The organism is Rathayibacter sp. AY1C5, assembly GCF_002931705.1.
In the GTDB taxonomy this organism is placed as follows: Bacteria; Actinomycetota; Actinomycetes; order Actinomycetales; family Microbacteriaceae; genus Rathayibacter.
In genome coordinates, this window is record NZ_PSWD01000013.1 from 37,540 (window position 1) to 86,839 (window position 49,300).

A 49,300-nucleotide genomic window follows, 5' to 3' on the forward strand; every position below is an offset into this window, starting at 1 on the left:
ACCCCGCACCCCCACCCCGCCCCTAGGTTGGGGGGACCCGCATCGCCGACCGCGCACCACAGAGTTCCGATGGAGGAACGCCATGGCCACGACACCCGTGCTCCGCAGGATCGCGATCGCGCTGGTCGCGGTCGTCGCAGTGGGAGTGGCGGGTGCCGCACCGGCGTCCGCTCTCGACAGGCCCGTCTCCGGATACCTGAAGGACAGCGGGCTCACGCCCGAGAAGATCCGCGACTTCCTCGGCGGACCCCTCATCTCGCCCTCGACGCAGGTGGGCTACGGCGGAGCGGTCTCGAGCGTCGACGCGAACGCGAGCCGCGTGGGCATGGAGGTGCTGAAGCGCGGCGGCAACGCAGCTGACGCCGCGGTCGCCACGGCCGCGGCCCTCGGCGTGAGCGAGCCGTACAGCGCCGGCATCGGCGGAGGCGGGTACTTCGTCTACTTCGACAAGGCCTCCGGCGAGGTCAGCACCATCGACGGACGCGAGACAGCGCCGGCCGGCATCACCTCGGACGCGTTCCTCGACCCCGCGACCGGAGCCCCGTACCCGTTCACCCCGGACCTCGTCTCCTCCGGCGTCGCGGTCGGCGTGCCCGGCACGGTGGCGACCTGGGACACCGCGGTCGACCGCTTCGGCACCCTGCCGCTCCCCGTCGTGCTGGCGCCCTCGATCGCGCTCGCGGCGAAGGGCTTCCGGGTGGACGAGACCTTCCGCAACCAGACGCTCGACAACCTCGAGCGGTTCCAGGCGTTCCCCGACACGGCCGAGCTCTTCCTCCCCGGTGGGGACGCGCCGAAGGTGGGCAGCACCTTCCGCAACCTCGACCTCGCGAAGACGCTGACCTCCATCGCCGTCCACGGGCCGGACGCGTTCTACGAGGGCGCGCTGGCCGCCGAGATCGCCGACACGGTCCAGAACCCGCGGATCGCCGAGGGGTCGGACCTCCCGGCCCCGGCCGGCACGATGACCGCCGCCGACCTCGCGGCGTACTCGGTCGCCGAGCAGGCGCCGACCCGCGTCCCCTACCGCGGACTCGACGTCTACGGGATGGCACCCTCCTCCTCCGGCGGGATCGCGGTCGGCGAGGCCCTCAACATCCTCGAGAACCACGACCTCGCGGCCGAGGACACCGGCAGCGCCCTGCACCTCTACCTCGAGGCGTCCGCCCGCGCCTTCGCCGACCGGGGCGCCTACGTCGGCGACCCCGCCTTCGTCGACGTGCCCACCGAGACGCTCCTCAGCCAGGAGTTCGCGGACTCGCGGGACTGCACGATCGACCCGGCGACCGCCTCCGTCCGCCCGGTCGCGCCCGGCGCTCTCGACGGCTCCGGATGCGCGACCGCCCCCGCCGCGGAGGAGTCGGACACCGAGAACATCTCCACCACCCACCTCTCGGTCGTCGACAAGTGGGGCAACGCCGCCTCCTACACGCTGACGATCGAACAGACCGGCGGCTCGGCGATGACCGTCCCCGGCCGCGGCTTCCTCCTCAACAACGAGATGACCGACTTCTCCCCCACCTTCGTCAACGGGGACCCGAACCGGATCGAGCCGGGCAAGCGCCCGCGCTCGTCGATGTCGCCGACGATCGTGCTCGACGGCGGGGACGTGCGGTTCGTCGTCGGCTCGCCGGGCGGATCGACGATCATCACGACGGTCCTGCAGACGCTGGTCAACCGCATCGACCTCGGCATGACGCTCCCCGAGGCGGTGGCAGCGCCCCGCGCCTCCCAGCGCAACGGCGCGACGACCTCCGCCGAGCCCGAGTTCATCGAGGCGTACGCCGACGACCTCGCTCCCTTCGGCCAGCAGCTGGTCCCCTCGGGCGACACCTTCACCTCGGCCGCGCAGATCGGGGCGGTGGCCGCCATCGAGGTCGACCCCTCCGGCCGGATGACCGCGGTCGCCGAACCGGTGCGGCGCGGCGGCGGCGTCGGGCTGGTGGTCCGGCCCGAGAAGTGACGCCCCGGAGCCTCCGCGGCCCGCTGAGAGGAACCGTCGGCCGGCCGCCCCTCTCGCCCGGGAGCGGTCCTCCGCGGGAAGGAGGCGTCTGCGACACTGGGGAGATGTCGTCGTCGCGCCCGCTGCGCACCCTCCGGGGCGTCGTCGCGGCGACGGTGGCGACGCTCGTCGCACTGTTCTCGCACGTGGCCGGCGGCGGCCAGATCCCGGGTCCGCTCGGTGTCGCGATGCCGCTCGTCCTGTCGGTCCTGGTGTGCGTGGCGCTCGCCGGGCGCAGGCTCTCCCTGGTCCGCCTGGCGGTCTCGGTGGGAGTCAGCCAGTTCCTGTTCCACACGCTCTTCACGATCGGGACCTTCGCGGGGCCGGTCGATGCGCCGACCCTGCACGCGCACCACGGTGCCGTGATCGACGTCAGCGCGGCGATGACGCACAGCGGGATGACCGGCTCCTCGATGTGGGCGGCGCACCTCGTCGCCGCCGTCGCGACGACCGCGGCGCTCCACCGCGGCGAGTCCCTCCTCGTCAGTGTCGCCGCGACGACGAGCCACCTCGTCACCCGCCTGGTGCGGGTCCTGCCGACTCCGGTGGCCGCTCCTCGACCCGCGCGACGCTCCTCCTTCGAGCTGCGCGACGTGCTCCCCCTCGCCTCGGGCGTCTTCCCCCAGGCGGCGCTGCGGCGCGGCCCCCCTCTGCAGCCCGCCTCCTGATCATCGACGCGAGCCGCGGCGAGGACCTCCCCGGAGGTCCCCGCAGCGTCTGACCGACCCGTCTCCTCCCTGGACCCTCGCGAACGGCGCGCCCCTCACCGGGACGGCGGAGGCCGACGAGCCCGACTTCGAGGCGACGACGACCATCGGCTTCCCGGTGATCCCGGAGTTCTCGCACATGAGGCGCGCCCGCTCGGAGAACACCGCCGAGCGCTTCCACCGCCGGGCCTACAACTACGACGACACCCCGACGGGCGAGGACATCTCGAACTCCGGGCTGATCTTCGCGGCGTTCCAGGCCGACGTCACCGCGCAGTTCGTGCCGATCCAGAAGCGCCTGGACGAGCTGGACCTGCTCAACGAGTGGACGACGCCGATCGGCTCCGCCGTCTTCGCGATCCCGCCGGGCTGCGTCGAGGGCGGCTACATCGGCGACACCCTCCTCTGACCCTCACCGGCACCCGCCACAGCACCGAAGGACCAGAAGCATGACCACCACCGCCACGAGACCCCGCGACTCCGCCGACACCCCGCCCCCGCCGCACAGAAGCAGCGCAGGCTGGCTCGGACAGCTGCTGCTCCGCCTGCACTTCTCCGCCGCCCTGTTCGTCGGGCCGTTCATCCTCGTCGCCGCGACCAGCGGAGCGCTCTACGCACTCACCCCGCAGCTCGAGCAGGTCGTCTACGCGCAGGAGCTGCACGCCCCCGAAGCGGACACCTACGTGCCCCTGGCCGACCAGATCGACGCCGCCGACGCGTACACCGGAGGCGGGCAGAGCATCGTCGCCGTCCGCCCCGCACCGAACCCCGGCGACACCACCCGGGTGATGTACGCGGACCCGTCGCTCGGCGCCAGCGAGACCCGCGCGGTCTTCATCGACCCGGCCACCGCCGACGTCCGCGGCGACCTCACCGCCTACGGCACCAGCGGCGCCCTGCCGTTGCGGACCTGGGTCAGCGACCTGCACCGGACGCTGCACCTCGGGGACGTGGGCCGCTACTACAGCGAGCTCGCCGCCTCCTGGCTGGGGGTCGTCGCCCTCGCCGGCCTGGGCCTCTGGATCATCCGCCTCCGCCGCGCCCGCGTGAAGAGGGACCTGCTGCGCCCCGCGCCGAGGACCACCGGCTACAAGCGCCTGTTCTCCTGGCACGCCTCCACCGGCGTCTGGCTGCTCGTCGGCGCCCTGTTCCTCTCGACCACCGGCATCACCTGGTCGCTCTACGGAGGCGGGAACTTCGAGACCCTCCGCTCCGCTGTCGGCTGGACCACGCCCTCGCTGGGGACGACGCTCGGCGACCGGACCGGCGAGGTGGCCGACGAGCACGCCGGACACGCCGGGCACGTCGGACACGGCGCGGCCACCGGCGACGCCGTCGAGTCGACGGCGGGCTACTCGCCGGCCGCCTACGACTCGGTGCTCTCGGTCGCCCGCGAGGTCAACGTGAACACGGGACTGGTCGAGATCCGGCCGCCCGCGGCGGAGGGCTCGGCCTGGGTCGTGCAGGAGATCCAGCGCAGCTTCCCGACCGAGGTCGACGGCGTCGCGATCGACGGGAGCACGATGCAGGTCGTCGACCGGGTCGACTTCGCCGACTTCGGCCTCGTCGCCAAGCTCTCCCGCTGGGGCATCGACACGCACATGGGCTCGATGTTCGGGCTGCCCAACCAGCTGCTGCTGTTCGTCACCGCGGCCGGCATCGCCACGATGGTCGTGCTCGGGTACCTGATGTGGTGGAAGCGCCGCCCCACCCGCGGCCCCCGACGGCTCGTCGGCACCCCGCCGGCCCGGGGAGCTCTCCGGCGCGCGCCGTGGTGGGGAGTCGCGTCCGTCCTGGTGGTCGCCGCCGCGGTCGGGCTGTTCCTCCCGCTCCTGGGGGCGAGCCTCGCGGCCTTCGTGATCATCGACACGCTGCTGGGGCTCCGACCCGCGAACCGCTGAGCGCGCGGGCGCCGACCCGGTGAGGTCCACCGGGCCGGCGTCACAGTCCCTTCGGGAAGCCGAGGGAGCGCAGCACGGGGTCGAGGCCCTCCCACTGCTGACGCCGCTCCGCGTCCCGGTCGGCGTCGCTCCCCCGGAGTCCGACCGCCTTCCTCACCGTTGTCTCCGTGGATTCGGGGCAGTTGTCGGCTCCGGAACGCGCCAGGGGTCCCGGGTACGGCTGACCGCCTTCAGCCGCCTGATGGCATGCCGTGATGAGCCGCCCGGGACCCCGCAACGGCAGGACCGCTCATGGAGAGACGCGACCAGATCGCCCCGTGATGACATGCCGGCGAGGTCGTTCACGGCGCACCGCACCCGCTGAACGGAAGGACCCTGCGTGCCCCGACTCCGGGCCGGAATCGACGCCGGCAAGACCGACCACCACTGCCGGTGAGGGTGCATCGATGATGCTCATCGCGCGCCTCCGAGCCAGAGTCCTGTTGCTGCGGCGATGACGCTGAGGAGGAGCGTGCCGAGGGCGTTGATGGCGGAGGCGAGTTGGCGTCCTTCGGCGAGGAGACGGACGGTTTCGAGGCTGGCGGTGGAGAAGGTGGTGTAGCCGCCGAGGAAGCCGGTGCCGAGGACGAGTCGCCACGGCTCGGGGGCGATGCCTGCGAGGGCGAGGCCGGTGATCAGGCCGAGGAGGAGTGATCCGGTGACGTTGATGACGGTGGTGCCCCAGGGGTAGGCGCCGCCGGTGCGGGCCTTGATGAGCCCGTCGAGGAGGAGCCGTGTTGCGGCTCCGATTCCACCGGCGAGGGAGAGCGCGAGGAACAGTGCGGGTGTCATGCCGGCACCTTCCTCTGCGTGCGTCGCCGGTGGAGTGCTGCGGCGAGGGCGACTCCGATCCAGGACGCGAGGGCACCGAGCAGGACGGTGCCGAGCGCGTAGAGGGCGGCGGGTGCGGGGTGTCCTGTGGTGAGCAGGTGGGCGGTGTCGGTGGCGAGGGTGCTGTAGGTGGTGAAGCCTCCGAGCGCTCCGGTACCGAGCAGCAGCCGTGCGGTGCGGCGTCGGCCCTCGTCGCTGCCGGCTCTGGCGAGAATCTCCAGGAGTACGCCGAGCAGGAGCGCGCCGACGATGTTGATGGCGAAGACGACGGTGTCGAAGGCGGGATCGGCGGGGAACGCGAGGCTCAGGCCCTCCCGCGCCCCGGTCCCGACCGTGCCGCCGGCGGCGACGAGGAGGAGGTATCGCGGACGCAGGTGCACGGGTCGTGGCGTCCCGTCGGGGGCGTCGTCGACGTCGAGGTCGCTGTCGACCGGCAGCTCGGGGTCGGGGTCCGGGGGGCGGTGACGGTGGCGGTCATCAGTCACGGGGAGTGGGACCTTTCGGGAGGGGGCGGGTCAGTGGGTGAGACCGTAGTGCAGCGTGGGGTCGAGGTGTTCGATGTCGACGAGGCGGTTGTACTTCGCGACCCTCTCGCCGCGCGCGGGGGCGCCGGATTTGATCTGCCCGACTCCGGTTCCCACCGAGAGGTCGGCGATGAAGGTGTCGAGGGTCTCGCCGGAGCGGTGGGAGACCATGCAGCGCATGCCTGCGTCGTGCGCGGCCGCGATCGCGTCGAGGGTGCCGGTGATGGTGCCGATCTGATTGGGCTTGATGAGTGCGGCGTTGGAGTAGCCGTTGCGGGCTCCGTCGCGGATGCGGTCGGCGTCGGTGACGTAGAGGTCGTCTCCCACGAGCTGCACCCGGTCGCTGATGGCGTGGGCGAGGAGGGCCCAGCCCTCGTGGTCGTCCTCGGCGAAGCCGTCCTCGATGCTGCGGATCGGGTAGTCGGCGATCAGCTTCTCGTAGTAGCGGGCGAGTGCGTCGCGGTCGAGATCGGTGCCGGCGACGGTGTAGTGGCCGTCGCCGTGGAAGAAGCCGTTCGCGGCGGGATCCATCGCGATCGCGATGTCACCGGTGCCGGGCTGGTATCCGGCGTCGGTGATCGCTGCGACGAGGAGGTCCAGGGCGTCTTCGGGCCGGTCGATGGGGGGCGCGAAGCCGCCCTCGTCGCCGAGCCCGGAGGTGCCGTAGGCGGTGCGGACGCGGGCGGCGAGGGCGTGATAGATCTCGGCGCCGACCTGCACTGCCTCCTCCTCGGTGCCGGCGGAGACGGGGGCGATCATGAACTCTTGGAAGTCGAGGCCGTTCGCGGCGTGCGCGCCGCCGTTGATGACGTTGAAGTGCGGGACGGGCAGGGAGGCGGTCGCCCCGGTGTGATCGGCGATCCACCGGTGCAGGGGCAGGCCGGTGCGCGCGGCGAAGGCGCGGGCGGCCGCGATGGAGACGGCGACGACGGAGTTCGCTCCGAGGCGGGCGAGGTTCGCGGTTCCATCCAGTGCTCGCAGCGCTTCGTCGATCTCGCGAAGCGAAGTCCAGGAATGATCGAGCAGGAGGGCGCGGATCTCGCCGTCGACGGCCGCGACAGCGGAGCGGACTCCGCGTCCGCCGAACGCGGGGCCGCCGTCGCGCAGCTCGACCGCTTCGAACGCGCCCGTCGAGGCGCCCGCGGGGGCGGAGGCGTCCAGGACGGTGTCGTCGTCCAGACGCAGGGTGACAGCGACGGTCGGGAAGCCGCGGGAGTCGAGGATCTGCCGTGCGGCGACGTCGGTGATGACCAGCGGGTGTCCGGCGGGGTGGGTGACGTACTCGCCCGTCCCGTGGATGCTGGTGCGGGTGTGGCTGATGTAGGCGTTCATCAGGTTCCTCCTTCGTGGGCGAGCGTGATCGCCGCCCGGTCGGCTCTTGCGGGGTCGAGGTAGCGTCCGCTCCTCGAGATCGGTGTCCCGGACGGCCCGGTGTCGTACAGGTACGGCTGACCCGTCGGGATGTTCAGATCGCGGACCGCGGCATCGCCGAGGTCCTCGAGAAGGGCGCGCAGCGCGCGCAGGGAGTTGCCGTGCCCGACGATGAGCACCGTCTCGCCCTCCTGGAGGGCGGGCAGGATGCGCTCCTCGAGGAGCGGCTGCAGTCGGTGGACGACGTCGCGCAACGACTCCGTCTCCGTCATCGCCTCGGCCGGCTGCCCACGGAACGCCGCGGACCTGTGCAGCTGCACGAAGGCGGCGGCGGACAGAGCAGGCGGGCGGACGTCCATCGACCGGCGCCACTCCAGGAAAGCGTCGGCCCCGTACCGGGCTCTGACGGCGCTTGTGGACAGGCCGGTGAGCGCTCCGTAGTTGCGCTCATTCAGCCGCCACTGGGCCGCGACGATCCGCGGCCGCCCTGGAAGGGCGCCGGCGATGATCCGGGCCGATTCGGTGGAGCGTTGCAGGGTCGACGTGAGGATCAGATCGGGGTCGATCGATGCGTCCCTCAGTAGCGTCGCGGCCTGTCGCGCTTCGTCACGTCCGAGGTCGGTGAGGGGGACGTCGAGGACGCCGCAGAAGAGACCGTCGGCGTTGCCGGTGCTCTCACCGTGGCGCACGAGGACGAGCGGGGGATGCGCGGGCATGGGTCACCTACCTGGTCTCTGATCGAGAAGGTAGGAACCATCAGCCTCGGCGGCAGTTCGAGCTCACGCTCGGGCGGGATCCATCACCACTGCCGTCAGCCTACGCCCGCACCTCGGTCAGGACCAGGGCAGCGGCTCCGAATCATCGACCGGGGCGAGGGGGATCATGAGGGCCGGCCGGTGCTGACGGTGAGCGAGACGGGCGCCGACGGCACCGGAGAAGACCTCCTGCACGGTGCGACGCAGAGACGGCTCCTTCGTGCCGACAATGATCATGACCGCATCGACACGGTCCGCGAGCGTCGCCAGAGCGTGTGCAACGTCACCGGCCATCTGATGCGTCTGCCACGGGACACGGTCACCGACGATCCGGTCAAGCCGCTCGAGGATCGCAGGATCTGGAGCCAGTGGAGTGTCGCAGATGCACTGCGGGCGACACCGGCCCCTTCCCAAGGGTCCGGTCCCCGCCAGCTGCCCGCGCGTACACGTGCGGACGCTGCGGCGTACCCGAATCGGCTGCTACTGACGAAGCGCGCCTCGGGAACGAACGGCGGGATCAGGCTCGACCCGACGATCGGGGTGTCGTCGAGGATGGCACGCGGTCGAACCGATCACCACGGAGACCACCGCGCGCGAGGCGGTGAGAAGCAGCTCAGGCGCAAGGGGGTCGCGAATCGTCGTCGGCGCGGTTCACTCACTGCATGGATGGTCTGCCCTTCGTTGTTCTCGTCGTCATCTTTCTCGCCGCCGCCGCAGTGGTGTGGGTCGCCGGCATCCAGTTGTCGAAGGCCACGGACGTTCTGGATGCGCGTCTGCACCTGGGGAGTGCGCTGGGCGGTCTGATCGTTCTCGCCGTCGCGACGAACCTGCCGGAGATCGCGATCACCGTGTCCGCCGCGCTCTCCGGGAACCTGGACGTCGCGGTCGGCAACATCCTCGGCGGCATCGCACTGCAGACCGTGGTCCTCGTCGTCCTCGACCTGTTCGGCAAGCGCGGAAAGGGTGCGAAGCCGCTCACCTACCGTGCCGCATCCCTCACACTCGTGCTCGAGGGGCTCGTGGTCGTCGCGGTGCTCGCCGTCGTCATCGCCGGCAGCCAGCTGCCCTCCGGACTGGAAGTGCTGCGCCTGACCCCGGACGTCGTCCTCATCGCCGGCCTCTGGGTCGTCGGGCTGCTGCTCGTGCAACGCTCCGGCAAGCACCTCCCCTGGCACGAGGACGGGCGGGCCCCCGACGCGACAGCATCCCCCTCGAAGAAGAAGACGCACCCGATGAGCACACGCAAGGCGACCATCGTGTTCACGATCTCCGCCGCGGCGACCCTCCTCGCCGGTGTCGTGCTCGAGCGCGCCGGTGATGCAGCATCCTCGCAGCTCGGTCTCTCAGGGGTGCTGTTCGGAGCCACCGTGCTCGCTCTCGCCACCTCCCTCCCCGAGATCTCGACCGGGCTGCAAGCCATCAAGCAGGGCGACGACGACCTCGCCATCAGCGACATCTTCGGCGGCAACGCCTTCCTCCCCGTCCTGTTCCTCGTCGCCACCGTCCTCTCCGGCACCGCAGTCCTCCCGCAGGCGAACTCGTCCGACATCTACCTCACCGCTCTCGCCGCCCTGCTCACCCTCGTCTACATCGTCGGACTGATCTTCCGACCCACCCGCCGCATCGCCGGCATGGGAATCGACTCGTTGATCGTGCTCGCGCTCTACACCGTCGGCATCGCCGGGCTCTTCGCCATCACCGCGACATGACGTCCGCGCCGCCGTGGGCAGATCGACCAGATCGCTGTAGCTCGAGCAGACACGGCCGCGGGCGTGATCGGCGTAGCGACGAGCCGTGCACCGGTCAGCGCAACTCGTGTGCGATCTCCAGGAACGCCGCCGCGGACGACCCGATGCGATCGGACCAGATGGCGCGGAGGGGTCGCACGAGTGCTGGTCCGCGGAGGGGCACTCGTATCAGTGAGCGCGCGGCGAGATCTGTTTCGACGGTGAGGATGCTCATGACTGCGGGCGCGATGCCGGCGCGGGCGTTCGCTCGGATGATCGCCGTCGTCTCCAGGATCGCGGCGGGAGTCGTGAGTGCGAGCCCGGCGTCGTGGAGCCATGCTTCGAGGGTCGTCCGGGTGCCGGAGCCTTCCTCTCGCGTCAGCAGTGCGGTCCCGGCCAACTCCTCGGCGCCGATACTCGCCGCGCGTGCCCAGGGGTGGTCCGGTGCCACGACGACAGCGAGTTCGTCCTCCGCGACCACGTCAGAGGAGAGCGTGGCCGTGGACGCCGGTGTCTCGACGAATCCGAGCTGCGCGGCACCGGATCGCACGAGCTCTGTGACCGTGGCTGAATTGCCGGCGATCAGCTGCACACTCACCTCGGGTGTGCGCTGTCGGAATTCGAGGAGCCAGCGTGGGAGCAGCAGTTCGGCGATGGTCTGCGACGCCGCGAGAACCAGTGAGCCGGTCGGCTGTCGCAGTGCCGCCGCGCCCGCCTCGAGGCGGCGGGACGCCTCGAGGACCGGGCCGGCCAGCTCGAGCACGAGCCGGCCCGCGTCGGTCATCAGGGACCCGATCGGAGAGCGGCGCACGAGCGGCTGCCCGATGGCGCGCTCCGCTACCCGCAGACGCGCCGAGACGGCCTGCTGGGTGACACCGAGGGCTTCGGCAGCGCGGGAGAGCGAGCCCGCCTCGGCGATGCGTTCGAGCACCTCCAGCGTGTCGAGATCCAGGATCCGGTCCGTCAATCGCCGCGTCGCCACAAGCACTCATTGTGCCCCGCCAACACGATCGCTGTATCGGCTGGTGACGGCGATGCTCAGGCTGGAGTCATGACAACTTTCTCCCCCGCCCGCGCATCTTCCTCGATCGGGCATCCTCCGCGGTCGAGGCGCTTGTTCCGGGAGTTGGAGCATCCGGGACTGATCGTGTCGAACCTGACGCCGAACTGGTTCGCGTCGATCATGGGCACCGGCATCGTCGCGGTCGCCGCCGCGTCCCTGCCACTCCAGTTCCCCGGACTCCGTACCGGGGCCACCGTCGTCTGGGCGATCGCCGCGATGCTGCTCGTCGCGCTGACGGTCGCGACCGGGCTGCACTGGGTCCGCTACCGCGCTACAGCGATGAGGCACCACCTGAATCCGGTCCTCTCGCACTTCTACGGCGCGCCTCCCATGGCGTTCCTCACCGTCGGCGCGGGAACCCTCCTCCTCGGCAAGGACTGGATCGGCCTGCCGGCCGCTGTCACCATCGACTGGGTGCTCTGGACCGCGGGGACTCTCGGCGGGCTGGTGACGGCGGTCCTGGTGCCCTACCTCGCGTTCACCCGGCATGAGAACAAGCCCGATTCGGCGTTCGGCGGCTGGCTGATGCCGATCGTTCCGCCGATGGTGTCCGCTTCCACCGGCGCATTGCTGCTGCCGTACACGCCCGCCGGGCAAGCGCGGGAGACGCTCCTGTGGTCCTGCTACGGCTTCTTCGGCCTCAGCCTGGTCGCGTCGCTGGTGGTGATCACCCTGATCTGGAACCGGCTCGCGCAGCACAAGGTAGGAGCGGCGGGGATGGTGCCGACGCTGTGGATCGTCCTCGGTCCGGTCGGACAGTCGATCACCGCTGTGAATCTGCTCGCCTCGAACGCGCCCACCGTCGTCGACGCCGGCACGGCGCGTGCGCTGTTGGTCGTGGCTCTGGTGTACGGCTTCGCGATGCTCGGCTTCGCGCTGCTCTGGACCGTCATCGCCCTCGCGATCACTCTCCGCACCGCGAAGGAGCACCTGCCGTTCAGTCTGACGTGGTGGTCGTTCACGTTCCCCGTCGGCACCTGCGTCACCGGACTGAACGGCCTCGCCCTGCACTCCGGTCTCACGGTCGTCGCCGGCCTCGCCGTGCTCTACTACGTCGGCCTGGTCGCCGCGTGGATCATCGTCGCCGCCCGCACGTTCCACGGTTCCGTGATCCGCGGCACCCTGCTCGCACCACCGCGGCCGGCCTGACCGGGATCGAGGAGCATCGTGGATGTCCGAACCCTGAACGCCCTCGCCGAGACCTGGCGGAGTACCGCGGACGCGACCGGACGCTTCGTTCCGGGCTTCGATCCCCGCTCCGGCGGCACCGCCAGTCGCGTCCTGGTGCTGATGCAGTCACCCGGCCCTCGGACGATCGCCGCGGGATCCGCTGCCGTCTGCAGCGAAGACAACCTCGGGCCCACCGCCGCCGCGTTCCGGACGGCCCGCATCGAGTCCGGACTCTCCCGCGACCACTACCTCCGATGGAACCTCATCCCGTGGGAGATCCCTGGCCGCGTCCGCCCCGCGGACATCGAGCAGGGCCGGCTCGCGCTCGGTGAGCTGCTGGAGCTGCTGCCCGCGCTCGACGCCGTCGTCACCTACGGGACCGTGGCGCTCGACGGGGTCATGCGCTACCTGACCCTGCACGATGATCCCCGCGTCGTCCCCGTCCTCGCGGCACCGCACCCCTCACCGGCCAACGGACGTCACCGCGCCGACCAGCACCTCCGCTCCGTGAACGCGCTCCGCCTCGCGAATCGTCTCGGATCCGGTCGGCGAGTCGCAGACTGACGGCACTGAAGGGAGACGTCCGCGGCTCGGCCGGCACCGGTCGTCGTGACCGATGAGGCGCTGATCTCAGACGGATCCCGTCCTCGGACCGCTGACGGGACCGGCCTGGTCGTCCACGACGTCGACGGTGTACGCCGCGCCGTGCTCGAGCGTGTGGCCGACGGTGCACTGGCGATCGACGGCCCGGCGGGTGCGCTCGGACAGTGAGGCGATCCGCTCGGGATCGAGCCCCGACAGGTCGGCGCGGATCACGGCGGTGATCGAGTCGTAGCGGTCCTCACCCTCGGGCTTGGTCGCGGTGATGTCGGTGGTCGCTTCGAAATCGGCTCCGAGGCGGCTGGCGAGGATGTGGTCCGAGGAGAGCATGCCGCAGGCGGCGAGGGCGAGGTGCAGCAGCTCGCCGGGCGAGAACACGCCGTCGGCGTCCGACCCGCCGATGCGGACCTCGGCTCCTCGCGCGTTGCGGCCGATGAAGCTTCTCGGTCCCTCGCGGGTGATGTGCAGCGGCGTGGTCTCGGTGCTCATGGTCTGCTCCTGTCCGGTGTCCGCGGCACCGCGGGCAGTGTCGGTGTCTCCTGCTGGCGGGCGGTGTCTCAGGTGTCGGTGCGGACGAGGGGGGAGTTCGTGCCGCGGACCCTGATGTCGACGCCGGTGATCTCCGACCGGGCGATGCCCGTGGACGCCGCCAGGTCGACGGCGCGCTGCCCGGCACCCGTCCAGGTGGCGACGGTGATCGTGCTGCCGTCTGTGCGGGTGATCACGAGTTCGTACTCCGCGTCGGCGGGCGCATCACCACTGTAGGTGCAGCTCCACTCCAGCCGGGTACCCCACGGCTTCCCCTCGACCTGGATGTCCGCAGCGAGAGCGGGATCGGCCGCGATCGGGTCCATCGGTTCCAGGGTCGCCTCACTCGCCACGGGAGCGCCCGCGATGCCCGTGCCGAGAGCGACCCCTCCGAAGACGGAGGCGGTGACGGCGGCCGCGACGGCGAGGGACGTCACCAGCCGGCGCCGACGTCGGCGCGCCCGGACACGGTGGGCGATGGCGGGCAGCGTCACCATCGACGGCGGCGACTCCTCGCCGTCGTCCGATGCGCTGATGGCGAGAGCGTCCTCGACGGAGAGGCGACCGACGATGCCGGGCAGTCCTGCCAGCTCTGCCACGGCCGCGCGGCAGGCCGCGCAGCCGCTGAGGTGCTGCTCGTACTCGAGTCGCTGATCCGCGGGGAGAGCGCCGAGGACGTAGGACGCGTCCCAGTCGCGGTACTCGTCCTCCGTCGCAGAGCTTCCGTGGTGGTCGTTCATCGGGTGACGCCCCTTTCCTGCAGAGCCAGTCGCAGTCCGCGCAGTCCGTAGTGCAATCGAGATTTCGCTGTTCCCTCGGGGATGGAGTGCCGGCGGGCGATCTCGGGGACGGTGTGTCCGAGGAAGTACGCGTCCACCACGATCTGACGATGCTCCACCGACAGCGATGCGAGAGCGTCGGCGACCAGGATGCTGTCCAGGACCGCGTCGGTGCGATCGGGGACGGCGCCGCCGCCGTCCTCGTCCTTCGCCGGCACCTCGCGTCGGCTCCGAGCGGATCGGGCGTCGTCGATGACGAGGTTGCGGGCGACGGTGAACAGCCACGCGCGAGCGGCGTCGGCGTCGCGTTCGAGGACCTGCGGGCGCTGCCAGGCCCGGACCATCGTCTCCTGCACGACGTCCTCCGTCAGCGCCGCGTTCCGAGTGAGGTTCTGCACGAAGCGCCGCAAGGCCGGGCCGTGACTCTCGTACAGCGCCGCCAGGAGCTCATCGACGGGGCGGGGCACAACGCTCACCGCCTCGAAGCGCCACGGTGCGCTCCCTCATCACGGTTGCTGCGATCACTGCCGGTCATCCCTTCCGTCCATGCCTGTCGAGAACCGGCGACCCGGCCCGACGATGCGCTTCGCTGCGCGGGGACGGGTCGCCGTCGCATCAGGACGCCGGGGTGGCGGTGCTCATGGCCGCGGCTTCCTTGTTCATCGTGCCGTCAGGGAGGAGGACGTACCAGGCGTCCTTCACACCCTGCCCGTTGACCTGGCCCGGCGCGGTGTCCTTCGCGAACCGGTAGACCGGCCATCCGTCGACGGTCAGCTGGGTCGTCCCGTCGGTGCGCGTGATCGAGCCGACCTCTCCGGTGATCCCGTCCGCGGCGGTCGTGCTGGACGCCGACACGGCCGGCCAGGTCGTGGCGCACTCGTCGTAGCAGCTGCTGCTGCCCGAGTTCTGCGTGTCCTTCATGAACGTGTAGACGGTGTAGCCGGCCTCGTCCGTGATGATCTCGCCCAGCGGCGAGGACGCCGTCGTGAGAGCCGCCGTCCCAGCGGAGGCGGTCGCGGTGGCGGAGGCCATCGCGGTGGCGGAGGGGCTGTCGGCCGGCGCTTCCGACGAGGCGGCCGAGCCGGCGGCCGTCGAGCATCCGGCGAGAAGGACGGCGGCGAACGCCGCAGTCGTCACAGTGGTCGCGATTCGCTTGAGCATGATGCCTCCTGTAGTGCGGGGGCCGAGGTGGTCCCACCGAGGACACGACACAGCAGTCGCGGACGTTCAACGACGCGAGAAGATCGCTGGGAGAGCATCCGCGCAGCGGGCGGATTCAGTGAGAGCGACGATCCGTTGCGCGCTCCTTCGCGTGAAGGCCCGAGGCTGCGCGCTGCTCTCCACGGCGGCGTGCGAGCAGTGATCGACCATGTGCGCGACGGCTGCGGCCTGCCCGGCCGCCCGCGCGGCAGCGGTGGCGGCAGGCTCGCCCGCCTGCGTCGCGGCGCGGGCTGCGGCGTGCGCCGTGAAGGCCGCCGCGCGGCACTCGGTCATCGGAGCCTCGCCCCGCCCCCAGGCGAGGAGGACGTCGAGCGCGCGCCGGGGCCGGGCATTGTCCGGGTCCCGCTCCTCGAACGCGGGGAGGGCGCGCTCCGCGCACTCCGCCGCCCACCGCGCGAGCGCCCGGTGGACCTCCGGCTCCGGATCCGCCCAGGCCGGCTCCTCCGCTCCGCTCACGGGTCTTCCTCCGATTCCGGAGCTCAGCTGGCTCTTCCCAGATGAGGGTGTAGGTCGGCCGGGAGCGTCGGTCCGCAGATAGACGTCGAGGTCTCCCGACGACGGAGGTTCCTACGCCATCCGTCCGAAAGACCTCGACGTGACCGACGCTACCCCGCCGGCCGGCTTCGGCCGCCCTGACCTGACCGCCTTCGCGTCTCATCCCAGTCGACCCTGATCGAGTCTGCTGACCCCCTCGACGAGAACGCAGCGACATCACAGCCACCCAACCCCCGACCGTCCGGGAAGCCGGGACACGTCACATGACCTGTGCTGCGGGCGTGTCGAGTGAGTCGTCCAGGGGCGACGCAGGAGCGTCGACGCGACGTGCTGAGAGGTGGTTCCAGTCGAGCGCTAGGACACCGGCTACAGGCATGGCGATAGGTCAGGAACGGCGTCGCTCCCTGCGCAGGAGGGAGCGCAGAGTCTCGGCATTCGCGTAGCCGACCCGTAGCGCGATCTCGGCGGAGGTGAAGTCCGTGGTTGCTGAGAGGTGCCGAGCTCGTTCGATGCGAAGCCGTTGGACGAAGCCGAGCGGAGTGAGGTTGAGCGCCGCACGGACTCGTCGTTCGAGGGTGCGCCGGCTGGTGCCGAGCGACTGCGCGACGAAGGCGACGTTGAACGGTTCGTCCAGGCGGGCGCGCACGAAGCGTTCGAACTCGACGACGATCGGGTCCTCGTGCCGGAGATGTTCGTAGGCGACGAAGGCCGCCTGAGACGGACGCTCGTCGATGATGAGGAGCTTGGCGACATGTTGGGCCAGGTCGGGGCTGATCGATCGCACGAGTGAGAGCGCGAGGTCGATGTGGGCGAACGCGGCGCCGGCGGTGACGAGGTTCCCGTCGACCACGACCATGGTGTCGAGATCGAGGGCGACGGTCGGATAGCGCTTCAGGAACTCCGGCCCCAGGAACCAGCTGGTCGTCGCCCTCCGATGATGCATCCGTCCGGTCTCGGCGACAGCGAACACGCCGGTGCACGCCGCGGCGATCCGGGTGGTCGCCTCGTCGAGGCGCCCGAGCGAGGCGATGACCGAACGAGCATCTCGGCTCTGGAGGACGTCGTTGGTAGCGGCGGCCGTAAGGGTTCCAAGCGCAGGGACGACGACCACGTCGAACTCTCCGGACTCCGACAGCGGGTGGTCCACCGACAGGGTCATCGATGCCGTCGTGGTCACTCGCCGTTTCGGTCCGAGGATGGCGAGTTCGATCGGGTCGATCCTCGGGTCGACATCGCCGCGGGCTCCGTCGGCCACCCGCACGATGTCGATGATCGACGCGATAGCCGAACCGAAGCAGCCGTCGATCGCGATCAGTCCGATACGCATGACGTAAACAATAGCAATACTGCCGTATACGCCACTCCCCACCGGCCCTCGCTCGTCATAGGCTGAACTCGTCCCACGAAGAACCCCGACGTCAAGGAGAGTCCCTCATGTCCACACCCGCATCACTTCCGTATGCCTTCGTCGCCAAGATCGTCGCGGCCGATGGACAGCACGACGCGGTCGCCGATCTGCTCGCCGGCGCTGTCGCACTCGCCAACGAAGAAGTAGGAACGATTGTCTGGTTCGCGGTCAGGACCCACGCCGACACCTTCTGGATCTTCGATGCATTCCCCGACGAAGCCGCTCGCGACGCCCACGCCAACGGCGCCATCGTCGCAGCCCTGATGGCCAACCAGCACCTCCTCGGCGCAGCACCCGAGATCCTGGCGGCCGACGTCCTCGCGTCCAAGCTCCCGTAGTCCGCCAACGCACGAGACGATCGCGCCCCGCCGAGCCGTCGCCAGGTCGCGACGCAACGCCACGCTGCGTTGCCGAGCGGTGCAAGGCCTTTCGGCACACGGACAGGATGCCGGCCGCGAGCGCTCAGCCGGCGAGGGGTCCGTCGCAGAGGAGAGCGACGTCGGTGTCGGGCAGAGCCGTGAGGCCAGCGCATCGCGCGACCACCAGAACGGTTCGCCGGAGCCGCCTGTCGGAATCGAACGGACGACCTCATCACGTCGGCTTTGCGTCTATCGCTTGATGCGCCCACTGGGCGAACGAGCCGCTGACCTGCGCAAACGCCGAGCGTGGAGGACGCCGCCATCCGGTGGTGACCGACGACGACCGACCAGTACCGACCGTTTCACCGGAGCTTGCGGCGGCGTCGAAGCCGAGCAAGCTCCATTCTTCTAACTCACCGCGCCCTCCTCCTCGCCGGCCCCGTCGTCGGCGAAGACGTTTCAGGGGTCTTCTCAGATGACGGTGTAGGTCGGCCGGGCGCGTCGGTCCGCAGATAGACGTCGAGGTCTCCCGACGACGGAGGTTCCTACGTCATCCATCCGAAAGACCTCGACGTGTCCGACGCTACCCCGCCGGCCGGCTTCGGCCGCCCTGACCTGACCGCCTTCGCTCGACTCGACGGCCTCGGTCGGCACACCGGCGCGGACCTGCTCACCGACAAGCAGAGCGACAGGCTACGCGCGCTGTTCGTTGATGACGCTCACGTCGAGGTCGAGGCGACCTGGGGTGTCTACCAGCGCATGATCGCCGCCTATCGCCACGAGGACCGGCAACGTGGCCGCGAGCTCATGGAGAAGCTGATCACCGACCTCAGCGCCGGCGTCCCCAAGGTGCTCACCGAGCTCACCACCCTGGGCCGGACCCTGAAGAAGCGAGCCGCTGACGTGCTCGCCTACTTCGAACGACCCGGCACCAGCAACGGGCCGACCGAGGCGCTCAACGGACGGCTCGAACACCTGCGCGGCTCCGCACTCGGGTTCCGCAACCTGACCAACTGCATCGCCCGAAGCCTGCTCGAGACCGGCGGCTTCAGACCCCAACTCCTACACCCCCGATTGGGATGAGCCGCTCAGCTCCGGCGCGGCCGCCCCGTGAAGTGCTTCACCCCGTAGACCAGGAGGAGCAGGATGCCGCTCAGCTGCAGGGCGAGCGAGAAGCCGGAGGCGAATTGACCGGCCGGCCACACCAGCCTCAGCACCAGCGCGACGAACATCGCTGTGACCCCGACGACGAACAGGACTCGATTCCGCATCCGTCGAGTCGACCATCCGCACGCGGGCCCTGGCCAACCGCCAGTGCTCAGCTCAGGCGCTCGGTCAGGTGGACGGTGACGACGTCGCCGAGGTCCTTGCCGATCGTCTTCCGCAGTTTCGCGCTGATCGACAGCATGTGACCGCCGGTGCCGTTCGGCAGCAGGCCCGCGGTCACCGGCTCGCCGTCGACGGTGGCGACCACCTTCACCGACCTCCCGGTGCCGAGCAGCTCGACGGAGCCGGGCACCTCGACGCACGACCAGAGGTCGCCCTTCACGGCGACACCGATCGGGGCGGTGAAGGCGAGGTCCAGGGGGCCGGCGCTCATGCGCTCTCCTCCGCGGACGCCGCGCTCTCGCCGGAGGAGTCCTGCCCGCTGTACCGGTCGAGGATCTCGTCGTACATCGCGGCGTCGAGCAGACCATCGGACAGGGCCCGGCGGACCTCCTCGAACTCCCCGGGGTCGAGGGTCGTCCAGTCGAAGCCGTCGCTCGGCGATCCGGGCCGGTAGCGCCGGCGGCCGAGCTCGTCGACGGCCTGCTCCCGCGTCAGCTCCCCCGCGGCGAAGCGCTGCGCGATCCCGTACGGTGTCGCGCCGGAGAAGCCGGAGCGCACGTGCGGCAGCGCGGCGGCGGCCTCGATCCCGTCGGACACCTCGTCGATCGACATGCGGACCCCTCCCGTCCGAGGGTCCACCGACCCTCCCGTCGACCCTACGACGAGACGTCGCATCCCGGTCGGGCCGGGCGACGCGCACTGCCCTCGACAGGCGGCTACCGTTCCTCCATGACCGGACGCGCCGCTACGTCCCGGCACGAGTTCCGCGTCGACTCGCGCACGCTCGTCGCCCACGACTTCCTCGGCACTCGAGCCCCCAGGGCTGCAGTCGTCTGGTGCGGAGGGACACCGCACACCGGCGCACTCCTCGCTCCCCACGTCGACGCCGCTGCGGCGCGCGGCATCCGGCTCGTCTCCGTCGCCCGTCCCGGCTTCGGCGGCTCGATGCGGGCTCCCGGACGGAGCATCGCGGATGCGGCCGCCGATGTGCTCCGCGTCGCCGACCTGCTCGGGATCGAGCGCTTCGTGGTGACGGGCTACTCCGGCGGCGGCCCGCACGCACTGGCCGCCGGGGCTCTCGGAGGTGATCGCGTCCTGGGCGTCGCGACGTTCGGCAGCCCGGCGCCCTTCAGTGACGACGGAGCGTGGTTCGACGGCATGCAGGATCCGGGCGCTCTCCGCAGCGCGCGCGACGGCCGGGCTGCGCGCGAGGAGTGGGAGGAGACGGCCCGCTTCGATCCGGAGCAGTTCACCGGTGACGACTACTCGGCCCTCGACGGCCCGCTGACGGCGCTCGGCGCAGAGGCCGGACGCGCCTCGGAGCTCGAACAGGGCGGGAGCGTCGACGACGACCTCGCTCTCGTCATGCCCTGGGGAGTCGACCTCTCGCGCCTGGCGGCGCCGGTCCTCCTCCTCCACGGCGCCGCGGACAGGGTGGTCCCGGTCGCGCACGCGGAGTGGATCCGCCGCCTCCACCCGGCCGCGGAGCTCACGATCCGGCCCGGTCGAGGCCACATCGGCGTCCTGCTCGACTGGCCGGACGTCCTCGACCGCCTCCTCGCGGACGGGACCCCCGGGGACCGCCCCGGCAGCGGAGGCTGAGCGTCTCATCGCGGCCGGCAGCGGATCCGACGCGCAAGGTGGGCCTGGAAGGGCCACGCTTCGGGAGGGCTCCCTCCGCGAGGATCACGGCATGGCCCCCCACACGGATCCCCGCCGATGACTCTGCAGGACCTCGCCGACGAGCTCGCCCAGGCTCTCGACCGCCCGGTGACGATCGAGGACGCCTCGAGCCGGGTACTGGTGGCGACGCGCGCGCGCGAGGAGGCGCCCCGCGACGGGGTGTTCCCCGTCCAGGATCCGCGGGGCCGGCTCGCGACCCTCCTCCTCCCCCGGGAGCGGCCCGCGCCGCTCACTCCGGCCGAGTACTCGCTCATCGACGCGGCCGTCGGAGCGATCCGCCGCCTCCTCGGCCCCTCGACGCGGGCGGGCGGCAGCTCCCGGCGCGCGGACGTCCTCGCGGCGCTCCTGTCGGGCGACGGCGGCACCCGGCGCGCCTCCTTCGCCGAGGCGGTCGAGCGCCGCTGGCTGCGCCGGGACGCCCAGACCGTGGTCCGCGCGGTGCGGCTGACCGGCCCGACCGGCTCCCTGCAGCGGACGGCGCTGGCGCGGCGGATCGACGCGAGCGCCGCCTCCGGCCTTACGTTCCTCGGCGACCAGGAGGGTGTGCTGTTCTTCGTGAGCGTGGAGGCGCCCGAGGCCGCCGCGGAGGCGGACGACGTCCTGCGGGCGGAGGCGCGCGGCCGCGGCACGGCCGTCGACGCGATCGGCTCGGCGCGCTTCGACGTCCGCGACGACGACCTCCTGCCGACTGCCGAGCGGGCCGCTCTCGCGGCGACCATCGTCGGCTCCCTGCCCGACGGCCGTAGCCGGGCCGACATCGCCGAGCTCGGGGCCTGGGTGCTCCTCGCCTCGATCGGGGCGGACAGCTCGCAGCTCGCCATGCTCTCGCCGGCCGCGGCGACGCTGCTCGAGCGGGGCGACGAGGTGCAGCGGCGGACCGTGGAGGCCTACCTCGACGTGCGCGGCAGCGTGCGGGAGGCGTGCGGGCTCCTCCACATCCACCGCACCACGCTCTACTACCGTCTCGACAACCTGCCCGAGGCGGTCCGGGACGCGCTCGACGACGGCCTCGCCCGCAGCACGCTGCACCTCTGCCTCAAGCTGATGAAGTTCCGCGACGGGCTCGAGCGGCGGCGTGCCTCGTGATTGTGCCCGGGGACCTCCCGCAGGTCCGCCTCTACGGGCGGCGCGAGAGCCGCGACGCGTGGGAGATCCGCGACCTGCTCTCGCGCAGCGTCGTCTCGTTCTCGTGGACGCCGATCGACACGGACGAGCAGTGCCTCGCCGTCGCCGGGCACCCGCTCGCCACCGCGTCGCTCCCCCTCGTGGTGTTCCCGGACGGCAGCCGCGCCTCCGATCCGACGCTCGCCGAGGTCGCGGCCCGGCTCGGCTGGGTCGGCTCGCCGCGGCTCGCCGAGTACGACCTCTCCATCTACGGAGCCGGTCCGGCCGGGCTCTCGGCCGCCGTGTACGCCGCCTCGGAGGGGCTGAAGGTCGTGGTCCTCGAGCGCTCGGCCATCGGCGGGCAGGCCGGCTCGAGCAGCCTGATCGAGAACTACCTCGGCTTCCCGCACGGGATCGCGGGAGCCGATCTGGCCGAGCGCGCGCGGCAGCAGGCCGTCTCCTTCGGCGCCGAGCTGCTGCGGATGCGCGAGGGGATCCGCGGGCGCTTCGCCGACGACCGGATCCACGCGCTGCTCGCCGACGGGACGACCGTCGTCGCCCGCACCAACATCTGCGCCACGGGCATCCAGTGGCGCCGGCTCGGCCTCGAGCGCGAGGACGAGCTGCTCGGCGTCGGCCTCTACTACGGTGCCGGCACGAGCGAGGCGCCGCTCTGCGAGGGCGAGGACGTCGTGGTCGTCGGAGGCGGCAACTCGGCCGGGCAGGCCGTGATGAACCTCTCGGCGCACGCGCGGCACGTGACCATGCTGGTCCGCGGCCCGGATCTGGCCGACAGCCTCTCCTCCTACCTCGCGGAGCGCGTCGTCCGGCAGCCGAACGTGACGATCCTGCTCGACTCGCGCGTCACCCGCCTGCACGGCGCCGACGCCCTCGAGTCGATCGAGGTCGAGAACTCGGCGACCGGCGCGCACGGGGCGCTGGCCACCTCCCACCTCTTCGTCTGCATAGGGGGCGAGCCGGATACGACGTGGGCGGCGGAGACCGCGATCGTCCGCGACTCCGGCGGCTACCTCGTGACGGGACCGGACCTCGCCGGCGAGCACGCGGCTCGCGACTGGCCGCTCGAGCGGGCGCCGTTCTACCTCGAGACGAGCGTCCCCGGCTCCTTCGCCGCGGGGGACGTGCGCCGCAGCTCGGTCAAGCGCGTCGCCTCCGCCGTCGGCGAGGGCGCGATGGCCGTCACCTTCGCCCACCGCCACCTGCAGGAGACCTCGTGAGCCGCCGGCTGCCGACGGTGCGCCACGGCGTCGGCTTCTGGATCGTCGCCGCGACCTTCCTGCTCGTGATGGCGTACTCCACAGTGCCGACTCCGCTCTACCCGCTCTACCAGCAGCTCGACGGCTTCCCGCCGTTCGTGATCACCGTCGTCTTCGCCGCCTACGCGGTCGGAGTGATCGTGAGCCTGTACCTCGCCGGTCACGTCAGCGACTGGCTCGGCCGCCGCCGAGTGCTGCTGATCGCGGTGCTCGTCTCGGCGATCTCGGCCGTGCTCTTCTCGCTGACGACGGAGGTGCCGGGGCTGATCGTCGCCCGCTTCGTCAACGGCGTCAGCATCGGGATGCTCACCGCCACCGCCACCGCGCACCTCGGCGAGCTGCGCGCCCGCGCCCGGCCGGACGAGAACACGATCGTCGCCGCGTCGATCTCGGGCGCGGTGAACCTCGGCGGACTCTCGCTGGGCCCGCTGCTCGGAGGGGTCTTCGCCGAGTTCCTGCCCGATCCGCTCCTCCTGCCGCACCAGGTGTTCCTGGTCGCGCTGCTCGTGGCGGGCCTGGCGCTGCTCCTCGTGCCCGAGACGGTCGACGTGCCGGAGACGGCGCCCCCCTACCGGCCGCAGCGGCTCTCGGTGCCGGCGGACGCGCGCCGGGCGTTCCTGCTCGCGGCGTTCGGAGCGTTCTCGGCCTTCTCCGTCCTCGGCCTCTTCACCTCGCTCGCACCGACGTTCCTGGTGCAGACCTTCCAGGTGCGCGACCACCTGCTGGCCGGCGCGACGTCCTTCGCCGTGTTCGCCTCCGCGGCCCTCGGCCAGCTGCTGCTCGTGAAGGTGGGGACGCGCCTGCAGCTCTCGATCGCGGTGGCGGGCTGCGCGGTCGGGCTGGCGGCGGTCGCGGCCGGAGCGATCGCTCCGCAGCTGGGAGTGTTCCTCGCCGGGGCCGTCGTCTCGGGCTTCGGGGTGGGGCTGCTCTTCAAGGGCTCGATCGGCACGGCGGTCGCCCTCGCGGATCCCGCCCGCCGGGGCGAGACCCTGGCGGTGGTGTTCCTGGTCGCGTACACGGGGCTCGCGGTGCCCGCACTGGCGGCGGGAGCGGCGCTCGACCTCGTCGCCGCGACGACGGTGCTGACGGTGTTCGCGGCGCTCGTGCTGGCGGCGACCGCGACGGCCGGCGTGCTGCTGCGCGCCCGCAACGCGGCGGCCGGGCGATGAGCGGCGGAGCGGGGCGGCGCTGCGGGGTGCGGGCCGGCGGCCGTCCGGGTGCCGGCCGCGTGCACCCCGGACGGCCGCCCGCCGCGTCAGAAGTCCTCGCGCCGCTCCTGCTCGGCCTCGGCGGCCGGCTCGAGCGCGGCGAGATCCCCGAGCGCGAGGCGCAGCTGGCGCAGCAGCCACTCCTCGGTCAGCGCACCCGCGTCGAGCGCGTCCAGCCGGCGGAGGCGCTCGGCTGCCGACCCGGTGAGGTCGGCGGGCGTCCCCGCGCTCATGCGCCGTACCCCGCTCCGCGGAGCAGGCGGCGCAGGTCGACGAGCTGCTGCTCGTCCACGTCCTTGTGGTGCGGCCGGTGGAGGGTCTCGGTCGTCGAGCCGACCGTGACCGAGAAGGCGCCGTCGTGCTTCTCGTGGACGGTGCCGACGGCCTCGAGCAGCGTCAGCACGTCCGCCCAGAGGACGTTGTGGCTCGGCGAGTCCTCGAGCAGCCGCTCGAGGGTGTCTCGCTGGTTCGAGTGGAGGTGGCGGGTGTCGATCATGAACGGCCCTTCGGTGTCTGCGCACGCGCCCCGGTGGCGGTGCTCGGCGTCGCGTCCGACGGTAGGCGCGCGGGTGGAGCCGGTGCGCGAGTCGGATGACTCGAAGAGCGGACGCCGCGGGGCGGCCCCGCGAGAGGTGCGGCCGTGAATCCGGAGCCGGGCGACCGCCTCGACGAGGAGGACTCTCCCCGCACGCCCGCGCTGCCCGAGGCCGCCGTCTCCGCCGCGTCGCTCCCGGACCGGCCGGCCGCGTTCCTCAACGCCCTGCTGACCGAGCACTTCGTGCTGGAGTCGGCGCGCGGGATCACCGTGACGGAGTCGAGCAGCCGCGCCTCGCTCTACCTGACGATGCTCTCCAGCTCGCTCGTGGCCTTCGGCTTCCTTGCCCCGACCCGGTACGCGATGGGGTTCCTCGCGGTGATCATCCCGGTCGTCGTGCTGCTGGGGGTGTTCACCTACGAGCGGCTGGTGCAGACCTCGATGGAGGACATCGCCGCGCTGACGGCCATCCAGCGCATCCGCCGCTACTACGGAACGCTGCTGCCGGGCGCGGGCGCCTACTTCGCGGTGCCGCGTGGCCGCCACGCGCCGAACGAGCTGCTCGAGATCGGCCGGCGGCAGAGCTGGCGGGGCATCTTCTTCACGATGTCCTCGGCGATCGCGGTGGTCAACTCGATCGTGGCGGGCGCCGGAGTCGCGCTCGCGCTGACGCAGAGCGGCGCGGACGAGGTCCCCGCGATCGCGTGCGGGATGGCGGCCGCGGTCGTCCTCGCGGTGCTGCACGGGGTGTACCAGTTCCACCGCTACCGGCAGATGCGGCTGCGGATCGCCGAGGCGGAGGCGCTGGACGGGGTCGAGAGGGGGTGACGGGGCGGGGCCCGGCCGGCGGGCGGCGTCCTGAGCTGACGGGCGCACTTGAGGCGCCGCGTCGGCCGCCGGCTGGTCAGCTGGCTCCGACCTGCTCCCGCGACTGCTCCCGCGACTGCTCAAGAGTTGTCGCACTCGACGCCCAGTGCGACAACTCCTGGACTCTCGTGGCGATCGCTCCTCGGCGGGCCGCCGCGAACATTCAGCAGTCGCCGTGGTCGGTCGCGAGTACGGCGACTCCTGGCTACTCGCCGCCTGTGGACAAGCGTTGGGCGTCGGCGGCTCCGACGGCCGCGACTGCTCGAGAGTTGTCGCACTCGACGCCCAGTGCGACAACTCCTGGACCCTCGTGGCGATCGCTCCTGGGCGGGCCGCCGCGACCATCCAGAAGTAGCCGTCGTCGGTCGCGAGCACGGCGACTTCTGGCTGCACGCCGCCTGCGGACGTGCGCAGGGAGCCGGCGGCCGGCGACTGTCCAGGAGTTGTCGCAGTCGATGCCGAGTGCGACAACTCCTGGACTCTCGCGAAAGTCCTGCGCTCTCGCGGAGGCGCGCGGCTCAGCCGCGCTCGGCGCGCTCGGCGAGGAGGTACTGCCAGTCGCGCGGCATGCGGTCCTTCGGCCCCGGGGTGGTCTGGCTCGCCGGGTGGCTCTGCGGGTCGGCCAGCGCGGGGCCGTCGGCGTAGTCGTCGGTCCGGTAGTCCCAGAACCAGTCCTCGCCGGGCTCGAAGCTGCGGATGATCGCGTGGCCCGTCGAGCGGTAGTGGGCCGTCGCGTGGCGGTTCAGCGAGTCGTCGCAGCAGCCGATGTGCCCGCAGAGCGCGCAGCGGCGCAGGTGCAGCCACCACGAGCCGGACTGCTCGCACTCGACGCAGCCGGGGCCGCTCGGCGGGACGGAGGGGTCGATCATCTGCTGCGACGTCATGCGCTCAGCATGCGCCTCCCGCGGCGGCAGGCACCAGGTCGGATGACTCGATCCTGCGGCTCCGTCACGCGCTCCGGGCGTCCTCGAGGCTGAGGAGCGCGTCGCGGAGCCCGGCCCGCGAGGTCACCCCGAGCTTGGGGAAGATCCGGTACAGGTGCCCGCTGACGGTGCGGGGCGAGACGAAGAGCTGCTGGGCGATCTGCTTGTTCGACAGGCCCGCGGCGGCCAGGGAGACCACGCGCCGCTCCTGCTCGCTGAGGTCGGCGGCGACCGGCGCCTCCCCCGCTCCGCCCGCCGCCCGCAGCTCGTGCTGGGCGCGGGCGAGCCAGAGCTCGGCCCCCACCGCGGCGAATCCCGCGGCGGCCTGGCGGAACCGGGTGCGCGCCTCCAGCGGGCGCATCCGGCGGCGCAGCCACTCGCCGTGGCAGAGCTGGACGCGCGCCCGCTCGAACGGCCACTCCTCGGAGGCCGGGTCGAGGGAGCGCTCGAAGAGGGCGCCCGCGCCGCCGGTCGGATCGAGGACCGCGGTCGCCGCGAGGGCGAGCATCCGCCCGCGGGGAGCGAGGGGCCGCGCGGCGAGTTCCGCCGCGGCCGCCGCCAGCTCGGCGCAGTGCTCGGGCAGGCGGAGGCGCGAGGCGGCTTCGGCGGCGTCGAGGAGCTCCAGCGGATCGCCGCCGGCGCGGGAGGAGGAGCGGGCGTGCGCCTCCTCGAAGCGGCCGCCGCCGAGGTCGAGCGAGCACAGGGCGTGATCGGCGGCGCGCGCGACCGACGCCGCTCCGTGCCGCAGCGCCCAGGCCGTCGCGCGCTCGGCGCACTCGAGGGTGCGTGCGCGGTCGCCCTGCACGGCGTGGACCCGGGCTCGAGTCGCGTCGATCAGCGCGCGCACGGCGGGCAGGTCGTCGGCGCGGGCGGCGGCGCGGGCGAGGTCGGCCGAGGCGTCGTCGAGGCGACCGCCGTCGAGTGCGGCGGTGCCGCGGCGGAGGAGGGCGAGGGCGCCGGGCAGGCCGTCCGCCTCCTCCCCGCCGTCGAGGAGCCCGGCGAGGCGGTCGCGGCGCTCGTCCGAGACCTCGAGCAGCGACCAGGCGAGATGCAGCGCGACCGTCTTCCACGGGTCGCCCGTGACCGCGGAGTCCTCGGCGAGCCGCAGACGACGCTCCCACTCCTCGTCCGGGACCGGCCGCACGCAGGCCTCCACGAGGCGCAGGACGGGATCGAGGGGGCGCTCCTCGCCGACGGCGAGCGCCTCCTGCCACCACGCGGGATCGCCGCGGAGCATGCAGGCGAGGTGGAGGACGGTCGCCAGCAGGTCGGCGGCGGCGTCGTGAGGGGCGACGCGGTCGGCGGAGAAGCTGCTGGCGTCGTCGCGGGAGGCGTCGGTCTCGGCGGGAGCGACACCGCCGACTGGAGAGGCACCACCGACAGGAGAGGCACCACCGACAGACGAGGCACCGCCGGCGAGCGAGGCACCACCGACTCCCGCGCCCCCACGCCCCACCCGAGCGCCGAGCCCCCGGAGGGCCGCGCGGCGGACCCCGCCCACGTCCCCCGTGCGGAGCAGCGCATCGGCCAGCCGCGCCGCCTCGACGCCGGCCCCGGGAACCCCGCCGTCCTCCCGCGAGCGCTCGACCACCCGCTCGAGGGCCGCCGCGTCGCCGGTGAAGGCCGCGACGGCGGCCGCGCGCGCCTCGAGCTCCTCCCGCAGAGCAGCACCGCGCGCACTCGAGCGCGCCTCGGCGAGGAGGAGCAGCGCCTCCTGCGGCCGACCCGCGCGGAGTCGCTCCTCCGCCGCGTCCCTCAGCAGCCGCGCCCGCTCCTCCGGCCCGGCGGCGTCGTCCGCCGCGAGCAGCAGGCGGAGGTGCGGGGCCGACTCCGGGCGCTCGGCGAGCCGCCTCCGTGCCGCCCGCAGCGCTCGGGGCGTCGCCGTCGAGAGCACCACCGCTCGGACCACCGGGTCGCGGAACGCACGGCCGCCCGCCGTCAGGATCCCCGCCTGCACCAGGGCGCTGTCCCCGTCTCCGAGGGCCGACCCGATGCTCTCCGGGAACTCGGCGCCCGCCACCGCGGCGACCAGGAGCGCCTCCCGGCACTCCTCCGACAGCGGAGCCAGCAGGTCGAGCACCCTGGTCTCGGCCTGCTCGAGCCGCGGGTAGACCGGGAAGGGCGAGGGAGCGTCCTCGTCGGCCCAGGCCCGCCCGAGGACGTCGAGGAGCAGCGGATTCCCCTCCGCGACCCGCAGCAGGCGCGCCTCGACGGCGAGCGACCGCCGGCCGCCGTGGGCGCGCAGGAAGCCGCAGGCCGCCTCCGCGTCGAGGGGCTCGGTGCGACGGTGCCGGAGGCCCTCCCAGCCGGCGAGGACGCGCCGGTCGCCGGTGGCGAGGAGGCAGGCGGCGCCGACCTCGTCGACCAGCCGGGTCACCAGGGCCTGGAGGGTCTCGCGGGCGGCGACGTCGAACCGCTCCCAGTCGTCGACGACGATCAGGAAGCCGGGGTCGCAGGGCGAGGCGGAGGAGTCGCGCACCCGCTGCAGACGGCCGATCAGCGTGGCGAACAGCGCGAGCGAGGACGCGCCGATCACGGCGTCGCCCCGGTCCGGCCGCACCTCCACGACCTCGCAGCCGGCGGCGCGAGCGGTGGCCGCGGCGGAGCGCAGCATGTGCGTCCGGCCCGAGCCGATCCCGCCCTCGACCACCAGGAGCCGCTCCCGCGCGGGCGACGCCGAGCTCAGCATCCGGACCACCACGTCCTCGGGGGCGCTCGGGTGCGCGGGCGGCGAGGAGAGTGCACTGATCGTCATCGCGACTCCTGAGGGACGGGTTCCGAGGACCCCATGCTGACCGCCGGGCGCGGCCGCGCTCTCCTCCCTCTGTCGGAACCCTCCGGAGCGCTCCCTCTGGCGAACCGTCCCGAGCGCCCGGCCCCCGGTCGGCGCCGGGCAGGAGGCGCAGCAGGGCAGTGGGCCCCGCGAGCGCCCGACGGTACTCTGTGTCCCACCGGACGACCGGTACGGCCCCACCCCCGCACGACCGCCGCTCGACCCGGCGGGTGATCCGATGGAGTCGCACGATGAGCTCTCGCAGCCCCCTCGCGGAGTTCCTCCGCGCTCGCCGGGCGGCGCTGCGGCCGGAGCAGGTCGGCGTGCCGACCGCGGGCACCCGGCGGCGGGTGTCGGGCCTGCGCCGCGAGGAGGTCGCCGACCGCGCCCGGATCAGCCGCGACTACTACCTCCGCGTCGAGCAGGGGCACGCGGTCGCCCCGTCCGACCAGGTGCTGAACGCCCTCGCCGAGGCGCTCGCCTTCGACGAGTTCGAGCGCGCCTACCTCTTCCGGCTGGCCCGGCTGCGCCCCGGCCCGCACGGTCCCGACTCTCCTCCGCCGGGCCAGGGCGTGGAGTCGCTGCTCGCCCACTGGCCGAGGACCCCGGCGTACGCGTTCGACCGCAACCTCGACGTCCTCGGCGCGAACGACCTGATGAGCCGTCTCGCCCCCGACAAGGGCGTGCCCGGCGCCAACATGCTGCTCTCCACGTCCCGCGGCTACGTGCGCGCCGTGGCGAACGGCGACCCGCCGGACCAGCTGCAGGCGTGGGGCCAGGTCTTCCGCGAGCTGATCGCCGCGCTGCGGTTCTACAGCGACCCCGACGATCCGCGGCTGCACGAGATCGTCGGCGAGTGCTCGGTCGAGAATCCGCTGTTCCGGTCGATCTGGGCCGAGTACCAGGTCCGCCCCTTCACCCACCGGTGGATCCGCGTCCACGTCGAGCCGTTCGGCTGGCTCGACCTCGAGATGCAGACCCTGGAGCTCGCCGGCGCTCCGGGCCGGTACGTCGTGACCTACCTCGCGGCAGCGGGGACTCCGGCGGCCGCGGCCGTCGACGTCCTCGCCTCGCTGCGACCCGCTCCGGAGTCGGGCACCGCGCTGGCGGCCCCGGCCGGCGCCTGATCAGTGGCGGCGAGCCGCGCGAGCGCCTCGCGGCCCGCCGCGTCACCCGCCTCGAACAGGAGCAGGAGGCGCGCGCCGTCCCGGACCAGCCGGTAGTCCATCGGAACGGAGCCGACCGCGGTGTCGAGGAACACGACCGACCCGCGTGCGTCGGCCTCCGCCCCGGCCGCCCACGAGTCCGCGAACCGGGGGCTCCTCGCCGAGAGCTCCCCGACGACCGTCAGGAACTCCCGGTCCCCCCGGTGCCGCTCGAGCGAGTCCCGGAGCATCGCCGCGACCTGGTCGGCGGCGGACCCCCAGCAGGGCAGGTCCTCGACCTCGGACGAGTCCAGGAAGGTGAAGCGGGCGATGCTCACTCCCGGGGCGAAGGCGGGCGAGAGCGCCCGCGCGAGCGGAGTCGCGGCCAGCACGCGCAGGTGCCGGTCCAGCAGCACCGCCGCCCTCCCCGCCCACGGCAGGAGCGCCGCCTCGTGATCCTCCGCCATGTCCCCGTCCCCTCCGCGCGTCCCTCCCTCAGCGCAGCGGAGTGATCCCCTGCGTCCCGGGCGGGAAGGTCGCCAGCACCTCCTCCGGGATGTTCAGGTGCTGCGCGACCAGCGACGGCGGCAGGTGGCTCAGCCACTGGGCGAGCGACACCTCCTCGTAGCGGGAGCTCTTGAAAGTCTCGATGTAGACCAGCGTGTCGTCGCCGGTGTTCTCCACGTAGTGGCCGAAGTTGCGGCGCACGACGCCCACGTCTCCGGCGTGGAAGTCGGTCGTGTTGGCGTGCGGGCCGGTGTTGAAGACGGTCATCCGAGCGGATCCGCGGAGGTAGTACTGCCACTCGTCGGCGTTGGGGTGCCAGTGCAGCTCGCGCATCGAGCCGGGCTCGACGGTCGTCAGCGCGGCCGAGACCGTGCGCGAGGCCGGGAAGTTCGTGCTGTCGGCGATCTGGATCCGGCCGCCGCTGTTCTGGTGCACGGGCTCCAAGCGGGAGAGCCGGAAGATCACCGCCTCGTCGCCGTCCTGCACCCCGGCCGCGGCCCGGTCGGCCTGGAGGTCGCCGGGCACGTCGCCCGGGAAGATCCAGAGGTCGTGCAGCGGGATGTCGCGGAAGACCTCCTGCGCGACGCCGAAGTTCTTCGCCAGCACGTCCGGCGGCGTGTGCGCGAACCAGTCGGTGAGCAGGAGCGTGTTGCTCTCGGACTGCTCGCCGTCGTCGAACGCGAGCACGAACTCCGCCCCGTCCGGGCCGAGGCCCTGCAGGGAGTGCGGCAGGCCGGGCGGGAAGTACCAGAGGTCCCCCTCCTGCACGTCGTCGACGCTGGGCCGGCCGGTGCGGCTGAGCGTGGTGATGCGGCAGTTCCCCTTGGTCATCAGCGCCCACTCGGCGCTCTGGTGCCAGTGCAGCTCGCGGATCCCGCCGGCCTCGAGGTACATGTTCACGCCGGCGATCTCGTTCGAGATCGCGAAGTCGGCCTGCGTGAGCTCGCGCGCCCAGCCTCCCCGCTGCACCCGCCGCGGCGAGATGTTGAAGGAGGACCAGAAGAACGGCTGCGTGCTGATGTCCGTCGCGGGGGCGGCGATCTGGTTCGGGAACAGTCCCTCCAGGACGCGGTTCTGCGGGCCGGTCATCGTGTTCGCCGAGGGATCGCCCTCGGTGTTCACGATCCCCTCCTGGGGGAGGTCCGGGTCTCCGAAACCGGGGGTCTCGTGGTGCGGAGCGGTGCTGTCGTCGGGTTCCACGGCGTTCTCCCTGCTGATCGTCCTGCGCGCCTGCGCTGCTCCGATCCCACCGCTCCGGCCCGGGCGGCACCACGGTCATCCGACTCGATCCGCCCCCCGACGACCGGCCGCGCTCAGCCGCCCAGGCCCTCGAGCACGTCCCGCGAGGGCACGAAGTAGACCCCGCCGGTCGTCGCGGTCGAGAAGTCGAGGAGGCGGTCGTGCCGGCCCGCGGGCACGCCGACGAACATCCGCGTCAGCATCGTCTCGATCACCGACAGGTCGGCGGCCAGGCCGAGGAAGTACGTGCCGAACTCGCCCCTGCCGGGCCGGCCGAAGGGCATGTTGTCGCGGAGGATGTCGTGCTCGGTCCCGCCGGCGTCGACCACGGTCGCGAGCCCCTTGTGCGAGAGCTGCGCCGGATCGTCCTCGCGCTCGACGTTGTCGGCCTTGCTCCGGCCGATGACCCGCTCCTGCTGCTCGGTGGTGAGCGCGTGCCAGGACGTCAGGTCGTGCAGGTACTTCTGCACGACCAGGTAGCTGCCGCCCGCGAACGCCGCGTCCTCCGCGCCGATCAGCGCGACGCGGGGCAGCGCCTCCCCGGTCGGGTTCTCGGTGCCGTCGACGAAGCCCAGCAGGTCGCGGTTGTCGAAGTAGCGGAAGCCGACCACCTCGTCGCGGACGACGACGTCCTCGCCGAGCGCGTCGAGCAGGAGGCGCTCGAACTCGAAGCAGGCGTCGTCCCGCTCCGCCCGGATGTGGAACAGGAGGTCGGTCTGCGTCGAGACGGCCGTGTGCGCCGCGCCGACCACCTCCCGGAACGGGTGCAGCTGCGCGGGGCGCCCCTCCCCGCCGAAGCGGTCCCACGCGTCGCTCCCGATCCCGACCAGGCAGGAGAGGCGCAGGCCCAGGTCGCGGAAGCCGACCGCGCGGAGGATCCCGCCCACGTCGGCGACGACGTCCCGCACGCGGTCCGCGGCGTCCTGCCCGCCGACGATGTCGAGCGAGAGGAAGACGGCGGACCGGCTGAGCGGAGCGACGACCGCCTGCGGCTCGATCGGGACGCGGTCCTCGACGGTCACCGGAGCACCGCCCGCTGGGGCGTCGTCGTCCTGCGCGTCGGCAGGGCCGTCGTCGTGGGCGTCGTCGTGGGCGTCGTCGTGGGCATCGCGACCTCCGATCCGCGCGCCGCGGGAGGGCGCGTCCGCCGCGATCCTGTCAGCGTCCGCGGTGCCGGTCACGAGTCATCCGACCCCACTCGGCGAGCGCGGCCGGCGGCCCCGGCACCGCCCGGGCGACCAGGTCTGGACGATCGTCGGAACATCTCCCCGCGCTCTTCAGGGAGCGCTCCCACGCCCCTATCGTGGAGCCGCTCCCCACCCTCATCCGGGGAGGCACCACCTTGGACACGACCCGGGCCGGGCTCGGGATCGACACGAGCACGGAGGTTCGAAGATGCCGTTTGTGACCACGGACGACGACGTCGAGATCTACTACAAGGACTGGGGCAGCACCGACGCGCAGCCCATCGTCTTCCACCACGGCTGGCCGCTGTCGTCCGACGACTGGGACGCGCAGATGCTGTTCTTCCACGCGCACGGCTACCGCGTCATCGCGACCGACCGCCGCGGGCACGGACGCTCGACCCAGGTCGGCACCGGACACGACATGGACCACTACGCCAGCGACGTGAACGCGGTCGTCGAGCACCTCGACCTGCGGAACGCGATCCACATCGGCCACTCCACCGGAGGCGGCCAGGTCGCGCGCTACGTCGCGAAGTACGGCGAGCCCCAGGGCCGCGTGGCCAAGGCCGTCCTCGTCTCGTCGGTCCCGCCGCTGATGGTGCAGACCGAGGCGAACCCCGAGGGCACGCCGATCTCGGTGTTCGACGGCTTCCGCGACGCTCTCGCGGCGAACCGCGCCGAGTTCTACCAGGCCGTGGCCTCCGGGCCCTTCTACGGCTTCAACCGCGAGGGCGTCGAGCTCTCGCAGCCCGTGGTCGACAACTGGTGGCGCCAGGGCATGACCGGATCCGCGCTCGCGCACTACGAGGGCATCAAGGCCTTCTCGGAGACGGACCAGACCGAGGACCTGAAGGCGATCACCGTCCCCGTCCTCGTCACCCAGGGCGACGACGACCAGGTCGTCCCCTACAAGGACGCCTCGCTCAAGCAGCACGAGCTGCTGCAGAACTCGACGCTCAAGATCTACGAGGGCTACCCGCACGGCATGCTGACCGTCCACGCCGACGTCATCAACCCCGACCTGCTGGCCTTCATCCAGGAGTAGCGCGGCACGCTCGCAGGCGCGTCCCGGCCGTTCCGGGGCGCGCCTGCGCGTCTGCGCTCGAAGAGGGGCCCGGGTGCCCCTGCGAGCGGAGTCGGGCCTCAGGCGTCGGCGCCCGCGTCCCTGCCGAGCACCGCGGCGAGCTCGCCCCGCCCGCCGATCCCGAGCTTGCGGTACGCCGCGTACAGGTGCGCGCCGACCGTGCGCGGCGAGAGGAACAGGTTCTGCGCGATCGCGCGGTTCGACAGCCCCGTGCTCGCGAGAGCGCAGATGCGCAGCTCCTGCGGGGTCAGCGTGGCCGCGGCCGGCGACGGCGCATCCGCGATCCTCCCTCCGGCGGCCCGGAGCGCGTCACGGGCCCGATCGGCCCAGGCGTGGATCGGCAGCTCCTCGAGCATCGCCAGCGACTCGCGGAGGAGGGGCCGCGCCTCCGCCGCCTGACCGGCCCGGCGCAGCCCGTCGCCCACGAGCAGCAGCGCCCGCGCCCGCACGTACGGGAGCGGCGGCGGAGTCCGGCGGAGCAGCCCGGCCGCGACGTCCGGCGCTCCGTCGGCGAGCGCCACGGCGATCTGCGCGTACCGGAGGGCCGCCTCGATCATCGGCTGGTGCCAGCGCTCGAAGAGCGATTCCAGCCTCGCGGCGTGCAGGCGCACGACTCCGACGTCCCCGATCGCGAGAGCCGCGTCGACGAGATCGGGCGTGGTGAGGATCGCGAAGCCGGGGTTCAGGGAGTCGTCGTCCCTGTCGAGGAGGGGCAGGAGCTCCGGCACGGCGTCGCCCGGTCGCGACTCGAGGACCGCCACCGCCGCTCGCGATCCGCGGAGCGTCGCCCGCATCACGCTCGAGCAGAGGACGGCCGCGCCGATCGCGCTGCCCGCGCTGATCGCCTCGGGATCGGGCGCGACGCCCTCCATCGCGTCGAACCAGGCCAGGCAGGCCCGGGACGCGGTCTCGAAGCCGACGTCCCCCAGGTCGCTCCCGAGGACGAGCGCCTCCTCGGCGAAGGAGCGGGCGCGCGAGAAGCGGCCGGCGAGCGACGTGGTCATCGAGGCGGCGAGGAGCGCCTGCGGGAGGATCCGGATGTCGCCGCGCGCGCGCAGCCCGGTGATCGCCTCCTCCAGGAGCTCCCGGGCGACCTCGACCTCGCCCGCCGTGTTCAGCGCGTAGCCGAGCCACCACGCCTCCTCCGGACCGCTCGCCCCGCCGGCCGCCGCGAGCGCCCGGCGGACGACCTCGTCGCCGCGGGCGATCGGCTCGGTGACCGCCGCGAGCAGGACGGCGCGCGGGTCGGAGTCGTCGAGGGCGAGCGCGCGCACCGCCTGGATCATCGGCTCGCCGGGCGACGCCTCGCGGTTGTGGTCCCAGGCGATGGCGGCGAGGTGCAGGAGCGCGGCGGTCGCGGCGTCGACGGCTCCGTGGCTCTGCAGCGCCGTCACTGCGGCGAGCGCGGGCGAGAGGTCGCCCCGCGAGAGGGCCGTGCGCCCGGTCGGCAGCGTCTCGCGCGTCCAGGCGGCGCGGGCGGTGAGCACCGGATCGACGGTCTCGACCGCCGCGCGGTGCACGAGCAGCGCCGCCTCCGCGGTCCGGCCGGCGAGCCCGGAGTACTCGGCCGCGTCGATCAGGCGCGAGACGCGCAGCGGCCCCGCGGGGGTCAGCTCCGCCGCCCGCTCCATCGCCTGAGCCGCCAGGACGACGTCGCCCGTCGCGAGGCCGGACGCCGCGAGACCGGCGAGCTCCTCGCCGACCGGCCCGTCAGAGCCGGTCGCGAGCTCCGACCGCCACCAGAGCGTCCGGCTCGGGTCGTCGCGGTGCTCCTGGACGAGCGTGCGGAGCACGGCCGCGCGCTCGGAGGGGCGGCTCACGCTCGTCACCGCGGACTGCACGAGAGGGTGCCGGAAGCGGAGTCCGCTCCCCGGCGTCCAGCTGAGCAGCGACGCGGCGACGGCCCTGTCGATCCAGGAGGGGTCGGGGTGGCGGCCGATCGCCAGGTTCGCCAGCCGGCTCGCCTCCTCCGCCGTCGCGACGTCGCCCAGCGCCACGGCCAGCACGGCGAGCCGCGAGGGCTGGTCGAGCTCCGCGAAGCGCTCGGCGAAGGCCGATTCGAGGCGTCCGGTCACCGCGCGGTCCTCCGCCTCGTCGGCGGACGGGTCGCGTCCGGTCAGCTCCACCAGGGCGAGCGGATTCCCGCGGGCGAGGTCGAGCAGAGCGCGCCGGGCGGCGCCGCGAGGAGGATGCGGGAGCGTGTCGAGGAGAGCGGCCGAGTCGGCGGCCGACAGCGGCCCGAGGTGGAGGTGCTCGAGGCCGGAGTCCTCCTCGGGCCGGTCCCTCGTGGTCATCACGACGACGACGCGGTCCTCGCCGATGCGCCGGGCGAGCATCCGCAGCGCCCACGCCGACTCCGGGTCGATCCGGTGCAGGTCCTCGACGACGACCAGCAGGGGCCGATCGGCGGCGGCGTCGCTCAGGAGGGTCAGGGCCGAGAGGCCGGCCAGGAGCGGCGTCGGCTGCACTCCCTCGGCCAGATGGAAGGCCACGCGGAGCGCGTCCCGCTGCGGCAGGGGCAGGCCGTCGAGGCCCGGGCGGAGCGGGTGCAGGAGGAGCTGCAGCGCCGCGTACTGGTCGCCCGACTCCGCTGCGGAGCCCGCGGTGCGCAGCACCCGCACATCGCGTGCGCGGGCGTAGGCGACGACCTCCTCGACCAGGGTGGTCTTGCCGACCCCGGCGTCCCCGTCGATGACGAGCGCCGACCCGTGGGCGGCGATGCCGTCGACCATCAGCCGGAGCCGCGCGAGCTCCGATCCCCGACCGACGACGAGCGCGTCCCGCTTCACGCGTCGAGTATCGCACCCTCGCGCAGACACTCCTCGACCCGGTGACGGGCCCGGATGAAATCGATCGCGGCGGCCGCGGCGCTGCCGGGGGCGCCGAAGAAGGAGGTCAGGAAGTGGTCGCCTCCGTGCACCTCCAGAGTCTGCCAGCGGAAGGCGATGAAGCCGAAGGGGTCGACGCGCACCGGCGACGAGCCCTCGCGGAGCGGATACGCCTCCTGGCTCGCCCAGACGCGGCGGAACACCCGCGAGCGGCCGCCGAGCGAGGCGACCAGGACCCGCAGACGCGGGTCCGCCGGGTCGGAGTGGAAGCGGAGGGCGGCGGTCATCACGGCGATCGTGCGGTCCCAGTCCTCGTGCCGCTCGGCGTCGGTCTCGAGCGCCGCGGCGTCGACGACGGCCTCGATCATGTTGGTCCCCTGCTCGCAGGCCAGGGGGAGGAACAGGCGGCCGAGCTCGTTCACGGCGACGAGGTCCAGGTAGCGGTCGACCACGTAGGCGGGCGTCGTGGTCCAGGACGAGACCATGCTCGTCAGGCTGCCGACCTGCGCCGGGGTCGGCCCGGCCTGCGCCCAGCCCGGTGAGCGGCGCGGCGCGGCGTGTCCGCCGAGCCGGAAGAGGTAGTCGCGCCCGTCCGCGTCGAGACGGAACGCCCGGGCCAGAGCGTCCAGGACCTGCGCCGAGGGGCGGCGGTCCTTGCCCTGCTCGAGCCGCAGGTAGTAGTCCGGGCTGATCCCCGCGAGCACGGCGACCTCCTGGCGGCGCAGCCCGCTGACGCGGCGCCTGCCGTCGGCGCCCAGGCCGACCTCGTCAGGGCGCAGCCGGTCGCGGTGCCCCCGGAGGTAGGCGCCGAGCCGCGCGGTGTCCGTGTCCACGATCCCGCCCTTCTCTCCCTTCGAGGCTAGGGAGGAGGCGGGCCCGACTCCACGCGACGCCGACCTAGATCCGCGGCGGGAGTACCTAGATCGGCGGGGCGTGCTTCCGGGTGGGGGCGGTGCGCGGCGGGGTGCGGAGGAGCGCACCGGAACGCGGCGCACCCCTCCGCGATCGGTAAGAATCCGCGGTCAGCTCAGCTCCGCCGCGGCGTCGGCGATGACCCGCGCGACCTCCTCCGGGTGCGAGCGCATCACCAGGTGCGGCGCGTCGAGCTCGACGACCGAGCGCACGCCCGCCCGCCGGTAGCCGAACCGCTCGACGTCCGGATTGATCGTCCGGTCCGCGGCCGCGACGACGCCCCAGCTCGGCCGGGTCCGCCAGGCGGCGACGGGAGCGGCCTCACCGAAGGCCAGAGCGGCGAGCGGGCGCTGGCCGACCGCGAGCACGGCCGCCTCGGCCGGATCGATCCCGGCCGCGAACACCTCCGGGAACGCCGACACCGCGACCGACACGTCCGTGCCCGGCTCCGCTCCGTCGATCGGGAACGGGGTGTAGACGAGGTTCGCCGGCAGGTCGGAGTCGGGGAAGGCTCCCTGCAGCTGCCCGAGGCTCTCCCCCTCCTCGAGCGCGTAGGCCGCGAGGTAGACGAGGCCGACCACGTTCTCGGCGGCGCCCGCCACCGTGATCACGGCGCCGCCGTAGGAGTGGCCCGCCAGCAGGACCGGCCCGTCGAGCTGCTCCACGAAGGAGCGGAGGTACTCCGCGTCGCCCAGCAGGCTGCGGTTCGGCACGGCCGGGACGCGCACGGCGTGGCCGGCGTCGAGCAGGATCCGCGTGACCGGGGCGAAGCTCGCGGCGTCGGCGAACGCTCCGTGGACGAGGACGATGGTGGGTGCGGGCATGGGGTGTCCTTCCGGTCGGGCTGCGGTCCGGCAGCCGGCTGCGCAGCCGATCCGGACCCGGGCCGAACCTAGGACGGCGGACGGCGCGCGTCGTGACCCCGCGACTCCCCTGCCGACCGGGCGGCCGCCTGTCGCCCGCCCGAGGACACGCTCCAGCGCTCGTCCCGCCCGCTCACGGCGGGCCCGGCCCGCTGCAGCGTCCGCGTCCTGGTCCCGGCGGGGTCACCCTTCGACGGCTGGACCGCCCGGGATCGCGGCGCGGTCGGCCGGCGGCCTCTCCGGCCGGATCGCCGGCGACAGCGGCGGATCGGCACGCGGACTCCTGCGGCCCGAGACCCGGGCCGCGGCGCGTCAGCTCGCGAACTCCTCCGGCCAGCCCAGCGCGGCCAGCGACCGGCGCACGCGCTCGATGTCCTCCTCCGAGGGCAGCTCCGAGGTCACTCCGGCGATCGCTGTGCCGACGTCCGCGCGGGAGGCGGGCGCGTCGGCGGCGAGACCGGCGGCCACCTCGGCCACCTCCTCGTCGCTCAGACGGCGGCGGAGGAGCGCCAGCAGCGGCACGAAGTCCTGCTCGGGCAGCCCGGCCGGGTAGCCGGCGCGCAGCCAGCGGACGATGCGCGTGACGAGGCCCTCGCGGGTGTCCGGCTCGGCCAACGACTCCGGGCCCGCCAGCGGCCAGCCCGCGCTCGCGAGCCGCGAGGAGACGCGGGCGACGTCCTCGGGCAGCGCCGGTCCGAGCAGCAGCTGCTCGATCCGCTCGCGCACGACGGCTCGCGAGACGACCGTCTCGGCCCGCTCCGACTCCGACAGGAGCCGCGCGACGACCTGCTCGACCTCGTCCGTCGTGAGGCTGCGGCGCAGCAGGCCCAGCAGCGGCAGGTAGTCCTGCTCCGGCACGCCGGACGGGTAGCCCGCGCGCAGCCAGCCGACCACGCGGGCGACGATCCCCTCCCGCGCCGCGATCGGATCGGTCGAGGCCATGCTCAGCCCTTGGGCACGAAGGTCGGGATGACGTGCTCGAAGCTCACCGACTGGCCGAGACCCGTCGCGATGATGACGCTCAGGCCGATCACCACGGAGCCGACGACGAGGGCGAAGCAGAGCACGCCGATCCCGCGCAGCACCGGGGCGGGCAGACCGCTCCGGACCGCGGGGGCGTCGGACCCGCCCGAGGCGGGAGCACCGGCGGCGACGGCGAAGGAGCGGACGCCGACGGCGAACAGCACGGGCAGGCCTGCTCCGAGGAGCACGGCGACGATCGCCACCTGACCGGCGGCGGAGAGGAAGAGGGAGAGCACGGTGCGGATCCTTTCGCTCAGACGCCGGCGGTCTCGGGCGCGGGGCGTGCCGCCGCGTCCTGCCACTCGTCGTTGACGTTGTGCGCGCCGATGCTGTCGCGGCGCGAGCGGATGTAGATGAGGGAGGCGACGGCGACGAGGATCGCGGCCATCAGGAGGCCGCCTGCCGCGCCTCCGACGAGGTGGCCGATCCACCACATCACGGCGCCGACGAGAGCGGCGGCCGGGAGCGTGATGACCCAGGCGATCACCATGCGCAGCGCCACGCGCCAGCGCACCTGCGCGCCGGGGCGGCCGACTCCGGAGCCGAGGATCGAACCGGTCGCGACGTGGGTGGTCGAGAGGGCGAAGCCGAGGTGGCTGGAGGCGAGGATGACCGCGGCGGAGGCGCTCTCGGCGGCCATGCCCTGCGGGGTGTCGATCTCGACGAGGCCCTTGCCGACGGTGCGGATGATCCGCCAGCCGCCGATGTAGGTGCCGAGCGAGATGGCCAGCGCGCAGCTGAGCTTGACCCAGAAGGGGACCGACTCGGTGTCGCTCCAGCCGCCGGCCGCGATCAGCGCGAGCGTGATCACTCCCATGGTCTTCTGCGCGTCGTTGGTGCCGTGCGCGAGCGAGACGAGGGAGGCGCTGCCGATCTGACCGAAGCGGAAGCCGCGGTGGAGGCTCTTCTCGGCGAGGTTGCCGATCACCCGGAAGACGAGCCAGGTGCCGATCGCCGCGACCGCTCCGGCGAGCACGGGCGACATCAGCGCCGGGAGGATCACCTTGCCGACGACGCCGTCGAGCTTCGTGCCGTCGCCTGCCCAGTTGACGCCGTTGAGGCCGAGGCCCGCGAGAGCGGAGCCGATCAGGCCGCCGAAGAGGGCGTGCGACGAGCTCGACGGCAGGCCGAGCAGCCAGGTCAGCAGGTTCCAGACGATGCCGCCGATGAGGCCGGCCAGCACGATCAGCAGCAGAGCGGATCCGCCGTCCTCGAGCAGCGCCGGATCGGGTGCGCCCGAGGAGTCCTGGATCTTCACGACCGCGTTGGTGACGGTCAGCGCCACCTCGATGCTGAGGAACGCACCGACGAGGTTCAGCGACGCCGAGAGGGCGACGGCGGTGCGGGGCTTCAGGGCACCGGTCGCGATGGACGTGGCCATCGCGTTCGCCGTGTCATGGAAGCCGTTGGTGAAGTCGAAGGCGAGGGCCGTGACGACGACGAGCGCGAGCAGGATGAAGGGATCCACGCAGACATGATGCTCCCGCGGCGGGAGGCGTTCCGGCGTGGTCGCGAGGCTTCACCTGCTGTTCACCTCGCGGGGCACGCCCGCCCGAGTACCCTGTGCGGATTCTCAGGCGGGCGGCGCATCGGCGGGTGCGATTCTCCTGAGCCCGCACCGGCATGCGGCGCTCAGACGGGTGCGCTCAGGAGGCCGAGCGCGGCATCGGCGGGGTGAGGTCCGGGGTGTGCGCGGGGTCGGAGTCGGGGGCCGGCTCCTGCTGGGCGGCGGACTCGGCCGCGGCACCGGCGTCCTCGGCGGACTCCTGATCCTCGGCGGGCTCCTGCGAGCCGGGAAGCGGCGGGGTGAGGTCGAGGGCGCCGACCGCCGGCTCGGCGGCGTGCTTCGGCGTGGTCGGGCGGTTCTCGGCCGCGGCCGCCTTCTTCGCCGCCTTCTCCTGGGTCCGCTTGAGCTTCTCGGTCTGCTCGGCCAGCTTGCGGGCCTTCTTGCGCAGCTTCTTGCTGGAGTCGCGGACCGCCTCGTGCGCCGCGCGCACCGACTTCTCGGCCTTCTTCAGCGCCTTCTTCGCGCGCTTCTGCGCCGCCTTGTCGCGTGCGTCCTTATCCTTGCCGGTCCCGGCCATGTCCGCTCCTCCGCTCGTCGACCGCTCCGGCCGACTCCCCCACGCTACCGAGCGGCACCCGCCCCGCGAACCCGCTGGCGAGCGCGCCCGGGCCGCGCTAGGCGCGCGGGCGGCGGCCGTTCTGCGCCCGTGCCGTCCCGCCTCCCCTTCCCCCTGGTCGCCGCCTCTCCTCCTTTCTCCTCGGCTCTCGCTTCAGCCCTGCGGTGCCGTTCGCGGCTGGGAGTCGCGGGCGAGTCGACCCCGCGACGGGCGCGGGTTCGGCAGGCTGGGGGCATGGTCTTCCAGCACGATCCCGGCGGCTACCAGGGCCGCGCCGGCCTCCGGCGTCCCGTGCGCGGGCCCAGGCGCGACAAGTGGATGTGGTGGCGCCTGGGCTCCGGAGTCGCGGCGACGATCGCCGGTGTGATCGCCCTGCTCGTCTTCACCGCCGACCGCTGAGCACGCCCACCGGCGACCCGGCGCACCCCCGTCACTCCGGATCGAGAGCCGATCGATGCGCTCAACCGCTTGACTCCGGAGGTTTCTCTCAGGTCGGATCCGGCGGAACGCGGGTAGTTTGGAGGGTCGCATCGGCTCAGCCGTGCGATCAGCCCCACTGCCCCACCCGGCGCTCGCCTCCCCCCTCGCGCGTCGGCAGACCTGGAACCTCCTCTGCATGCACCGTTCGTCACGCGCCTCGACTCCCACCCCCGCAGGAGCCGAGACCGGCAGTCCGTCCGCCCTCCCGACCCGTCGCTCGCTCCGTGAGCAGGAGTCCCGCAGCCGTCGCCCCTCCCGCGGCCCGTCGCGCCCCCGCGTCTCCGCCGTCGCCGCGATGACCCTCGTGGCCGGCATCGCGATCACGTCGACGATGCCCGCGTTCGCCGTGGGCGGCACCGCCGACTCCGAGCTGACCCGCGACACGGCCACCGCCGTCGCCGCGGCCCGCCCGCAGAGCTTCGTGGCGGCCGGAGTCGTGCAGCAGAGCGTCACCCGCGACGCCTTCGCCGCCGAGGCCAAGCCCGAGGTCCTCGTGCCCACCGCGTCCCTCGACGCGATCACCGCCACCTCCGGCGAGTCGACCGCGGCCGCCGCCGGAGCGTCCGGAGCGTGGGTCGTCCCGATCTCCGGTCACATCAGCAGCAGCTACGGCCCCCGCCCCGACGCGCCGGTCGCCGGCGTGAACCTGTTCCACAAGGGCACCGATCTCGCCGGCGCCTGCGGCACGCCCGTCCTCGCGGCCTCCAGCGGCACCGTCGAGGAGGCGTCGTACCAGGGCAGCTACGGCAACTGGATCCTGCTCGACAACGGCGGCGGCATCGAGACCGGCTACGCCCACAACAGCGAGCTGATGGTGTCGGTCGGCGAGACCGTCACCATCGGCCAGGTCATCGCGCTGCGCGGCTCGACCGGCGCCTCGACCGGCTGCCACCTGCACTTCGAGACGCGGGTCGACGGCGAGGCGGTCGACGCCGTGCCGTTCATGGCCGAGCTCGGCGTCCCGATCGGCTGACGCCCCGGGCGACTCGAGAACCCGGACGTCGCGGTGGCCGCTCTCGACCACCGCGACTTCTGCGTTCTCGGAGGGCGCGGACCGGCGTCAGGGCCCGGGGACCGTTCGCGCCCCGGTCGAGACGGCGGCCGACCAGTGCGCGTCGTCCGGCACCGTCGTCACCCTGATCTCGGCGTCCTGCTCGACGGCGATCTGCATGGTGCCCGTGTTGCCGCCTCCCGTGCCGGTGCGGGTCGTGCTCGGGCTGTAGACGCACGACGATCCGCTCGTCATCAGGCCGACGACCTCGATCGTCACCTCGGCGTCCTCGGTGTCGCAGGCGACCGAGACGGTGATGTGCAGCAGGTCGCCGCTGAGGTACACGCTCTGCGGATCGACGGGGCCGACCTGGTCGGTCCACCGCACGGCGGCGGTCGCTCCCTCGGGCAGCGTCACGGGCCCGAGCGGAGCGTCGGTGGGCGTCGCGGTCGGAGCGGCGGTCGCCGGAGCAGCGGTGCCGGGAACGGCGGGTGTCGCCTCCTCCGCCTGGTCGGCGCCGCTCGTGCAGCCGCTCAGAGCGAGCGCCGCGAGCAGTGCCGAGGCGCCCAGCGCGGTCGCGCGCCGTCCCGCCCGGAGCCCCGTCGCCCGGCGCGGAGCGGTCGTTCTCGTGGTGTCCATGGTGGTTCCCCCTGTCCACTGGCGTCCCTCCGGTCTACCCGAGCCCGCGCGGCCGCGGACCGCACTCTGCGGCGGTTGCCAGGGTCGGGAGCCGTGCTGCGGATCGATGGGGAGCTCCTCCGTACCGGCGCGGCGGCCCGTCGATCCGCTCGGGTGCCGCGGATGATCGGCACCGGGCGGATCCGACGCCCGCCGCACCCGGCGCACCCCGCCGAGCCGCCCCTCTGCACCCGGAAGGCACCGCCATGATCGCCTCGAACACCTACCCCTTCGCCGGACGCACCGTCCTGGTCACCGGAGCCGGCTCCGGCATCGGCCGCTCCATCGCACGCGCCTTCCTCGAGCAGGGCGCGAGCGTCGCGGTCGCCTGGCGCACCCCCGCCACGCTCGAGGAGACCGTCGCCGGCTTCCCGGCCGAGCGCGTCCTGGTCGTCCCCACCGACGTCTCGGTCCGAGCCGAGGTCGACGCGCTCGTCGAGGGCACCGTCGCGAGGTTCGGCGGGATCGACGTCCTCGTGAACAACGCGGCCGGCCACCTCGGCGGCCCGATCGATGAGGTGGAGGACGACGCCTGGCGCTCGCTCTTCGCCACGAACGTCGACGCCCTCTTCTACGCGGTGAAGGCAGCGCTCCCCCACCTCAAGGCGAGCCGCGGCAACATCGTCGTCGTCTCCTCCGTGTCGGGCATCCGCGGCGACTGGGGCCAGGCCGCCTATAACGCGACCAAGGGCGCGATCACGACCTTCGTGCAGTCGCTGGCCCTCGACTTCGGCGCGCACGGTGTGCGGGTCAACGCCGTCGCGCCCGCCTTCACGCAGACGCCGCTGACCGAGTCGATGGCCTCGACCCCCGAGGAGCTCGCGCCCTTCATCGACCGCATCGCCCTCGGGCGCCCCGGGCAGCCGGACGACATCGCCCCGCCGGTGCTGTTCCTCGCCAGCGCGGACGCGGCGTACATCACCGGCGCGATCCTGGCCGTTGACGGCGGGACGAGCGCCTCGACGGGGCAGCCGCACCTGTAGGCGGGCGAGCGGCGGATCGGCCGCGGCCAGGCGACTCGCCTGCTCGGCCGGGGCGGCTCGGCGATTCGCCTGCTCGGCCGGTGCGGCTCGGTCGCCCGGAAGCGGCGGCCAGGCGGATCGGGGTCGGGGGCGGCTCTGCCCAGAACCCGAGTGCTCGCGTCGGATCCTGCGGCCCCGCTCGTGAGGGTCCACCGGGCTCGACCGCGGGCGCCCGCAGCCCGGATCACTCCATCCCTGACCGCGCCCTCAGACTCAACCGACACCTGTGGCGTATCGTGGAGTCAATTGCATGCAGACGCATGGATACGGACTCGCCGACCGCACGGCCTCCGAGCCCATCCCTCTTCGAGCAGGAGTCGTCATGACCACCACCAGCACCCGATTCACCGACCGCGTCGTCCTCATCACCGGAGGCGGATCCGGCCTGGGCCGCGCCGCAGCCGTCCGCCTCGCCCAGGAGGGCGCGAAGCTCGCCCTCGTCGACATCTCCGAGCAGGGCCTCGCCGCCACGGTCGACGTCCTGCCCGAGGGCACCGAGTCGATCACCGTCCTCGCCGACGTGTCGAAGGAGGCGGACGTGGACGCCTATGTCGCGCGCACCCTCGAGGCCTTCGGCCGGATCGACGGCTTCTTCAACAACGCCGGCATCGAGGGCCGCCAGAACCTCACCGAGAACTTCACGGCCGACGAGTTCGACAAGGTCGTCGCGATCAACCTCCGCGGCGTGTTCCTCGGCCTCGAGAAGGTGCTGAAGGTGATGCGCGAGCAGGGCTCGGGCATGGTCGTCAACACCGCGAGCGTCGGCGGCATCACCGCGATCGGCAACCAGTCCGGCTACGCGGCCGCCAAGCACGGCGTCGTCGGCCTCACCCGCAACTCCGCGATCGAGTACGGCGAGTTCGGCATCCGCATCAACGCGATCGCGCCCGGGGCCATCTGGACCCCGATGGTCGAGAACTCGATGAAGCAGCTCGACCCGCAGAACCCGCGCAAGGCGGCCGAGGAGTTCATCCAGGTCAACCCGACCAAGCGCTACGGCGAGGCCGACGAGATCGCCTCGGTCGTCGCCTTCCTCCTCTCGGACGACGCCTCGTACGTGAACGCGACCGTCCTCCCGATCGACGGCGGTCAGTCCATCAAGTACTGAGGTCCCGCGGAGGGAGCGGAGGGAGCGCCTGCTGCGGCGGGCGAGCCCTCCGCTCTCCCGCTGACGCCGCGTCCTTCGTGAAACGGACTCGACCGCTCCTCCACAGGTGCTCCCTCCGACGGACATCCCCACCGGGCCTCCCCCACGCAGCACCCGGCACCGCAGCGGGAGCAGAATGGGGGTCGGTCCCGCCAGCGGCCGGACCTCGACCGCTACGGAGACATGCATGAACCCCACCGGGAGCTTCCGCGCCGCCCGCGACACCCTCCTGCAGCACCGCACCGATGCGGTCGCCGCGAACGAGGCCTTCCAGTGGCCGGACGTCGGGCCCCGCTTCAACTGGGCGGTGGACTGGTTCGACGCGATCGCCATCGGCAACGAGCGCCCCGCCCTCTGGATCGTGGAGGAGGACGGCTCCGAGGAGAAGTACTCCTTCGACCGGATGCGCTGGCGCTCCGACGAGGTCGCCGCCTGGCTCCACTCGGTCGGCGTCGAGCAGGGCGATCACGTCATGCTCATGCTCGGCAACCGCCTCGAGCTGTGGGAGTCGATGCTCGCGATCATGAAGCTCGGCGCGGTCATCCTCCCCACGACGACCCTGCTCTCACCCGCCGACCTGGCCGACCGCCTCGAGCGCGGCGAGGTCGCGCACGTCATCGCGGACGCCTCCGAGACGGCCAAGTTCGACGAGATGGAGGGCGGCTTCGGCCGTATCGCGGTCGGCGGCGCCGTCGAGGGCTGGCTCGACTACGCCGACTCGCTCGAGCCCTTCGGCATCAGCCCGACCGTGGTCGTCCAGAGCTCCGATCCGTGCCTGATCTACTTCACCTCCGGCACCACCTCGAAGCCCAAGATGGTCGTGCACACGCACGAGTCGTACCCCGTGGGGCACCTCAGCACGATGTACTGGCTCGGCGTCCAGCCGGGCGACGTGCACATGGCGATCAGCTCGCCGGGCTGGGGCAAGCACGCGTGGAGCTGCTTCTTCGCGCCGTGGAACGCCGAGGCGACGGTGTTCGTCTACAACTACAGCCGCTTCTCCCCCACCGCACTGCACGAGCAGCTCGACCGGGCCGAGGTCACCACGTTCTGCGCGCCGCCGACCGTGTGGCGGATGCTGATCCAGTCGGCGCTCGGAGCGAAGCCGCGCGCGCTGACCGAGATCCTCTCGGCGGGCGAGCCGCTCAACCCCGAGGTCATCGCGACCGTCGAGCGGGAGTGGGGCCTCACGATCCGCGACGGCTACGGCCAGACCGAGACCACCGCGATCATCGCGAACCCGCCCGGCGCCCCCGTGGTCCCCGGAGCGATGGGGCGCGCGCTGCCCGGCGTCGCCATCGCTCTCGTCGACCCCCTGACCGGCGAGCCCGCCTCCACCGGCGAGATCTGCCTCGACCTGTCCGTCGAACCCGTCAACCTGATGTCCGGCTACCTCGGCGACGAGGACCGCACCGAGCGCGCCCGCGCCGACGGCTACTTCCACACCGGCGACGTGGCGGTCCGCGCAGTCGACGGCACGATCACCTTCGTCGGCCGCACCGACGACATCTTCAAGTCCTCCGACTTCAAGATCTCGCCGTTCGAGGTCGAGAGCGTGCTGCTGCAGCACCCCGCCGTCGCCGAGTCCGCAGTGGTCCCGGCTCCGGACGAGGTGCGCCACAGCGTGGTGAAGGCCTACGTCACCCTCGCCGACGGCTGGGAGCCGACCGCCGAGACGGCGAGCGCGATCTTCGCCCACACCCGCGAGCTGCTGTCCTCCTTCGAGCGGGTGCGGCGCCTCGAGTTCCACCCCCTGCCCAAGACGATCTCGGGCAAGATCCGCCGCGTCGAGCTGCGCGAGCGCGAGGAGGAGGCGTTCCGCCGCGGCGAGGAGATCCCCACGGAGTGGCGCGCCGACCGCCTCTAGGCGCGGCGGCCCTCGTCCGCCGAGACACCGCCGGGACCGCCGCAGCACTGCTGAGACGGCGGCGCCTCGGCGGGGCGGTGGTGTCTCGAGGGGATGCGGTGGGCCGGGACGCCGGCCGCCGGTGACCAGCGGGAGCGGGAGCCGTCAGCGCGGAACCAGCGCGGCGTCGGCGGTGTCCGGATCAGAGGCCGGCGATCAGCTCGGCGTCAGCGCGGGAGTACAGCGATCAGCTCGCCGTGGTCGCGGACGCCGGGGGCGCTGCGGTGGAGCGAGTGGGTCACCTCGAGGCCGGCCTGCTCGGCGAGCGCGCGCATCTCGGCGAGCGGGTGAAACCACGCCGGTGCGACGGCGTGCGCGAACGCCTCCGAGCGCGGCCCTTCGAAGAAGCCGATCAGCAGGCTTCCGCCCGGTCGGAGGTGCGCGGCGAGCGCCGCGACCGCGCCGGGCAGCTCCGCCGGCGGCAGGTGGATGAGCGAGTACCACGCGAGAACGCCCCCGAGGCCGTCGACGTCGAGCTCGAGCGCCGAGCCGAGCCGGAACGGGACGTCCGGGAACCGCGCTCGAGCCAGCGCGACGAACTCCGGCACCGGGTCGACGCCGACCGCGGCGGCTCCGCGGCGCCGGAGAAACTCCGTCCAGTGCCCGGGCCCGCAGCCCACATCGGCGACCGTGCCCCCCAGCCCGTCGGCCCACGACCCGATCAGCTCGCGATCGGCCGCGGGCCCCGCGTCGACCGATCCGAGCAGCGCCGCGTACTCCTCCGCCCGCGCGCCGTACGCGTCCCGCACCTCGTCCATCCGGTGAGCGTAGGCCGTCTCGAAACAGCGCGCAGCGGGCACGCGGAGGCGCGTGGCACGTTCCGCGGTGCCGTTGGCACAGCTCGGCGGCACGGTCCACTGGCGCGTTCTGACGTTCTGGCGCGCCTGCCTCGTGAGCGTTCGCGCCCGGCCTCCCGAGGCGCTCCGCGAGGACGGATCATCGAGGTGCCGCGCCCCGTCCCCGCCCCGAAGGAGACCCGATGACCC

51 protein-coding genes, 2 pseudogenes and 1 riboswitch are annotated in these 49,300 nt (G+C 72.9%); of the genes and pseudogenes, 22 read left to right on the top strand and 31 right to left on the bottom strand.

Annotation, left to right across the window (positions count from 1 at the left end):
• Nucleotides 1-82 precede the first annotated feature (82 nt).
• The 4 genes and pseudogenes from ggt to C5C57_RS10790 all read left to right on the top strand — a co-directional run bounded on the left by ggt (nt 83) and on the right by C5C57_RS10790 (nt 4,610).
• Nucleotides 83-1,963: a gamma-glutamyltransferase gene (gene ggt, locus C5C57_RS10775; RefSeq protein ID WP_104297622.1), complete on the top strand. Its 1,881-nt coding sequence runs from the start codon at nt 83-85 to the stop codon at nt 1,961-1,963.
• A 104-nt stretch (nt 1,964-2,067) separates the two neighbouring features.
• Nucleotides 2,068-2,670, top strand: a complete 603-nt coding sequence (locus tag C5C57_RS10780) for a hypothetical protein (protein ID WP_104224800.1) — start codon at nt 2,068-2,070, stop codon at nt 2,668-2,670.
• A gap of 76 nt (nt 2,671-2,746) precedes the next feature.
• Nucleotides 2,747-3,118 (top strand): annotated as a pseudogene (locus C5C57_RS10785) (Dyp-type peroxidase); the annotation flags it as partial.
• A gap of 40 nt (nt 3,119-3,158) precedes the next feature.
• Nucleotides 3,159-4,610: a PepSY domain-containing protein gene (locus C5C57_RS10790; RefSeq protein WP_104248090.1), complete on the top strand. Its 1,452-nt coding sequence runs from the start codon at nt 3,159-3,161 to the stop codon at nt 4,608-4,610.
• Nucleotides 4,611-5,063: 453 nt separating this feature from the next.
• Here the strand turns inward: C5C57_RS10790 and crcB are convergent, their stop codons facing one another.
• The 5 genes from crcB to C5C57_RS10815 form a co-directional block, all read right to left on the bottom strand.
• Complete coding sequence (gene crcB, locus C5C57_RS10795) at nt 5,064-5,441, bottom strand: fluoride efflux transporter CrcB (protein ID WP_104224798.1); 378 nt, start codon at nt 5,439-5,441, stop codon at nt 5,064-5,066.
• Nucleotides 5,438-5,965, bottom strand: coding sequence for a CrcB family protein (locus C5C57_RS10800; RefSeq protein WP_258072744.1), 528 nt, complete (start codon nt 5,963-5,965; stop codon nt 5,438-5,440). Before C5C57_RS10800 ends, crcB begins: the two co-directional genes overlap by 4 nt.
• Before the next feature lie 30 nt (nt 5,966-5,995).
• Nucleotides 5,996-7,336 (bottom strand): phosphopyruvate hydratase, encoded by a 1,341-nt coding sequence (gene eno / locus C5C57_RS10805; RefSeq protein ID WP_104224797.1) that lies wholly within the window; start codon nt 7,334-7,336, stop codon nt 5,996-5,998.
• Nucleotides 7,336-8,091, bottom strand: a complete 756-nt coding sequence (locus tag C5C57_RS10810; protein WP_104248138.1) for a 2,3-diphosphoglycerate-dependent phosphoglycerate mutase — start codon at nt 8,089-8,091, stop codon at nt 7,336-7,338. The genes eno and C5C57_RS10810 overlap by 1 nt, the downstream gene beginning before the upstream one ends.
• A gap of 24 nt (nt 8,092-8,115) precedes the next feature.
• A riboswitch (Fluoride riboswitch) is annotated at nt 8,116-8,188 on the bottom strand.
• A gap of 20 nt (nt 8,189-8,208) precedes the next feature.
• Nucleotides 8,209-8,424 (bottom strand): hypothetical protein, encoded by a 216-nt coding sequence (locus C5C57_RS10815; protein WP_104248139.1) that lies wholly within the window; start codon nt 8,422-8,424, stop codon nt 8,209-8,211.
• Between the two features lie 368 nt (nt 8,425-8,792).
• On the opposite strand from C5C57_RS10815, the gene C5C57_RS10820 reads away from it, so the two are divergent.
• The gene (locus tag C5C57_RS10820) at nt 8,793-9,839 is read left to right on the top strand and encodes a sodium:calcium antiporter (RefSeq protein WP_104248140.1); all 1,047 of its coding nucleotides are present in this window, start codon (nt 8,793-8,795) and stop codon (nt 9,837-9,839) included.
• Between the two features lie 94 nt (nt 9,840-9,933).
• On the opposite strand, the gene C5C57_RS10825 is transcribed toward C5C57_RS10820, so the two are convergent.
• The gene (locus C5C57_RS10825) at nt 9,934-10,839 is read right to left on the bottom strand and encodes a LysR family transcriptional regulator (RefSeq protein ID WP_104224793.1); all 906 of its coding nucleotides are present in this window, start codon (nt 10,837-10,839) and stop codon (nt 9,934-9,936) included.
• Between the two features lie 165 nt (nt 10,840-11,004).
• Here C5C57_RS10825 and C5C57_RS10830 point away from each other — a divergent pair, with 165 nt between their 5' ends.
• Both C5C57_RS10830 and C5C57_RS10835 read left to right on the top strand, forming a co-directional pair.
• A complete protein-coding gene (locus C5C57_RS10830; RefSeq protein WP_258072458.1) occupies nt 11,005-12,069 on the top strand; it encodes a TDT family transporter in 1,065 nt (354 codons plus the stop codon).
• Between the two features lie 18 nt (nt 12,070-12,087).
• The gene (locus tag C5C57_RS10835; protein ID WP_258063694.1) at nt 12,088-12,654 is read left to right on the top strand and encodes a uracil-DNA glycosylase family protein; all 567 of its coding nucleotides are present in this window, start codon (nt 12,088-12,090) and stop codon (nt 12,652-12,654) included.
• A 66-nt stretch (nt 12,655-12,720) separates the two neighbouring features.
• On the opposite strand, the gene C5C57_RS10840 is transcribed toward C5C57_RS10835, so the two are convergent.
• The 6 genes from C5C57_RS10840 to C5C57_RS10865 all read right to left on the bottom strand — a co-directional run bounded on the left by C5C57_RS10840 (nt 12,721) and on the right by C5C57_RS10865 (nt 17,040).
• A complete protein-coding gene (locus C5C57_RS10840) occupies nt 12,721-13,179 on the bottom strand; it encodes an OsmC family protein (protein ID WP_104248143.1) in 459 nt (152 codons plus the stop codon).
• Between the two features lie 68 nt (nt 13,180-13,247).
• Nucleotides 13,248-13,958 carry an anti-sigma factor gene (locus C5C57_RS10845; RefSeq protein WP_104248144.1) on the bottom strand — a complete coding sequence of 237 codons (711 nt, stop codon included), beginning with the start codon at nt 13,956-13,958 and terminating at the stop codon, nt 13,248-13,250.
• Nucleotides 13,955-14,464 carry a sigma-70 family RNA polymerase sigma factor gene (locus C5C57_RS10850; RefSeq protein WP_056865923.1) on the bottom strand — a complete coding sequence of 170 codons (510 nt, stop codon included), beginning with the start codon at nt 14,462-14,464 and terminating at the stop codon, nt 13,955-13,957. Before C5C57_RS10850 ends, C5C57_RS10845 begins: the two co-directional genes overlap by 4 nt.
• 148 nt (nt 14,465-14,612) lie before the next feature.
• Nucleotides 14,613-15,158 (bottom strand): hypothetical protein, encoded by a 546-nt coding sequence (locus C5C57_RS10855; protein WP_104261243.1) that lies wholly within the window; start codon nt 15,156-15,158, stop codon nt 14,613-14,615.
• A gap of 66 nt (nt 15,159-15,224) precedes the next feature.
• Nucleotides 15,225-15,674 (bottom strand): putative immunity protein, encoded by a 450-nt coding sequence (locus C5C57_RS10860; RefSeq protein ID WP_146081553.1) that lies wholly within the window; start codon nt 15,672-15,674, stop codon nt 15,225-15,227.
• 424 nt (nt 15,675-16,098) lie between these two features.
• Complete coding sequence (locus C5C57_RS10865; RefSeq protein WP_053548963.1) at nt 16,099-17,040, bottom strand: GlxA family transcriptional regulator; 942 nt, start codon at nt 17,038-17,040, stop codon at nt 16,099-16,101.
• Nucleotides 17,041-17,147: 107 nt separating this feature from the next.
• Here C5C57_RS10865 and C5C57_RS10870 point away from each other — a divergent pair, with 107 nt between their 5' ends.
• The gene (locus tag C5C57_RS10870) at nt 17,148-17,459 is read left to right on the top strand and encodes a putative quinol monooxygenase (RefSeq protein WP_033107114.1); all 312 of its coding nucleotides are present in this window, start codon (nt 17,148-17,150) and stop codon (nt 17,457-17,459) included.
• Nucleotides 17,460-18,131: 672 nt separating this feature from the next.
• Nucleotides 18,132-18,563: pseudogene (locus tag C5C57_RS10880) on the top strand (transposase); the annotation flags it as partial.
• 5 nt (nt 18,564-18,568) lie between these two features.
• Here C5C57_RS10880 and C5C57_RS10885 read toward each other — a convergent pair.
• The 3 genes from C5C57_RS10885 to C5C57_RS10895 are packed head-to-tail and all read right to left on the bottom strand — an operon-like array spanning nt 18,569 to nt 19,421.
• On the bottom strand, nt 18,569-18,751 hold the full coding sequence (locus tag C5C57_RS10885) for a hypothetical protein (protein WP_104248148.1): 183 nt from the start codon (nt 18,749-18,751) through the stop codon (nt 18,569-18,571).
• A gap of 47 nt (nt 18,752-18,798) precedes the next feature.
• Nucleotides 18,799-19,080, bottom strand: a complete 282-nt coding sequence (locus C5C57_RS10890) for a DUF1905 domain-containing protein (protein WP_104224783.1) — start codon at nt 19,078-19,080, stop codon at nt 18,799-18,801.
• Complete coding sequence (locus tag C5C57_RS10895; RefSeq protein WP_104224782.1) at nt 19,077-19,421, bottom strand: hypothetical protein; 345 nt, start codon at nt 19,419-19,421, stop codon at nt 19,077-19,079. Before C5C57_RS10895 ends, C5C57_RS10890 begins: the two co-directional genes overlap by 4 nt.
• A 117-nt stretch (nt 19,422-19,538) precedes the next feature.
• Here C5C57_RS10895 and C5C57_RS10900 point away from each other — a divergent pair, with 117 nt between their 5' ends.
• The 4 genes from C5C57_RS10900 (at nt 19,539) to C5C57_RS10915 (ending at nt 24,042) form a co-directional block, all read left to right on the top strand.
• The gene (locus tag C5C57_RS10900) at nt 19,539-20,411 is read left to right on the top strand and encodes an alpha/beta fold hydrolase (RefSeq protein ID WP_104248149.1); all 873 of its coding nucleotides are present in this window, start codon (nt 19,539-19,541) and stop codon (nt 20,409-20,411) included.
• 117 nt (nt 20,412-20,528) lie between these two features.
• A complete protein-coding gene (locus C5C57_RS10905) occupies nt 20,529-21,578 on the top strand; it encodes a helix-turn-helix domain-containing protein (protein WP_104248150.1) in 1,050 nt (349 codons plus the stop codon).
• Entirely contained in the window at nt 21,575-22,834 is a 1,260-nt protein-coding gene (locus C5C57_RS10910) for an NAD(P)/FAD-dependent oxidoreductase (RefSeq protein WP_181027260.1), read from the top strand. The genes C5C57_RS10905 and C5C57_RS10910 overlap by 4 nt, the downstream gene beginning before the upstream one ends.
• Nucleotides 22,831-24,042: an MFS transporter gene (locus tag C5C57_RS10915; RefSeq protein ID WP_258072459.1), complete on the top strand. Its 1,212-nt coding sequence runs from the start codon at nt 22,831-22,833 to the stop codon at nt 24,040-24,042. The genes C5C57_RS10910 and C5C57_RS10915 overlap by 4 nt, the downstream gene beginning before the upstream one ends.
• An 86-nt stretch (nt 24,043-24,128) precedes the next feature.
• Here the strand turns inward: C5C57_RS10915 and C5C57_RS10920 are convergent, their stop codons facing one another.
• Nucleotides 24,129-24,314 (bottom strand): hypothetical protein, encoded by a 186-nt coding sequence (locus C5C57_RS10920; RefSeq protein WP_104224778.1) that lies wholly within the window; start codon nt 24,312-24,314, stop codon nt 24,129-24,131.
• Nucleotides 24,311-24,577 carry a hypothetical protein gene (locus C5C57_RS10925; RefSeq protein ID WP_104224777.1) on the bottom strand — a complete coding sequence of 89 codons (267 nt, stop codon included), beginning with the start codon at nt 24,575-24,577 and terminating at the stop codon, nt 24,311-24,313. Before C5C57_RS10925 ends, C5C57_RS10920 begins: the two co-directional genes overlap by 4 nt.
• Nucleotides 24,578-24,721: 144 nt before the next feature.
• Between C5C57_RS10925 and C5C57_RS10930 the strand changes: the two genes are divergently transcribed.
• Together C5C57_RS10930 and C5C57_RS17770 are read left to right on the top strand one after the other, a co-directional pair.
• Entirely contained in the window at nt 24,722-25,444 is a 723-nt protein-coding gene (locus C5C57_RS10930) for a hypothetical protein (RefSeq protein WP_104224776.1), read from the top strand.
• Between the two features lie 214 nt (nt 25,445-25,658).
• On the top strand, nt 25,659-25,838 hold the full coding sequence (locus C5C57_RS17770; protein WP_146082415.1) for a hypothetical protein: 180 nt from the start codon (nt 25,659-25,661) through the stop codon (nt 25,836-25,838).
• Nucleotides 25,839-26,001: 163 nt separating this feature from the next.
• On the opposite strand, the gene C5C57_RS10935 is transcribed toward C5C57_RS17770, so the two are convergent.
• Together C5C57_RS10935 and C5C57_RS10940 are read right to left on the bottom strand one after the other, a co-directional pair.
• The gene (locus C5C57_RS10935; RefSeq protein WP_104248151.1) at nt 26,002-26,367 is read right to left on the bottom strand and encodes a UBP-type zinc finger domain-containing protein; all 366 of its coding nucleotides are present in this window, start codon (nt 26,365-26,367) and stop codon (nt 26,002-26,004) included.
• A gap of 64 nt (nt 26,368-26,431) precedes the next feature.
• Complete coding sequence (locus C5C57_RS10940) at nt 26,432-29,161, bottom strand: LuxR C-terminal-related transcriptional regulator (RefSeq protein ID WP_104297623.1); 2,730 nt, start codon at nt 29,159-29,161, stop codon at nt 26,432-26,434.
• A 269-nt stretch (nt 29,162-29,430) separates the two neighbouring features.
• On the opposite strand from C5C57_RS10940, the gene C5C57_RS10945 reads away from it, so the two are divergent.
• Nucleotides 29,431-30,306 carry a helix-turn-helix transcriptional regulator gene (locus C5C57_RS10945; RefSeq protein WP_104248154.1) on the top strand — a complete coding sequence of 292 codons (876 nt, stop codon included), beginning with the start codon at nt 29,431-29,433 and terminating at the stop codon, nt 30,304-30,306.
• Here C5C57_RS10945 and C5C57_RS17775 read toward each other — a convergent pair.
• The 3 genes from C5C57_RS17775 to C5C57_RS10960 all read right to left on the bottom strand — a co-directional run bounded on the left by C5C57_RS17775 (nt 30,198) and on the right by C5C57_RS10960 (nt 33,251).
• Entirely contained in the window at nt 30,198-30,791 is a 594-nt protein-coding gene (locus C5C57_RS17775; RefSeq protein WP_146082416.1) for a hypothetical protein, read from the bottom strand. The genes C5C57_RS10945 and C5C57_RS17775 overlap by 109 nt on opposite strands.
• Before the next feature lie 28 nt (nt 30,792-30,819).
• Nucleotides 30,820-32,031 (bottom strand): cupin domain-containing protein, encoded by a 1,212-nt coding sequence (locus C5C57_RS10955; protein WP_258072002.1) that lies wholly within the window; start codon nt 32,029-32,031, stop codon nt 30,820-30,822.
• A gap of 113 nt (nt 32,032-32,144) precedes the next feature.
• Entirely contained in the window at nt 32,145-33,251 is a 1,107-nt protein-coding gene (locus C5C57_RS10960; RefSeq protein ID WP_308471464.1) for a Dyp-type peroxidase, read from the bottom strand.
• A 214-nt stretch (nt 33,252-33,465) separates the two neighbouring features.
• Between C5C57_RS10960 and C5C57_RS10965 the strand changes: the two genes are divergently transcribed.
• Nucleotides 33,466-34,302 carry an alpha/beta fold hydrolase gene (locus tag C5C57_RS10965; RefSeq protein ID WP_104227375.1) on the top strand — a complete coding sequence of 279 codons (837 nt, stop codon included), beginning with the start codon at nt 33,466-33,468 and terminating at the stop codon, nt 34,300-34,302.
• A gap of 98 nt (nt 34,303-34,400) precedes the next feature.
• Here the strand turns inward: C5C57_RS10965 and C5C57_RS10970 are convergent, their stop codons facing one another.
• The 7 genes from C5C57_RS10970 to C5C57_RS11000 form a co-directional block, all read right to left on the bottom strand.
• Nucleotides 34,401-37,130 carry an AAA family ATPase gene (locus C5C57_RS10970; protein ID WP_104248156.1) on the bottom strand — a complete coding sequence of 910 codons (2,730 nt, stop codon included), beginning with the start codon at nt 37,128-37,130 and terminating at the stop codon, nt 34,401-34,403.
• On the bottom strand, nt 37,127-38,002 hold the full coding sequence (locus C5C57_RS10975; RefSeq protein WP_104224008.1) for a helix-turn-helix domain-containing protein: 876 nt from the start codon (nt 38,000-38,002) through the stop codon (nt 37,127-37,129). Before C5C57_RS10975 ends, C5C57_RS10970 begins: the two co-directional genes overlap by 4 nt.
• Nucleotides 38,003-38,191: 189 nt before the next feature.
• The gene (locus C5C57_RS10980) at nt 38,192-38,905 is read right to left on the bottom strand and encodes an alpha/beta fold hydrolase (RefSeq protein WP_104248158.1); all 714 of its coding nucleotides are present in this window, start codon (nt 38,903-38,905) and stop codon (nt 38,192-38,194) included.
• Between the two features lie 351 nt (nt 38,906-39,256).
• Complete coding sequence (locus C5C57_RS10985; protein ID WP_104248159.1) at nt 39,257-39,886, bottom strand: DUF3349 domain-containing protein; 630 nt, start codon at nt 39,884-39,886, stop codon at nt 39,257-39,259.
• Nucleotides 39,887-39,888: 2 nt separating this feature from the next.
• Nucleotides 39,889-40,203: a hypothetical protein gene (locus C5C57_RS10990; RefSeq protein ID WP_104248160.1), complete on the bottom strand. Its 315-nt coding sequence runs from the start codon at nt 40,201-40,203 to the stop codon at nt 39,889-39,891.
• 17 nt (nt 40,204-40,220) lie between these two features.
• Nucleotides 40,221-41,435 carry an inorganic phosphate transporter gene (locus C5C57_RS10995; protein ID WP_104224012.1) on the bottom strand — a complete coding sequence of 405 codons (1,215 nt, stop codon included), beginning with the start codon at nt 41,433-41,435 and terminating at the stop codon, nt 40,221-40,223.
• A 178-nt stretch (nt 41,436-41,613) separates the two neighbouring features.
• The gene (locus tag C5C57_RS11000; protein ID WP_104248161.1) at nt 41,614-42,051 is read right to left on the bottom strand and encodes a hypothetical protein; all 438 of its coding nucleotides are present in this window, start codon (nt 42,049-42,051) and stop codon (nt 41,614-41,616) included.
• A gap of 273 nt (nt 42,052-42,324) precedes the next feature.
• Between C5C57_RS11000 and C5C57_RS18135 the strand changes: the two genes are divergently transcribed.
• Entirely contained in the window at nt 42,325-42,489 is a 165-nt protein-coding gene (locus tag C5C57_RS18135) for a hypothetical protein (protein WP_181027261.1), read from the top strand.
• 217 nt (nt 42,490-42,706) lie between these two features.
• Complete coding sequence (locus tag C5C57_RS11005) at nt 42,707-43,543, top strand: M23 family metallopeptidase (RefSeq protein ID WP_104297624.1); 837 nt, start codon at nt 42,707-42,709, stop codon at nt 43,541-43,543.
• Nucleotides 43,544-43,630: 87 nt separating this feature from the next.
• Here C5C57_RS11005 and C5C57_RS11010 read toward each other — a convergent pair whose 3' ends face one another.
• Nucleotides 43,631-44,200: a hypothetical protein gene (locus C5C57_RS11010; protein WP_104248162.1), complete on the bottom strand. Its 570-nt coding sequence runs from the start codon at nt 44,198-44,200 to the stop codon at nt 43,631-43,633.
• Between the two features lie 245 nt (nt 44,201-44,445).
• Between C5C57_RS11010 and C5C57_RS11015 the strand changes: the two genes are divergently transcribed.
• The 3 genes from C5C57_RS11015 to C5C57_RS11025 all read left to right on the top strand — a co-directional run bounded on the left by C5C57_RS11015 (nt 44,446) and on the right by C5C57_RS11025 (nt 48,275).
• Entirely contained in the window at nt 44,446-45,222 is a 777-nt protein-coding gene (locus C5C57_RS11015; protein WP_258072745.1) for an SDR family NAD(P)-dependent oxidoreductase, read from the top strand.
• Between the two features lie 361 nt (nt 45,223-45,583).
• Nucleotides 45,584-46,369, top strand: coding sequence for a glucose 1-dehydrogenase (locus C5C57_RS11020; RefSeq protein ID WP_258063242.1), 786 nt, complete (start codon nt 45,584-45,586; stop codon nt 46,367-46,369).
• A gap of 226 nt (nt 46,370-46,595) precedes the next feature.
• Nucleotides 46,596-48,275, top strand: coding sequence for an AMP-binding protein (locus C5C57_RS11025; RefSeq protein ID WP_104248164.1), 1,680 nt, complete (start codon nt 46,596-46,598; stop codon nt 48,273-48,275).
• Between the two features lie 206 nt (nt 48,276-48,481).
• On the opposite strand, the gene C5C57_RS11030 is transcribed toward C5C57_RS11025, so the two are convergent.
• Entirely contained in the window at nt 48,482-49,072 is a 591-nt protein-coding gene (locus tag C5C57_RS11030) for a trans-aconitate 2-methyltransferase (protein WP_104248165.1), read from the bottom strand.
• Nucleotides 49,073-49,300: the final 228 nt, after the last annotated feature.

What these genes read in the sequence shown, in the direction of transcription:
- ggt (WP_104297622.1), top strand. Translation starts at nt 83, where the DNA reads ATGGCCACGACACCCGTGCTCCGCAGGATCGCGATCGCGCTGGTCGCG.
- C5C57_RS10780 (WP_104224800.1), top strand. Translation starts at nt 2,068, where the DNA reads ATGTCGTCGTCGCGCCCGCTGCGCACCCTCCGGGGCGTCGTCGCGGCG.
- C5C57_RS10790 (WP_104248090.1), top strand. Translation starts at nt 3,159, where the DNA reads ATGACCACCACCGCCACGAGACCCCGCGACTCCGCCGACACCCCGCCC.
- crcB (WP_104224798.1), bottom strand. Translation starts at nt 5,441, where the DNA reads ATGACACCCGCACTGTTCCTCGCGCTCTCCCTCGCCGGTGGAATCGGA.
- eno (WP_104224797.1), bottom strand. Translation starts at nt 7,336, where the DNA reads ATGAACGCCTACATCAGCCACACCCGCACCAGCATCCACGGGACGGGC.
- C5C57_RS10810 (WP_104248138.1), bottom strand. Translation starts at nt 8,091, where the DNA reads ATGCCCGCGCATCCCCCGCTCGTCCTCGTGCGCCACGGTGAGAGCACC.
- C5C57_RS10815 (WP_104248139.1), bottom strand. Translation starts at nt 8,424, where the DNA reads ATGGCCGGTGACGTTGCACACGCTCTGGCGACGCTCGCGGACCGTGTC.
- C5C57_RS10820 (WP_104248140.1), top strand. Translation starts at nt 8,793, where the DNA reads ATGGATGGTCTGCCCTTCGTTGTTCTCGTCGTCATCTTTCTCGCCGCC.
- C5C57_RS10840 (WP_104248143.1), bottom strand. Translation starts at nt 13,179, where the DNA reads ATGAGCACCGAGACCACGCCGCTGCACATCACCCGCGAGGGACCGAGA.
- C5C57_RS10845 (WP_104248144.1), bottom strand. Translation starts at nt 13,958, where the DNA reads ATGAACGACCACCACGGAAGCTCTGCGACGGAGGACGAGTACCGCGAC.
- C5C57_RS10855 (WP_104261243.1), bottom strand. Translation starts at nt 15,158, where the DNA reads ATGCTCAAGCGAATCGCGACCACTGTGACGACTGCGGCGTTCGCCGCC.
- C5C57_RS10865 (WP_053548963.1), bottom strand. Translation starts at nt 17,040, where the DNA reads ATGCGTATCGGACTGATCGCGATCGACGGCTGCTTCGGTTCGGCTATC.
- C5C57_RS10870 (WP_033107114.1), top strand. Translation starts at nt 17,148, where the DNA reads ATGTCCACACCCGCATCACTTCCGTATGCCTTCGTCGCCAAGATCGTC.
- C5C57_RS10885 (WP_104248148.1), bottom strand. Translation starts at nt 18,751, where the DNA reads ATGCGGAATCGAGTCCTGTTCGTCGTCGGGGTCACAGCGATGTTCGTC.
- C5C57_RS10890 (WP_104224783.1), bottom strand. Translation starts at nt 19,080, where the DNA reads ATGAGCGCCGGCCCCCTGGACCTCGCCTTCACCGCCCCGATCGGTGTC.
- C5C57_RS10895 (WP_104224782.1), bottom strand. Translation starts at nt 19,421, where the DNA reads ATGTCGATCGACGAGGTGTCCGACGGGATCGAGGCCGCCGCCGCGCTG.
- C5C57_RS10900 (WP_104248149.1), top strand. Translation starts at nt 19,539, where the DNA reads ATGACCGGACGCGCCGCTACGTCCCGGCACGAGTTCCGCGTCGACTCG.
- C5C57_RS10905 (WP_104248150.1), top strand. Translation starts at nt 20,529, where the DNA reads ATGACTCTGCAGGACCTCGCCGACGAGCTCGCCCAGGCTCTCGACCGC.
- C5C57_RS10920 (WP_104224778.1), bottom strand. Translation starts at nt 24,314, where the DNA reads ATGAGCGCGGGGACGCCCGCCGACCTCACCGGGTCGGCAGCCGAGCGC.
- C5C57_RS10925 (WP_104224777.1), bottom strand. Translation starts at nt 24,577, where the DNA reads ATGATCGACACCCGCCACCTCCACTCGAACCAGCGAGACACCCTCGAG.
- C5C57_RS10935 (WP_104248151.1), bottom strand. Translation starts at nt 26,367, where the DNA reads ATGACGTCGCAGCAGATGATCGACCCCTCCGTCCCGCCGAGCGGCCCC.
- C5C57_RS10940 (WP_104297623.1), bottom strand. Translation starts at nt 29,161, where the DNA reads ATGACGATCAGTGCACTCTCCTCGCCGCCCGCGCACCCGAGCGCCCCC.
- C5C57_RS10945 (WP_104248154.1), top strand. Translation starts at nt 29,431, where the DNA reads ATGAGCTCTCGCAGCCCCCTCGCGGAGTTCCTCCGCGCTCGCCGGGCG.
- C5C57_RS17775 (WP_146082416.1), bottom strand. Translation starts at nt 30,791, where the DNA reads ATGGCGGAGGATCACGAGGCGGCGCTCCTGCCGTGGGCGGGGAGGGCG.
- C5C57_RS10965 (WP_104227375.1), top strand. Translation starts at nt 33,466, where the DNA reads ATGCCGTTTGTGACCACGGACGACGACGTCGAGATCTACTACAAGGAC.
- C5C57_RS10980 (WP_104248158.1), bottom strand. Translation starts at nt 38,905, where the DNA reads ATGCCCGCACCCACCATCGTCCTCGTCCACGGAGCGTTCGCCGACGCC.
- C5C57_RS10985 (WP_104248159.1), bottom strand. Translation starts at nt 39,886, where the DNA reads ATGGCCTCGACCGATCCGATCGCGGCGCGGGAGGGGATCGTCGCCCGC.
- C5C57_RS11000 (WP_104248161.1), bottom strand. Translation starts at nt 42,051, where the DNA reads ATGGCCGGGACCGGCAAGGATAAGGACGCACGCGACAAGGCGGCGCAG.
- C5C57_RS18135 (WP_181027261.1), top strand. Translation starts at nt 42,325, where the DNA reads ATGGTCTTCCAGCACGATCCCGGCGGCTACCAGGGCCGCGCCGGCCTC.
- C5C57_RS11005 (WP_104297624.1), top strand. Translation starts at nt 42,707, where the DNA reads ATGCACCGTTCGTCACGCGCCTCGACTCCCACCCCCGCAGGAGCCGAG.
- C5C57_RS11010 (WP_104248162.1), bottom strand. Translation starts at nt 44,200, where the DNA reads ATGGACACCACGAGAACGACCGCTCCGCGCCGGGCGACGGGGCTCCGG.
- C5C57_RS11015 (WP_258072745.1), top strand. Translation starts at nt 44,446, where the DNA reads ATGATCGCCTCGAACACCTACCCCTTCGCCGGACGCACCGTCCTGGTC.
- C5C57_RS11020 (WP_258063242.1), top strand. Translation starts at nt 45,584, where the DNA reads ATGACCACCACCAGCACCCGATTCACCGACCGCGTCGTCCTCATCACC.
- C5C57_RS11025 (WP_104248164.1), top strand. Translation starts at nt 46,596, where the DNA reads ATGAACCCCACCGGGAGCTTCCGCGCCGCCCGCGACACCCTCCTGCAG.
- C5C57_RS11030 (WP_104248165.1), bottom strand. Translation starts at nt 49,072, where the DNA reads ATGGACGAGGTGCGGGACGCGTACGGCGCGCGGGCGGAGGAGTACGCG.